Below are 42,958 nucleotides of genomic sequence, written 5' to 3'. Positions count from 1 at the left end.
TGAGCTCTGTCTTATGTGTTATCTCCGGAGCGCAGCCCTTTAGTACCAAAGGAAATCCTATCTCTTTTGCCGCCTGGATTGCTTCTTCCTTCGTCTTCGCCAGCTTCTCTTTTGTTATTGGAATACCGTAAGAAGCCAAAAACTTTTTCGACTCATACTCTGAGAGTGTGCTCTGTCCTTTCTTTATAGCCTCGTCTAAAATTTTCATCTTTCTACTCCTCCATTCCTTTGTATATAAACTTAGAGCCAATGTTTATAGAGGTTGGCTACAATAACAACTGATTACTTTCCTATGGATAATTCATTGTTACTAGACGGTATTCGACCAAAACGAGCGTTTTTTATAAAAAGCTAATTCTGGATCTAGCATACAAGGGGCTTACATCATTAACAACCAATAATATGAAGTTCGGTTAAATAGGATGATGGTATCGAATAAATCTGCCTATAGCCTCAGCAGCCCTTCCAAGGGTGGGGTAAACAGGGAGACCCAAAGATGAAAGTCTTTCTTGGAGCAATAAAGTCTTTCCAAGGATTTCAGGAGATGTCCCTTCATGGAGTACCACTGCTATTGGTTTTGAACACACCTTTTTAGATCCGGTAACTGACTTGATCATTTGATCTAACAATTCGTGTTCCCTTTCGATAGGGAACATATCTATTGCCAGAGGCATTATCAAAAAATCAATCCCTTTCCACTCAGAAACGATCCTCACTGTATCAACAAACTTACCGGGGTCCCACACCAACCATTGGGTATCCACTGGATTCTTTACACTGTTATTGGCATCAGGGGTAAAACTGCTCAGTCTGTCCCTGATCTCTTGAGGGAATAGGGGAACTGAAAGCCCCGTACTCTCACAGTCGTCAGCGGCCTGGACGCTAACCCCTCCCCCATATCCTACAACGGCTACATTCTTCCCTTTCGGAGGAGTCATGAAAGCAAAAGCTAATACAGTGTCTACAACCTCATCTATACTATGGACACGAATAACCGAAGCCTGTCTGCAAAGAGCATCCCATATCCTTTCCTCCCCCGTTAGGGAACCAGTATGAGAGGCAGCGGCCCTGGTTCCAGCATTTGTATGTCCGCCTTTATGGACCACTACCGGCTTCGATTTTGCTGTATTCTTCAACACATCAAAGAATCTTCTCCCATCTCTAATCCCTTCGATATACAGGGCTATAACCTTTGTTTCTTGATCATGGGCAAGATATTCCAGAAAATCGGTTACACTAAGGTCACACCCATTGCCATAGGCAACAACCTTGCTGAATCTAAGCCCACGAGTCCCCCCTAATCTTAAGAATCGGATGCAATGCCCACCGCTCTGAGAGAGACAGGCAACCGGTCCACTCTCTTTGGGCAATATAGGACTGAAGGTTAATCTTGACTCCGGGCAGTAAATACCCGGAGAATTTGGCCCTATGATTCTGATACCGTTATCACGGGCAATTTGGGTTATCTTTTCTTCCAATCTAATCCCCTCTTCTTCACAGGTTTCGCTGAAACCTGAAGTAAAAAGATGGACTGCCCTGACACCTTTGGAGGCACACTCTTCCATAAGCTTGGGGGTAAAGCGAGCGGCTATACTACAGATAACATAGTCTACAGATACGGGGATATCTTTAATGCTTGGATAGGTCTTAAAACCCCACATTTCGCTGCTCTTACGGCTGACAAAAAACAGGTTGCCATCATACTTGAATTCAACTAATGCCTCAGGGATCATCTGCCCAGCCCAATTATTTGGGTCAGGAGAAGTTCCGACTAAGGCTATGGATTTTGGGTGGAAGATGCATTCTATACTTTGAATTTTATAATTACCTCAGGTTTCCTTAAAGTTTGCCTCTTTACTATTTTGGAAATTTTCTTTAAGGCGAGAATATATTAGCTTACCAGGTGGGCATTAAAAATCAATACTGAATAATTGGGGTAATAATGGGGTAATAAACTACCAATTATGAAAGAGATGATAGGTAGGATATAAGATTTACTTTTTTATTGTTTATTCCAATTTTTAATCTTAAATTTTTTCTATAAGACTCGATTGTCCGTGTTGACAAATTCATCAATTCTGCTATTTGTTTCGTGGTATTGCCCTCTTTTACAAGATTTGCCACTTGAATTTCCGTAGGAGTAAGTTTTAAATATTTAGAGTATAAATTCCGCGAAAATGATGAAACAATGTTGTTCAAATTTGATTCAAGAATATGCATGTAAGTCAATTGATCGGCATTTAATCGGCTTTTCTTCAATTTTTCAAGATAGGGAACGACTAGTTCCTTCACATTGATTAATATCTTTTCCTCAATTTCCGTTTTGTCGTCATCTCTTTTTTTCAACAAGACTCTTAAGGCAGTATTTACCTCTTCAAGGCTCTTGGTTTTAATCTCTAAATCTGTCTCTCTTTCTCTCAGGGCATGTTCTGCTCTCTTGTTTTGGCTGATGTCCAAAAAAGAAGCCATCATGCATATAGGCTTGCCTGAATCATCCTTAACTATGCTGGAAGAAAGCTGTACATCGAACAGTGAACCGTCTTTTCTCTTTCCTACAAGTTCCCCTATCCAGCTACCCCTAGAAACCAAAGCCTCCAGTCCCTCCATGGGTTCATCTTCTGTTCTCCAGAATTCTGCATTAAATTTCCCCAGAACCTCTTTCTCATCATCATATCCCCACATCTTGAGATAAGAATCATTTGCATACGTAACATAACCATCCAGGCTAGAGAACGCAATAGCGTTAATTGACGATGCTATGGCGTTATCCCTTATCCTCATCTCATCTTCCATCATTTTTTGTTTGGAAATATCCCTTGCAATTCCCAAAATTCCCATGAACTTTCCTTCGCCGTCTTTCAATAAAGTAACTGACATGTAAACGGGAAAAGATGTTTTGTCTTTTCTGGTATGCCTTATTTCGCCCGTCCATGAGCCTAATTCCATAACTTGACTCATCCCGAATTTGTATTTATCCCTCCCCTCCTTCTCAACTAATTCTGTTGTTTTCATTCCTACCATCTCGTCAGCGGCGTAACCATGCATTTCGGCAAATGCTTTATTAAGGTATATCAGTTTTAATTCCAAGTCACTTATCGCTATACCATCTATGGACTGCTCAACAGCAGAAGTTAGGTTTCTTATTTCATCCTCTACACGCTTTGATTTGGTAATATCTCGAAGTTTATACTCAGCTATTTCCTTTTCCAGTTTCTCGACTCTTTTTATCAATTCTTTATTATTTAGTTTCTTGGCCATCATAAAATCCTCATATCATCCTAATATATCAGTTATATTCTTGAGAACCAATATCGAGAGAAAAATGCTTTACAAGTTTCCTAAATTTAGTCTCAGAAATTTTTGAATGATTTACATACTTGCTTTCCATTGTCATGGCTAGACTTATAGCCCATTCAAGCATTTCGTTCGAGTCGAGACCCTTTATTGTTACTAATTGGTTCACACTGAAAAATTCCCTTTTCCAGTCTCTAGTGCAGGTTTTTTGACCCATCTATGACTTGCTTCAGGCATTTTCATAAACTCGCCCTTTGGGCTCAAACACCCTGAAAATGCTTATCTTCCACTTCGTCAAGATGGGTTCCCCAAAAATCCTGCTCATGTTCGTTCCAAAGGAAATTTTTCATTTTTCAGGGTGGACTAATTGGTATTCAACTATATTGTATACTATAATGTATGTGTTTATGTAAATCTTATTTTAATCTAACTTGACTTATATCATTAATCAGCAGGAATGTGAAGCTAGGTTAAGCCAGATGATAGTACCATTTTTCGGTAAACTCCGCCATTTCAGGGAGTGGCTCTCATAGGCAAAAAACCTTGACATTAACCCGGATATATAATAAAGAAAGGGCAATCGTAACTATACTATAATTGTACAAACAAGGAATAGACTATTGGAGATAAAGACTGACTTTTTGGTTATAGGGAGTGGCATTGCCGGGTTGACATTTGCCCTCAAGGTCTCAAAATTTGGCACTGTCGCAATTGTTACTAAAAAAAATAAGATAGAATCAAGTACCAACTACGCCCAGGGTGGCATCGCATCGGTTTTAAGTCATGGTGACAGCTTCGATCTGCACATTAAGGACACCTTGAAAACTGGTGATGGACTCTGCCATGAGGATGTGGTCAAGATGGTCGTGGAGAACGGCCCTGACAGAATAAGAGACCTGGAAGGTTGGGGGGTAAAATTTACCAGTGCTGAAGGAAATACCGGTTCTAAATACGACCTGGGTAAAGAGGGTGGGCACTCAAAGAGGAGGATTGTCCACGCCTCAGATTTTACTGGTCAAGCAATAGAAAAGGCATTAATAGAAAAGATAGAATTGAATAAAAACATCAAAATATATGAAAACATGATTGCTATAGACCTTATTATTCAGTCAAAGGTTAATAAGTGGGGAAGATTTGGCGTAGACAGAGAGGATACATGCTGGGGGGCATATGTCTTGGATATCAGGGGGAATTCTATCCACACCTTCCTTTCAAAAGTGACCCTCCTGGCTACAGGAGGAGCAGGTAAGGTCTATCTTGTTACCAGCAATCCAGACATTGCTACCGGGGATGGAATAGCAATGGCATACAGGGCAGGCGCCAAAACGGCTAATATGGAATTCATCCAGTTTCACCCAACCTGTCTATATCACCCTAAGGCAAAGTCTTTTTTAATATCCGAAGCCCTCAGAGGAGAAGGAGGCATTCTCAGGCTTGGAGACAGTACCCCTTTTATGAAAAGATACCATCCCTTAGGGGATCTGGCTCCTCGTGATATAGTGGCTAGAGCGATAGACAACGAGTTGAAAAAGAGCGGTAATGATTGTGTGTTTTTAGACATCACCCACAGGGATGCTGATTTTGTCAAAGGTAGGTTTCCTAATATTTATGAAAGATGCCTTTCTTTTGGGATTGATATGACAAAGGAACCCCTCCCGGTTGTCCCTGCTGCTCACTATATATGTGGTGGGGTAATGACGGATATCAATGGAGAGACAAGCATCAAAAAACTCTATGCCTGTGGGGAAGCAGCCTTTACCGGACTACATGGAGCAAATAGGCTGGCAAGCAATTCTCTTTTAGAGGCATTGGTATTCAGCCATAGGGCATCTATCAAAAGTGTCAAGGATCTAAAGGACGATCTAAAAAGCCCCCCCCAAATTCCGCAATGGGACTCCAGTGGTGCAGTAGATAGCGACGAGTCTGTTGTTGTGTCTCAAAATTGGGATGAGATCAGGCGCCTTATGTGGAACTATGTAGGTATTGTGAGATCCGATAAACGGTTAAACAGAGCCAGAAGGAGAATCCAACTTCTTCAAGAAGAAATAACAGATTACTATTGGAATTTTACCATATCCAGCGATCTGGTGGAGTTGAGAAATATAGCCGTAGTAGCCAGGTTAATAATAGAATCTGCCCTGATAAGAAAGGAAAGCAGAGGCCTGCATTTCAACAGAGACTACCCGGAAAGAAATGATGCAAACTGGAAAATAGATACCATTGTTGATCCCAGAGGGAGGACACAAACTCTCTAATCCTTTATCCCGGCAAAAACCCCGCTTTTTAGAATATATTCAGCACCATTAATAATGCTGTCTATGAGTTCCTTTACGGTCAAGACCTTATCTATTCCGCTTACGGCTAGAGAGCCAGGAGCAAGTTTCAGCACTTCATCGCTCTCAAGCAGCATATCATCAGGGTCTTCTTTCAATAAAACCCTTTCGAGCTTCATCATCCACTCACCATGGGGGATATTCCCTCTCAGTTTCATAACCTTTTCCAGGGCAAGAGGGCTAGGTGGAGATAAAACCTTCTTCATAAGCTTAGGGTCAGCCGGATCAACATCCACAAGATATTGCTTATGCCGTTCTGGTATGGGGCATTCTTTGGTTGCCATGAAGGCTGTTCCCAAATACGCTGCCTCGGCCCCCATTGCCAGAGAAGCAAGAAATCCCCGGGCATCCCCTATTCCGCCGGCTGCAATTACTGGTATTTTCATCTGTTTCACTGCCCATGTTATACTCGTAAGTGTAGGAAGTTGCTCGACACTCTTAAATCCAATCCCTTCCATGCCAACAATAACAACTGCATCAGCCCCTTGTTTCTCAGCTACTATTGCATGCTTAACAGTAGCCACCTTGTGGATCCATTTAACCCCGGCATCCTTCAATCGCTTTCCATGATTACTTGCTTGAAATGCTGAGGTTTCAACAACAGGGATACCTTCTTCAATGGCAACTTCCCGCATATCATCTATATGAGGACAGATACCTACACTAAGATTCACACAGATAGGCTTATCAGTCATGGACATAGCCTTTCGTATATCTTCTCTGAGCCCTTCCGGAGTTTTCAAAGCCCCTGCAGTAATAATACCTAATCCACCTGCTTCGGAGACAGGTGCCGCAATCTCTGAAGTCCCAAATCCACCGTATGACCCCTGAATAATAGGGTACTTTATACCTAGCATTTCTGTAACTCTAGTCTTCCATTCCATGTTTCACCTTTCCTATACCTTCTTCCAGATTATGAATCGTGAATCGCAAGTCGTAAGCCGTTAGCAGTTCCCATTCACAATTTACCATTTACGATTTATAAAAACCATCAACCGCTCAGAAAGTCTGCTTTTGTGAATACAGCCTCCAGTTGATACCCCTCTTTTGCTAAATTCTCTCTGCCTCCCTCTTCCCTATCGACCAGAGCCATAACTTTAACCACTTCATAACCCTCTTCCTTAGCTCGGTGGATGGCCCTCAGGGTTGACCCCGCCGTTGTCACCACATCATCTACTATTGCAACATTGGCTCCCTTTCTCAGACCTTTTCCCCCTTCAATCCATAGCGACGTGCCGTGTTTCTTTGGTTCTTTCCTGACTATAAATGCATGGATGGGATTCCCTTCAATATAGCTAATCATAGAGATAGCTGTAACAATAGGGTCTGCACCCAAAGTCAACCCCCCTACCCCCTCTATAGGAACCATGGCCTGTCGGATCATATCATAAAATATCTTACCCACCAAATACGAGCCTTCAGCACTAAGGGTTGTCTGTTTCCCATCAATATACATATCGCTTTCTCTTCCGGAAACTAACACAAACTTTCCCCTTTTGTATGACTTTTCCTTTAATATTTTTAACAGTCTGCTTTTATAATCCATGAGACCTGGTTTGAAAAACTATGCCTGCCTCTGCGATGCCTGTCTACCGTGCTGGCACAGGCAGGCACGCAGACAGTTATGCTGAAGCAAAAATTGGTACTTTTCAAAGTTTTTTTAATTGTAAAACAGAATCAGGAACATGTCAAATGAGATTAAAGCTGGTATAAAAAAAATATCAGTGACGATCAGCGTGGATCGGTGGCTGAGTAGTTACCATATAAGCTTTTTGAAAAAGTAGCACATGAACAGTAGGTCTTGGTTCAGGAAGAGAACCCCTACATGCTGGCCGGTATCTTTGCGGCGGGAAGGAGCATAGAGAAAGTTGTTCCCTTGTTTAACTTGCTAGATACTGTGATTTCTCCGCCATGCTTTTGCACTATCCCTAGGCTTACTGAAAGGCCAAGGCCCGTGCCTTTGCCGTCTCGTTTGGTCGTATAGAAAGGGTCGAAGATATTCCCGAGCTTATGCTCGGGTATTCCCACGCCGGTATCAGTGAAGTCTATGGCAACGTATTCACGGTCCTTGGTATTGTGGACTGAAATGCTGAGTGTGCCACCATTTGGCATGGCATCGAGGGCATTCAGGACGATGTTCAGAAATACCTGGATGAGCTGCTGCCTGTCCCCGTAAACCTGTGGAAGCTCGGAACTAATTTCGCCTTTTACCTTAACATTGGCCAATTTGATCTGGTTGCTTGCGAGTTGCAGTGTCTGGTCTATGACCTCTTCGACCTCAATGGCCTCTGATTCCATCTCGCTTTCTCTCGCGAAATCGAGGAGCTTTCGAACGATTTTTTGTGCCCGCTCGGACTCGTTCAACAAGTCGTTTATCATGTCCTCGAATTCTTCATCGGAGAGCCCCTTGTATTCCTCCATCAGGGCGGATGAGGTCAGGATGATGTTATTCAAGGGATTGTTGAGTTCGTGGGCCACGCCCGCGGTAAGGGTCCCTACTGCTTTCAGCTTGTGGGCTTGTACGAGTTGCTCCTGGCGGCGGACCAACTGTAGCATCATGTGGTTCAGAGCCATGGCAAGCCTGGAGAACTCATCGTTGTATCGACGCTTCGGTGTAATAGGAGTAAAGTCTCCTTCTGCGATGCGGGTGGTGGCCTGCACCATTCGATTCAAGGAGGCCAGCATCTGGTTGACAATAAAGTACGCGACTGAGAGGATGAGAAGGATGAGAAGGGCTAAAAAGACGAGGGGTATCTTATGGGACAAGGCGAGCAAGGAGTTCACCTGCTCGCGTTCTTTAGCTACGAGCTGATTCCCCACGATGACCATCTCCGCGCCGAACTGGCGCAGTCTTAATTCTATGGGTTTGAGTTTGAGAGCTGGATTTTCATTTTTGGATTCAGTTTTCTTGATTTCTAAGAGGAGGCCTTCATATTGTTTCAGGTGACTTTTCATGGTGTCGTAGTTTCTCCCCCCTACAACCTTGCCCATTTCTTGGCCGTTGGTTTTCAGGATTTCCCTGGCATTGTGGACATGTTCAAGTGCATCATCAAGATTTGTGTGGTACAAAAAGAAGTTCTTTTCAAACCTTCTTGCCTGTTGTATCTCAAAGATATAGTTCTGTGCGGATTCCAAGAACTGTAGCTTCTCTCTGATACTGGAGACATTGACCATTGAAAAAACCGCTATGGCAAGGCTTAAGACGAACCATGCCAAAAACCCCAGCGTGAGCCTGACCCGTATGGACACGGATGGACGTTTTCTGAGCGCACGCTGAGCCTCTTCTGCTAGGTCTTCCCATGAAGGAAGTGATTCTATAGTAGGTGTGGTCATAGTCTATCTTTATAACACAGGATGGAACCTGTAAGCAACCGGATAGTACCTCTATGAAAATGCTCAATCAAAAGTGACCCCTTTATGCCCCATAGACAAGGCCGCTTTATTAATCACCGCTCTCAAGTCGTTGGGCTTGAAAGGCTTTGCGATAAAGTCAAAGGCCCCTTTCACCAGTGCCTCTCTTGCCACCTCTACGGTGGCATATCCCGTAATTAGGATCACCCTGGTTTTTTTGCATTTGGAGAGGACATTCTCCAGTACCTGAATACCGTCCACCTCTTCCATCTTCAGGTCGGTGACGACTATGTCGAACTCTTGTTCGTCCAGGCGAGCCAGGGCTTCTCTGGGATTCAGGAAAACTTCAACGTCAAACCCTGCCTTTATAAGCGCAGGTTTCAGACGCTTTCCAACAATGGGTTCATCGTCCAGTATCATAACGTTCAGCTTTCCACCCTTTTTTATTTCCGGTTTCTGTTGATCTGGCATTTCCATGATTTCTCCATCCCTCCTTATTTCGCCGTTGGTTTTTTCCGATCTCACAACCATTATCTTGTCCAGGGCAAGCTTCGTTTTCAGATCAGCACCGGTCAGACGAAAACCCGTTTCCGGCTTTCCTGCTTCAGCGAAGGTTATCCTTACCATCCAGTCGTCTATTTTTTTGATTTTATCATCCATGGCCGTACTCCTTTACTAAAAGTATGACTACGCGAGTGTCCATTTGTATCTTTGATACGCGGTTGCACTCTTCTATGCCTACTCCGGAAGTGCCCCTGCCCCAATCAATGTTGTCCTGATGTGCCTTCTTTGCCGATAAGCTTTAACCACATTGTAGAGAATTATGATCATTCCCGATATTCCGGCCAGAAAAAGCAGTCCCTTGCTGGCTTGGTTGAAGTAGGTATCCCAGGCAGGGTTAAAGCTTATCCAGCCAAGCCGGCGCAGGTACATGGGTACCGCGACTGCCCGGCTTCCCACACATATCAAGATGATTGCCCCGGTCACTATCCTTATAACCACCTCCTTCACCACTTTGACACCATAAGCTCCGATATATACCCCGATGAGTGAGCCCAGGTATAGGAGCATGGTGAGCCGGATGTCTACAAATCCTTGGAAGGCATAATCTAGCGCCCCCCATGCTCCCATGAACATTGCCAGGTAAAGCTCAGAGCCGGCAGCTACGGCAGTAGGTACTCCGAAAACGTAGATCATGGCCGGCACGCCTATGAACCCGCCTACTCCTATGGTGCCAGCCAGGTAACCGGTGGCAAAACCGCAGATAAGAACCACCCATAAGGATACTCTGACATCCGATACTTTGAAGTTTATGTAAGGTGGAAGGTTATGCCTGGAAATGAAGTTCACGATCTTCATAGACGGCCCTTCACCCTCATTACCGGACTTGAGAGCATCCCGCAACATTGATATAGCCACTATGGTCAGAATGAAGATGAACACCCCGCTAATATAGAGGTCGGAAGCCGCACCACCACCGCCCTCGCCATGTCCTTCCCCCCCTATCTTGAAGAGGGTGCTATTGATCCAGACGGCCAGCCGGATGCCGACGAGGGAGGTTGTCACCATGCACACCGCCAGACGTTTGTCCACGTTGCCATATTCGCTGTGCTTCTTACTACCCATCAAGGCCTTGCCGAACTTGTGGGTAATATTGCTTCCTACTGCCATCACGCCGGGTATACCCAGGTTCATCATGCCTGGAGTCATGAAGAAGGCACCGCCACTCCCTATAAAACCACTCAAAATTCCACCGATAAATCCCAGAATCACCACCTGGAGGGCGGTAGCGAAGTCAATTTGAATAAAATGCGAAAATATAAGCTCAGGCATAACCTGCTCCTTTCATAACCGGTTCATTCCATTTTTATCAACTTCATAATTGCCCTAACTACGGTCCCATAACAATAAGCCACAATTGGCGCAAAAATAAACACCGACAATGACACTATTATTTTGGGACCCCAATCCACTATTGAGAGGATGGTATCCTTGACTGCTTCAGCATACCATCCAGCCTGAGACAGAAAAGCCAAAACAAACTCCTGGTTTGTGAACACCAGAAGGTAAATCGCAAACACCACGATCACGAGAGTAGCCACCTTCGGGATGTCGCGCTTTCCGAACAGGAACTGGCTTCCCAGTTCGTCCGAGGTCACCACCGGCGCCTTGATGCGGTCGCTTAAAAAGCTACTGAGGTCCCGGGTGGCCCGAAGTCTCGTGGAGTGGTCTTTTGACTTGAATACTTCCCCTATAACTACTAATGTATAAGGGATGGTTCGGTCTATAGCATTTATCAATTGATCCTGTCCGCCATAGACCACGCGCCCTCCGCCTGATTTTCCAATCCTGGCAAGCTCATCACGGGTTTCCTTGAGGCCCCCGTTGTCGGCTGCCTCATTCTCCGGCACATCATCTTCGATACCTCCGTTATACTCCCTCAAGCCGGGGATGGCTGTATTCCTTGCCGAACCCACTATAGCCTGCCCTTCTTCTACGGTTTCCCCGCCCTCGGGTGCCAGTCTCATAAGCTCCACCGCTGCATTCCACTTGGTGGCTATCTCCAGCACATGGTCCCATACCTCCGATCCAGGTTGGAATTCCTCTTCTATCCAGAGGAGATTGGTCATAGCCATGGTAGCGCGGATTTCCTTCAAACCGGGCAGGTTTTTGCAAACCGCCGGTATGAAATCCGCAAACCCGGCATCTTGGGGCAGGTAGGTCACAGTGACCAAGCCGTTATCAGCCCTCACTTTTACACTTGCCTCATGGGTCCGTTCATCTTTGGCAATAGCCATCCTGGTCCCAGCCGCTAACCTGAGGTTATCCATGGCTCTCATGGAGGCCGGGGTCATCTGGAAGTCGGGCAGCTGGGCCATGTTCATGAGGACAGTGGCTGCGTTCTCCAGGCTCAACCGGGCAAGGTTTATAACCATGTCGTAGTTGGCTGCATCGTCCCATGACACCCCGTACATGGAGTGGACCCATCTTCTCCTGTCCTCGTCAACTTCCTGTATATACTTTTGGGCCTTTTGACGGACCAGGCCGAGCTTTTGCATAACCGCACGAATACGATACTCCTCGTCTGCCAGCACACGCACGCGCAGCACATGGCTTACTCCGGAAAGCAGGAGATGGCCGGTTCGACCATGGTATACAAGCCCACCTTCTTTTGCCCTCTCACACAGGTAAGCGGTGGAAAAAGCCAGGTAAATGTCCCTTTCAAGGGCAAGGCGCTCGCTGAAAATGCCCGGTTTTACCATGGCCATCTCCAGTTTGCCCACGCGTATGCCTTCCCTGGTTGCTGCCTCTATAAGCTCATCCCGGCTCAAGCAACCATAACCCAGCTTCTCGGCTAGGCGCCTAGCCAGATCCTGGCCGCCACTGTAGGCTCCGCTCGAAATACATATGATTTGCATTGTCTCTTACTCCAATTTTTACATTTATTTCACGACTTCCTTGATGGGACCACCACCGGGCACTCCAGTGTCTCTTTCATCCTGGTAAACCAATGCGCTTTTTTGAGCCTTGGTGTGCCTACATCCCGGTGACCTCCCCAGATGATGGTATCGACCGACTTTAACCCGGCAAGAAACTTCATGAGCTCGGATGCAGGATCTCCCATTCTAATCTCTGTTTCCACGGAAATACCCGCTTGCCCTGCAGACATCATAGGACCCTCCAAAGCTTCCCTGACTCGCACCTCAAAATCGTTTGGATACCTGACGTCCTTGCTATCGAGCGCCAGAACAATAAGGATAACCAGGGAGTAATCCATGCGCTTTGCCAATTCAATGGAGTATTGAACAGCATCCTCCCGGATGGACAGGGAGTCGAATAAAACCATCGCCTTACCTGACATTTTTTGCTCGTTTGGCACCTCAATTAACAGACTGTTGCCCAAACGAAAATTCCTTTGAGCGGTCATCAAAAAAGCATTTTGAACAGAGCGAAAAAGGATTTGGACGTAAGCCCGTTGATACCTGAATGAGAAATAAGCAATAATAATGCCAAAAGCGGTAAGTAGCTATAACTGAAGGAATTTAAAGGTAAAAAGCCTGAAAGAAGGATGTAGATAATTGGCACTTCGTTGTTGCAGTATGCAACTGGGGGGGTAAGATAGCCTTGTCTAATTACTTAAAATAACTAGAGAATATAGATTAGTTGAATTTTTCATCAGTTCTGTTGAAATATGCAATAGTTAATCCTCAATCTGATTCTGTTTAGAGTGCCTCCATAATGAGACCCGATCTATTCCAAGAAGCTTTGCTGCTTTGGTCTTGTTTCGACCCACGCGGTTCAAAACCCATTGAATATAATCGTGCTGGACATCTTTGAGGGTCTTTATATTGGATCCGGCATGGTCAAATGAAAAGACCTCAATCTCGGAAAGATCTGAAGGCAGGTCATGTACTTGGATTTCCTCTTCCCGGCCCATGGCCACCGCTCGCTCCACTATGTTCTCGAGCTCGCGCACATTGCCCGGGAAATCATAATCAAGCAAGGCTTTTATGGCCTGGTCGGAAAATCCTTTGAACTTCCTTCCGGCATTCATTGCAGCACGATTTAAGAAGAAATATGCAAGGAGAGGTATGTCCTGCTTTCGCTCCCTGAGAGGTGGAATGGATATGGATATTACATTAAGCCGGAAGTAAAGGTCATGTCGGAATATTCCTGCCCCCACCGCCTTCTTCAAGTCTTTGTTGGTGGCAGCGATGATCCTAACGTCAATGGGGATAGGCTGGTTACCGCCAACTCTTATCACCTTCTGTTCCTCAATAGCCCTCATTAGCTTAACCTGCATGCTAAGCGGAGTGTCGCCAATCTCGTCAAGCAAAAATGTTCCTCCGCTTGCGGTCTCCAGGAGACCGGCCTTTTGGCTGTTGGCCCCGGTGAAGGCTCCCCTCTCGTGTCCGAAAAGCTCGTTGGCAAGAAGCTCCTCAGTGAAGGCACCGCAGTTGACTGCCAGAAACTTGCTTTTCGAGCGGTGACTATAGTGATGTAGCAGGGAAGCCGCCAGTTCCTTGCCGGTTCCCGACTCACCGGTGATGAGCACGTTACAATCTGTCCTCGCTACCTGCTTGATTATCCTGGTTACTTCCTGTATCTCCTTGCTTTCCCCGATGAAGGCTAGCTCTTTAACATCTTCCTTGGCCCGGGATTCCAGTTCGCTTACCCGCCTGCGAAGCTGCCGTTTCTCAATGGCCTGACCTACAAGGTGCTGCACTTCCTCCCTACGAAAAGGCTTCTCCAGGTAATGATACGCCCCTTTTTTCATGGCCTCTATTGCAGTGGGAATTGAAGCATAGCCAGTCATCATAATGATTTCAATCTCCGGATCGTCATGCTTAATCTTGTCGAGAAGCTCCAGTCCACTCAGCCCATTCATCACCAAGTCGGTAAGTACGAGATCCACCCCACCCTTTGAAAGTTGTGTTAGTGCGCCTGTCCCATCCTTAGCCACGGAAACATAGTATCCGGCATTGGAAAGAATACGCGAGATGTTCTTCCTTGTTACCTCGTCGTCATCAACTACTAGTATCTTGGCACCTTCCATGGGACGATTCCGTTACTTAATTATCCCCCATCTTTAATGCAGGATATATCCTTTGAATTAAATCCCGATTTTATCGGGATTTAGGGAACCTTTCTTAGAGAGCGGAATGTAGAGAATTTCCGCCTTAGGCGGATTCGACCTGTCAGAGCGGGGAGTTTTTGAATTTATACCACTATCTCTCTCTCGAACAGGGTCAGTTGCCTTGAGTCCAGATCAACAGGAGGTTCTATAGGGTAATCTCCGGTAAAACATGCATCGCAAAAATCACCTCTGCCATTTTTAACCGATTCTCTAAGCCCTTCAATACTCAGATACCCAAGGGAATCCGAAGTTACAAACTGGTTGATTTCAGAAACAGTGTGGGAAGAAGCAATAAGTTCGGTTCTTGTGGGGGTATCAATGCCATAAAAGCACGGGTAGGCGGTAGGAGGAGAGCTTATTCGAACATGAATTTCTCTGGCTCCTGCGTTTCGTATCATATTTATTATCTTATGAGAAGTAGTCCCCCTTACGATAGAATCATCAATGACTATCACCCTTTTTCCCCTCAAAAAGTCCTTTACGGGGTTAAGCTTAATCTTCGCACCAAAATGCCTTATAGACTGCTGGGGCTCAATAAATGTCCTTCCCACATAGTGGTTTCTTATGAGTCCCATTTCAAAAGGTATAGAAGACTCTTCAGCATAACCAATCGCGGCAGGGATCCCCGAATCTGGCACAGGTATTACAATATCTGCCTCAACCGGGTTTTCCCGGGCAAGTTGCCTACCCATCTCTTTCCTAACACCATAGACGTTTCTTCCAAATATATTGCTATCAGGACGCGAAAAGTAGACTAATTCAAATATACAGCACCTGTTCAAAGGGGTGAATGGCTTATAGGAAGTGATGCCGTTATCATCTATAAGTACGAGTTCTCCTGGTTCAATCTCCCGTATGTATTCTGCCTCTATTAAATCCAGTGCACAGGTTTCAGATGATACTATATAAGCACCTTTAAGCCTTCCCAAAACCAGAGGGTGAAAGCCATGGGGATCACGTACAGCTACCATCTCTTTTTCCGTAAGAAATAGTAAAGAATATGCTCCTTTTATCCTTGAAAGACCATCGCTTATACGTTCAACCAGTGCGCCTGCCCGGGAGGTTGCCATAAGATGCACTACTATCTCTGTATCCATTGTAGATTGAAAGATTGAACCACTCTCCTCCAGTTCATGCCTTATCAGTCCGGCATTCACCAGATTCCCATTGTGGGCAACCGCTATACCCCCTTGAGAATAACTTACAACAAAGGGTTGCGCGTTTTTTAATAAACTTGAGCCTGCCGTTGAATAGCGTACATGACCTATAGCGCTATAACCGGTTAACTTACTTAAAATATCTTCGTTAAATATATCTGCAACCAGCCCCATCTGGCGATGGGAACGCAGTATTCTGCCATCAGATGACACAATGCCAGCGCTTTCCTGCCCCCGGTGCTGCAGGGCATATAATCCCAGATATGTCAGGTTGGCGGCCTCAGGATGTCCAAAGACCCCAAAGATACCGCATTCTTCTCTAAATTTATCAAACATTATGGGTTGCCTGATCCCTTCTTCAAACCCTTTCTTCAACAGCCCTTTTCCATCTCTGCTTAAGGGTCTCCACAGAACAATCAATAAGTTCGTTTATTACCAATCCCTCTCCGCCAACCCTTCCAATAATTTCAAAAGGGGTTTTATTTTTTTCTGCAATCTCCTTAAAAGTATCCAAACTATCCTTATCCAATGAGATTATAATCCTAGATTGAGATTCTCCGAAAAGAAGGCAGTCTCCTCTTATATTTCTACTAATATTTACTGTGGCGCCGCGATTAAAAGGTCCCGAAAAACAGCACTCTGCCAGCGCTACAGCAATACCACCTTCAGAACAATCATGAGCTGATTTGACAACTCCCTTCTGGATAGCCTCCAGACACGTATTCTGCACAGCGATTTCTAAATCCAGCTCAATCCTGGGAGGGATACCCTCCTCAATGCCATAAATAATCGCCAGGTACTCACTGCCTCCCAGCTCTTCGTAAATCATGCCAAGCATTACTATTACATCTCCATTATCTTTAAACCACTGGGTTTGGTGGAGGTTAATATCGGGAATAATACCTACCATAGCCACTGTAGGTGTAGGGTAGATAGCCTCTCCCTGGGTCTCATTGTAAAAACTGACATTTCCTCCCACCACCGGAGTGTTCAGTCTTCTACAGGCATCACTCATCCCGCGGGTAGCTTGATCAAACTGCCACATTATCTCAGGTTTTTCCGGGTTGCCAAAATTAAGGCAATCGGTTATAGCCAGGGGCTTTGCCCCGGAGCAGACCAGATTCCTCGATGCCTCGGCAACAGCTATCATCCCACCTACGTAAGGATCAAGGTAACAGTATCGGCTATTACAATCAACCGTCATCGCAATGCCTTTATTTGTCCCCTTCACCCTTATAACAGCCGCATCAGAACCAGGTAAGACCACAGTATTGGTTCGCACCATATGGTCATATTGCCTGTAAACCCACCACTTGCTGGCAATATTAGGAGACCCCAATAATTTAAGCAAAATTCCCGTATATTTTGTTGGTTCAGGAAGGTTATCTGCAGAAAATTTTTGGGTCGTGGAAAGGTACTCAGGTCTTTCTTTGGGACGTAAATAGATCGGGGATTCCTCAGCCAAAGCCCTGGCAGGTATTTCAGCTACTACCGTACCATCATTCATCACTCTAAGTAAAGCATCATCTGTAACCCTACCCACCACGGATACATCCAGATCCCATTTCTTAAATACTTCCTCTATCTCTTTTTCGTAACCCTTCTTAACAACCAAAAGCATTCTCTCCTGAGATTCTGACAACATCAGCTCATAGGGAATCATCCCCACTTCCCGCCTTGGCACTTTGGAAAGGTCTATCTCAATACCTGTCCCGCCTCTACTTGCCATTTCACAGGATGAACATGTCAGTCCTGCTGCACCCATATCTTGAATACCAACTATATAATCTTTGCTCATTACTTCGAGGCAGGCTTCCAGTAATAGCTTCTCTGTAAAAGGGTCACCAACCTGAACTGTGGGACGTCTCTCTTCCGACTTTTCATCGAATTCTTCTGAAGCCATAGTTGCACCATGAATACCATCTCTCCCTGTCTTAGAGCCAACGTAGATGACAGGATTCCCGGCACCACAGGCAACCCCTTTGAATATCCTCTCCTTTTTAACCAATCCCAGAGTAAAGACATTGACCAATATATTTCCATTATAGCATTTATTGAAGTAAATCTCGCCTCCAACCGTAGGTACGCCAATACAGTTACCGTAGCCTGCTATACCCCCTACTACCCCATTGAGCAAATACCTGGTTTTAGGATGATCGAAAGAGCCAAAACGTAAAGAATTCAGGGAAGCTATAGGCCTTGCTCCCATGGTAAAAATATCACGTAAAATACCTCCAACCCCTGTAGCTGCTCCTTGATAGGGTTCAATAAAAGAAGGATGATTATGACTCTCCATCTTAAATACAATCGCCATACCATCACCGATATCCACTATACCTGCATTCTCTCCCGGACCCTGAATGATATGCTCTCCGCTGGTGGGGAAGTTCTTCAGAAAACCCCTTGAACTCTTATAACTGCAATGTTCACTCCACATTACTGAAAAAATACCTAATTCTGTATAGTTAGGGTCTCTTCCTAGAATCTGCTTTATCTTTTTATATTCCTCATCCGTCAATCCGTGTTTTTTAATCAGTCCTTCAGTAATTTCAGGCTCTTTAAAATTATCCATCGTATATCAGTTCCACAGTTGGATATTATGCGGATGGTGCAGGCACAAAGTGGCAAAAGCACACAGGCACGAAGCAAAGTGGGGCCATTTCGTTGTTTTTTCCTACTTTGTGCCTTTGGTGCTCTGTGCCTCTGTGCCTATTTTCATATAAACATTATGCAAAGCTTTTTACAATAGAATCGAAAATCACCCTGCCGTCTTCATTACCCAATATATCCTCAGCACATCTTTCGGGATGGGGCATCATTCCAAGGACATTCCGCTCTTTATTACATATTCCTGATATATTCCATAAAGCGCCATTCGGGTTGGCATCATCGGTAATATCTCCATTCTTAGTACAATACCTGAACACTATCTGACGGTTGTCCTTCAATTCCTGCAATGTCTTTTCATCAGCGTAATAATTTCCGTCGAAATGAGCAATGGGCATTTTAAAGACTCCCCCTACCTTTCCTTCCTTGGTAAAAGGGGTCTCGTTATTTTCGAGCCGAAGGTAAACATTATCACATATGAATTTCAAAGATCTATTTGTCATCATAGCACCAGGCAACAGATCTGCTTCCAGGAGGATTTGAAAACCATTACAGATCCCAAGAACCAAGCCTCCATTATAAGCAAACTTCCTTATTTCCTTCATTACAGGAGAAAACTTTGCAATAGCCCCGGGTCTTAAGTAGTCACCATGAGAAAATCCACCAGGAAGTATCAAACAGTCAACAGAAGGTAAACTATCCTCCTTATGCCAGATAAACTCCACTTCCTCTTTTAACACATGCTTTATCACATGGTAGCAATCATGATCACAATTTGACCCTGGGAAGACTATTACTCCAAATTTCATTGGTACTCTCAATGCTCTGCGACTTGTATTCAAACGGCTATTAATTTATGGTTCTTCTTCCATTTGGTTGTTAAACCGGCTTGAGGATTCAAGGATTCTAGGGTTCAAGTGTTTCTTTTTTAATCAATTTAACTCGAATCCTTGACCCCTTGACTCCCTGATTCCCTGATTCGGTATTACTCATTACTAAACTCAAATCGATAATCCTCTATTACAGGGTTTGCCAACAATTTCTCACACATCTCCCTGATTCTCATATTAGCCTCATCCCCTTCAATATCATCGAATTTAACTTCCATATACTTCCCCAATCTCACATCTTTCACCTCTTTATAGCCAAGGGATTCTAGGGAGTGCTGCACTGCTTTTCCCTGTGGGTCTAGCACACCTTTCTTCAGCGTCACATATATCTTTGCCAGCAATTTTTATCTCCTTATCCAAACACTCTCTTGAAGATTTCATCTCGGTGTCTTAAGTGCCAATTAACATCAAAACACTTTTCTACTTCGCTTTCAGTTAAATGTTCCATTATAACCTCATCCTGTAAGATCAAGCACCGGAAATCAGCGTTTTCCTTCCATACCTTCATGGCATTTCTCTGAACCATCTCATAAGCATCTTCACGGTTCACCCCTTTCCCGGTAAGTGCCAAAAGCAACCCCTGGGAAAAGATCAGCCCATGTGTCCGATGCAGATTCTTCAGCATGTTCTCCGGATACACCTGTAACTCCCCTATAATACTGGTAACTCTATTCAGCATGAAATCAACAAGTATAGTACTGTCTGGCAATATAATCCTTTCCACCGATGAATGGCTGATGTCTCTCTCATGCCATAGAGGGATATTCTCCAATGCTGCCAAAGAATTTGACCTTACTACCCTTGCCAGACCAGAGAGGTTTTCAGAGAGGACGGGATTACGTTTATGGGGCATAGCGGAAGACCCCTTTTGCCCTCCAGAAAAGAACTCTTCGGCTTCAAGTACCTCTGTGCGCTGCAGGTGTCTGATTTCCGTAGCAAATTTATCAACAGAACTTGCAATTATAGCCAATGTGGTAAGGTACTCAGCATATCTGTCTCTCTGAATAATCTGGGTTGAAATAGGAGCAGGTTTTAGCTCAGACCTCTGGCAGACATATTCTTCCACAAAGGGAGGAATAAAGGCAAAAGTCCCTACTGCCCCGGAAATCTTGCCATAGCTTATGGTATCCTTTGCCTTCTTCATTCTGTCAAGATTCCTTCTGGTCTCATCATACCAAACTGCCATTTTCATACCAAAAGTAATGGGTTCGGCATGAATGCCATGTGTTCTTCCAACCATTACTGTGTCTTTGTGTTGATACGCCTTCTTCTTCAAAACGGAAAGCATACGTTCCAAGTCAGCAATTATTATATCGGCTGCTTCTCTCAGAAGAATGGCCATTGAAGTGTCAAGGATATCAGAAGATGTCAAACCCATGTGTATATATCTTGAATCATCTCCCACATATTCTCCTACACAGGTAAGAAAGGCAATAACATCGTGTTTTGTAACCTTTTCTATCTCCTCGATCCTCTTTATGTCAAATCTGGCATTCTCCTTTATGTTTTTTAGGGCATCTTGAGGGACCTCACCTAGTTCAGCAAGTGCCTCGCACACGAGCATTTCTATCTTAAGCCATTTGTTGAACCTGTTCCCGGCTTCCCATATTATGGACATCTCTTCTCTGGTATAACGAGGAATCAAGATTTACCCCTGTCAATTAGATATCTTACAAATTCTCCACAAAACCCTTAAGTCTAATTGTAAAGCCAGTTTCACAATGTAAACGCCTCAAAGTGGGGACAAATTAGCAACTTTTCAGGAAAAAGTCAACCGAAAAGCTCAGACGAGAGGGGCATTTCAAAAATAGAAAGTAAAAATGCTTGACCTTTCTATTAGTTCTCCCATAAAATAGCGAAAAGGTTTCTTTTGGGAAAAAAGGAAGTTTTTAAGAGGGGAGTTAGCCTTTGAAGACCTTCGTAGAGAACTCCTCTCAAGGAAATACAGTTACAAGACAGTTATCTGCCATAGCATTGAGGAAAGAGGAATGGGAATATTTATCTATCTCTTGGATTTTTGTGGTGTATTTACAGTACAATGAGTCGTGAGGGTAAACTGTGGATCCTGATGATAAAGCAAAGGTAAAAGAACTCAATATAGGTTCAAAGATAAAAAGCCTGCGAGAGAAGAAGAGGTTTTCTATTCAAAACATAGCCGAAAAGACAGGCGTATCTGCTCTTTTGCTCTCTCAGATTGAGAATGAGGTAGTAACACCCCCTATTGCAACTCTCCTTAAGATATCCAGGGCATTAGATACTAGCATCGGTTATTTCTTTATCGAAGAACCTTCTGAGAAGAAGGCCGTAGTTGTCAGAGAGGGAGAAAGAAGAAGAGTTTTTAGGAGGAGTCATGAAGAGCACGAAAAGATCGGTTACTTTTACGACTCTTTGGCATATCCCAAGGCTGAAAAATCCATGGAACCTTTCCTCGTGGAATTTGAGAAAAAGGAAAAAAAGGATTTGATCTTCTTTAATCACAAAGGAGAGGAATTTATACACGTATTAGAAGGTATCCTTGAATTCAACTCCGATGACGAGAGGCATGAATTAACTCCTGGAGACAGCCTATACTTCGATTCAAATGTCCCGCATGCCTTTCGCGCTCTGGGCAAGGAAAATGCTAAGGCTCTCGTTGTTATATACTCTCAGGAGTAACCTGCGCTTTTCTCTTTTAGGAAGACTGATGGAAAAAGATGATTGAGATACGATTTCATGGCAGAGGTGGACAGGGAGCTGTAATAGCCTCAAAGGCACTGGCTATCGCCTTCTTTCAGGAAGGGAAGTATGTTCAGTCTTTCCCTGCCTTTGGAGTAGAGCGGCGCGGTGCTCCTGTCACAGCATTTACCAGAGTGGATAACCAACCCATTCAATTGCGGAACTTTATATACAAACCAGATCATATCATCGTATTGGATCCCACTCTAATAAATAGTACAGATGTTACAGACGGTTTGAAGGAGAACGGGTGGATTTTGATCAACACTGATACTGAACCATTTAACTTTAAAGGTTTTAAGGGGTTTCGAGTGGCAACAGTGGATGCAGATAGTATAGCCATCGAATACAAACTTGGCACCCCTACCTTTCCCATTGTCAACACAGCAATCCTCGGAGCATTCTCCAAAGTTACAGGAATGGTCAGTATAGATTCAATACTTGAAGGGATAAGAGAGTCTGTGCCATCAAACAAGGCAGGAAATGCTGCTGCTGCTAAAGAAGCCTTTTTAAGGGTCACATTTTAGCACTGAGCAAAAAGGGCTTTTCAGAAGCCCTCTATGGGGTAAAACTACAAAATGGATGAACAGTTTTTTTTCGACAAAGAAGAAGACCTTCCATTAGTAACCTTATCCTATGGAAGCATGGCATGGAATAAGACGGGGGCATGGAGATACCTGAGGCCTGCATTTCAGGACAAAACTCCGCCCTGTAATAATTCCTGCCCTGCTGGCGAGGATGTAGAAGGCTATATGTATCTGGTGGGGAAAAAGAGGTACAAAGAGGCATGGAACCTGATTAAGGAAGAAAACCCCTTCCCAGGGGTGTGCGGCAGGGTATGTATGCATCCATGCCAAAATACATGTAACAGGGAAGAATTCGATAAGGCTATAAACATAAATGCTGTCGAGAGATTTCTGGCTGATTACGCGCTTAAACAGGGATACAGGGTCTCATCTAAGAAGCGAGAGAAAAAAGAGAAGGTAGCCATTATAGGTTCGGGTCCGGCAGGACTAACCTGTGCGTATCATCTTACAAGGATGGGATACCAGGTAACCGTTTTTGAGGCTCTGCCGGTACTTGGAGGAATGTTAAGGGTGGGAATCCCTGATTATCGGCTGCCTAAGCGTGTGCTTGAAGAGGAAATAGACAGTATTTTAGAACTGGGGGTTCAGATCCAGACCAATACCAAAATAGACAGAGAGATATTTGAAAAGGAGTTGAAAGATTTCAATGCAATTTTCATAGGTACAGGGAACCATAAAAGCATAAACCTGAGGATTCCCGGTAATGATTCCTCCGGTGTCATTTCCGGACTGAGTTTTTTAAAGGACATGCACCTTGGGGTAAAGGTTCATGTAGGGAAGAGAGTCGCCATTATTGGTGGTGGTAACACCGCTATTGACGCTGCCAGATCGGCTTTAAGATTAGGCACAAAGCCCTTCATATTGTATAGAAGAACGACTGAAGAGATGCCTGCTATAGAGAGTGAGGTCATGGAAACCGAAAAAGAAGGGATAAAAATATTCTATTTGACATCTCCTATAAAAGTCATATCACAAAACGGCAGGGTAGAAAAACTGGAATGTGTTAAGAATAGGTTAGGACCGCCGGACAGCAGCGGAAGGAGAATACCCATAGAGATAAAGGAGTCTCGATTCTTCATAGAGGCGGACAATGTCATCTCAGCTATTGGGGAAGTTCCGGACCTCTCTTTCCTTCCGGAAGGGATGGATATAAATAACCAGTTATTAGTGACAGATGAGGGCCTGGCTACACTAAGGAAGGGGGTTTTTGCGGGTGGAGACGTAACCTCTCCGCTAAGATCGGTAGCACATGCAATAGGTTCAGGGAAAAGGGCAGCAATCTCAATAGACAGATATCTGCAGGGAAAGGGGTTAGAAGAAGTCATTGACACAATTCAAATAGGGGATGGGGCAAACCTGTCAATGAGGAGATATCTTCAAAGAGACAATTTATCTTCAAGAAAGAGCCTGGAAATCGTCCGATTTAGAAACCTCAATTTAGACTACTTTGAACACCAACCCCGTCAAGAAATGAATGCCCTTTGTACTGAAGAGAGGGTCTCTTCCTTTCAAGAGGTCAATATTGGTTTTGATGCAGAGACCGCTCTGCACGAAGCAAAGAGATGCTTTAACTGCGGTGTGTGTAATCTTTGCGATAATTGCAATATATTCTGTCCTGACATGGCAGTTATAAAACAGAGCGGCCGGGATCAAAATACGATTGATTATGACCACTGTAAAGGGTGCGGCATATGTATCGAAGAATGTCCCAGGGACGCCATGTATATGGAGAGGGAACGAAAATGATTAAGGTCATCGTTGGAAATCACGCCGTATCCTACGGGGTTATGCTTTCCAGAGCACAGGTTATAGCTGCATACCCAATTACCCCTCAAACCTCTATTGTGGAGGAACTCTCTGAGTTCTGCGCTGATGGACATCTCAATGCCAAGTTCATTAAAGTTGAATCTGAACATTCGGCTATGGCATGCTGTATCGGCGCATCGGCAGCAGGGGCAAGGGCTTTTACAGCAACCTCATCCCAGGGTCTTGCTCTCATGCATGAAATGTTGCACTGGGCATCGGGAGCCAGGCTGCCTATAGTGATTGCTAATGTAAATAGGGCACTGGCTCCTCCATGGAATATCTGGAATGACCAGACAGACTCCCTTTCCCAAAGAGACACCGGGTGGCTGCAGTTTTACTGCGAAAGTAATCAAGAGGTCCTGGATACCGTCATTCAGGCATTCAAAATATCAGAGGAGGTTCTGTTACCAACAATGTTGGTCATGGATGCTTTTTTCCTCTCACACACAGCAGAGGCTGTAGAGATACCCGAGACAGAAGATGTAGACAGGTACTTACCGGGATATAAACCCAGATACAAACTGGATGTGAAGAATCCCCATTCCTTCGGCAGCCTTGCTACTCCCGATTATTACCAGGGATTTCGGGAAAAAATTCAAGAGGCGATGAAGAGGGCAAAAGAAGTAGCGATAAAAGCGGATGAGGATTTTAATAACATATTTAACAGGAGGTATGGCATAATTGAAGAGTACCAATGTGAAGAAGCGGAATTGGTCCTGGTGACTTCTGGCACAGTAACAAGTACTTCAAGGACCGTAATTGATCGCCTAAGAAAAGAAGGCCGCAAAGTAGGGATGCTGAAGATCAGGATGTTCCGGCCGTTTCCTTTTGAAGAGGTAACAGGGGCATTAAAAGATGTAGAGAAGGTTGCAGTAGTAGACAGGGGAATATCATTTGGACACGGTGGAATATTTGCCCAGGAGATAAAATCTGCCCTGTACAGCCAGAGTTCAAAACCCTTTATCTTCAGTTATATCACGGGACTCGGGGGTATGGATGTAACTCCTCAAGTCATTACCAATATCATCTGTGATGCCCTTGAAAGAAATACACCTCCAGAAGAAAGCATTTGGATAAGAGGGAAGTTATGAGTCTGGTAGTATCCCAGGAAGAGTATATAAGCCCGGGGCATATGGCGTGCCCTGGTTGTGGAGCCACCCTGGCTATGCGGTATGTTTTGAAGGGCTTGGGGAAAGAGACTATTATCGTACTCCCTGCCTCGTGCTGGTCTGTTATAGACGGGGTTTTCCCCTATTCATCGGTAAAAGTACCTCTTTTTCATACTGCCTTTGAAACGGCTGCGTCAGTTGCTTCAGGGATTAAAGCAGCCCTAGAAGTTCAGGGTGATACCGAAACCACGGTATTGGCATTCGCCGGGGATGGGGCAACTTTTGACATAGGATTGCAGGCACTATCAGGAGCCGCTGAGAGAAATGAGGATTTCATCTATGTATGTTACGATAATGAAGCATATATGAATACAGGGATTCAACGAAGTTCAGCTACCCCTTACGGGGCATGGACAACAACCACTCCGGTGAGACACCCCAAGGACAGACCCAAAAAGAGGATTCTAGAGATTATAGCCGCCCACGAAATACCGTATGCCGCTACTGCCTCTATCGGCTACCCTGATGACCTCATAGCAAAGGTAACAAAGGCAAAGGGGATATCCGGAACCAGGTTCATTCATGTATTTTCCCCATGCCCTACCGGATGGAAGAGCGAAGCAAGCCTCTCCATTAAGATAGCGAGGCTTGCTGTTCATACAAAGGTATTCCCCCTTTACGAAGTAGAAAATGGCTTCACGTTCCATATAAACATGGAACCGAAGAACCTGCCGGTAGAAGAGTATCTGAAGCTTCAGGAAAGGTTTGCCCATCTGGCAGAGCAAGAAATAGCCTTTATACAGAAGAACGTTGATGAAGAATGGGAGCATCTCTTGAAGAGGGCCCTTTACTGAAATAACCTTTCTCTGTTTATTGCCCAGGAGTTCTCTTCTTGCCTACAGTCATCCTTTTCTCTCAAGGTGTCTTATATAAGCACGAGGCTTCCGGCTGAGACGCATATTTGCATATTCTAATAAAAATAAAAGGAGGTTTTGAAATGGCAAAAAATTCTAAAAATGAAGTACAGGAAAAAGTAGAAAAGCTGTATGAGGAGGCAAGGTCTGCATTGAATGCCAGATACTACATGGATGCAGAGAGGATATTCAAACAGGCGCTGGAATTCTTAAAAGAAGCTAAAGACAATAGCAAAGCCACCGAGTGTGAAAAAGAGATCGAAAAGGTTCAGACAGAAAATGCCGGATTTTCGCCTGTACCTGCCATAGACAATCATGCCCATCCTATGTTTCGGGATGATCTGAAAAGGAATCCTGGTCTTTTCATGGCTGCAAGACATTTCAGACTCAAGGAAGAAGTTATCCCAAAAGGTCTGGACGATATGATAAAAGATATGAACAAGGCCAATGTGGAAAAGGCTTTAATAATGAGCTTAGACACTTCAAAGTCAGATCATTGGGCATTTAAAGAATCAATGTTAAGCAATGACAAGGTTGCTAAATTAGTGTCACAGTATCCCGACAGGTTCATAGGGTATGGTTCGGTGGACCCCAGAAGAGAGGACGCCGTAGAGGAGACTGAAAGGTGTATAAAAGAGCTGGGGTTAAAAGGCATGAAGTTCCATCCGGCTGCTGTGAGAACATACCCTAATGACGAGAAGCGTTTCTACCCAATCTATGAAAAGTGCGTCGAGTATAATATCCCTGTCCAGAGCCACTGTGGAACAACAGGGATGTATTTCACAAAGATCAAATACATGATGCCCCTCTGTTATGATGACGTAGCTGTGGATTTTCCCACCTTAAAACTGGTACTCCTCCATTACGGTGTCGGGGGATGGCATGATCAGGCAATGTCACTGGCATTCAGGCATCCCAATGTCTATCTGGACATATCAGGTGCTTCTCCAAGGATATACCCCCAAAGCCTTGTAGCATCTACTAACACCCCATTCTATCAGCCAAAGATTCTTTTCGGAACAGATTATCCCTTTGTAGGAATGCAATCATGGTTTAAGGCTTTTAAACAACTTAAAGGATTTGGCTGGAGTGAAGAGACGCAAAGAAAGGTTTTAAGGGAGAACTTTATTCGTTTACACGATTCAGAACCTGTATCGCCTCTGGATATGCTAAGGAAAGAAGGGATCGATGTTCCCAGGGATGCAAAGAGATAAAATTGAGATGGCTTTTATTGAAATTCCTGGTCTTAAGGGGAAAATTTATGTCCCGGATGAAAAATCAGGATATATAAAAAAGTATGATTGCAAAGACTGTTACTCATGTCAAATGTGCAGTGATGATAGATGCCACTTATGTCGCAGACAGGGTTCTCGTGGTAGAAAGAGAGATGATTATGTAGCATCTTCTCTGTAGATTCAATAAGGGTATAATTCTCAATGGGGAACCCCCTATATTTTTCATCATATGTTAATTGACATTTCTGAAAAATATGGGGGAGCCCCTTCTTCTCTCTATGTCCCTCTTTTCTTCCTCTATTCCAAGTTGCCGATCTGATTGATCCCTCTGCTACTGAGATTGTCTATGCCTAAAGCTTCACAGAAATTTTTGAAAAATTAAAGCTTGGTTTCCAAAAAGACAGTCAGATCAAATCAGTCCTTCCTTTATCAAATCACTGAGGGGTCTGGCACGCTTTACCTCCTCTTCAATTTCAGGGGCAGGGTCAGGATAGACAACCGGTCCGTGCTCTTTCGATGGTAAAATAACTGTTGAAATATGCGGTGTAATTGACCATTGATCTCTTTGATTTTTAGCCCATGCCTCTATGTCTACACAACAGTGATCTTTTTCTCTATATTTCTTAACAACCTTCCCTTCAAAAGTGGTTATATCTCCTGCCAGATTAAATGTCCTCAGGTCCCCACTCATTTTCCAAAGGAAACCATCATCGCCCATCCAATTGGTGAAGAAGTTGCATAACCATGACATCCGTTGATTCCCGTAGTCATAAATGCGTTCAATTCCGATAGCCTGAGCAAATGGATCAAGAAAATGCACCAGCTCAGGCACATCCCCAGGATTATCCGCTTCTCCTGTTTGGACATACTCTAGGGTTTTTGGGTGTCTTTTTTCATACTCATACTGTATTTTATGGGCTTTAATATATGGTGTTCCGCTTCCCATTGACCAGGCAACAATATCTCTTACACTGAGAGGTCCTTTGATCATCGGGCCTAGCTTATCTCCAACGTTAACATCTTCCCAGTACCTGGGATTAGAACCCCTTACTTCCTCCTGTTCATACAGATCGAGTATTTTTATCCAATCTTCCTTTGTGTATTGAGGTTTTGGAACATCACGGTGTTTTTTTGCCGAGCTTGCCTGCCCTCTCTCTCCCAGTACGATGTGCTGATACTCTTTGCCCACAATCTCCCCTTTTTGATTTACATAAATAACGTCACCGTAATCAATCCATGTTCTTCCACCCCCCATTTTGCCTTTCTTTGGCACTAATTCTCTCAATATATTTACGGTCTTGAATTCATCACCGGTAAAAACTGGTCTGTACCATTCCCAATCTCCACCGCTATACCAACCGTGTACACCCGGCCCCCCGTATCCCATGACTATCCAGTTGATGGAATATAGGTAACTGCCAGGGGCAATGATATTCCCATACTTCGTTTTTCTTGCATATTCCTCATCTGTAAACAGGGGATTCGTATCACCCATACCTTCAGCAAAATGCCGAATCCCGTCTTTTGTAGCCTGAGTATTAAAATAAATAGAGCGGGGATAAAAGGGTTTGTTAGCTCGACCTCTTCTCCTCTCTTGTGCCTCATCCGTATAAATTTCATGTATCTCCTCTTCTCTCTTGTTTTCCTTGCTTAACGCAATAATTCGGGCATGTTCTTCCCATTTATTCTTAGAACTCATGTTATTCCTCCCTATTTTATAAAAATTTTTAATTTGATCTGCCCCACCATCGGAACAGTAATATATGACGGGTGAAAAGAAGAAAAGTCATTTCGCAGTCCCCCACTCTTTTACTACTTTACGATTAATCTTCCCACCTTCTGTTTTGGGAATCTCGTCAACAAAATCTATTTCCCTGGGATACTCGTGTTTACTCAGTTCAAGCTTCACAAAATCCTGGAGTTCTTTTTTAAACTCCTCAGTAGGTTCAGCGTCGGTTCTCACAAAAGCCTTTACAATTTCTCCCCGATTCTTATCAGGAACACCTATCACAACAGCCTCCAATACATGCTTATGCTGTTGAAGCTTGTCCTCAACCTCAACAGCACTGATCGTCCACCCTGAAGACAGGATAATATCATCTATTCTGCCTTTATGCCAATAGTAACCGTTTTCATCCTCTATAGCTGCATCCTTGACCCTAAACCACCCATCCTTGCGCATTATAGCAATTTCGCCGAGTTTCCCAGGTGGAAGGCGGTTTCCTCCTGAATCAATAATCGCTACGTTCACTCCCAACATGGGTTTACCCAATGAACCGGGGACAACTACCCAATCTTTAAACCCAGCATAGTTGACAATGAGCGGACCTACTTCGGTTGAGCCATAGACAGAATGAGGGGGAACACCAAAGGTATCTTTTATAAAATTAAACGTATCCATATCCATAGGTTCACCTGTATAACTTATCTTCTTGATCTTGAACTTAAATTTGCTAGCTATTCCAGAAGTCTTGATTCTGCGGAAGACCGTTGGCGCAGAATTGAGGAGGCTGATCTCCCATTCTTCTAATGCCTCAAGAAAAATCTTTTCATCAAACTTACCTGAGTATGCACCTACTCCTATACCCAGGGATAAAGGAGTCAGTGTCCCATACCATAAACCATGCCCCCAGGCGGGCGATGATGGGCAAAAGTATCTGTCCCCTTTCGACAACCCGAAACCGAATATCGCTGCAGGAGAAGCCACGGGCAGGCTTTTATGAAAATGCTTTATCGCCTCGGGGAATTTTGTTGTTGCCCCGCTCGTATATTGATAGACTGCCACATCATTGGCTGAACGATTCATCCTACAAGGGTAACTTTCAGGTTCTTGCTCTATAAACTCATCGAACTCTTTCCCAATGATAATCACACGATCAACAGGATAGTCCTTGACCATGCTGGCCTTCTCCTCGGTAGTCACCAATAAGGACGCCCCTGAATCTTTAAGCCTGAATTTCAACGCGTCCGGACCAAATAATGTAAAACAGGGAACAACGACCGCCCCTCTTTTCATGGTTCCAAAAAGAGCAATGTAATATTCCCGGCAAGGATCCAACATCACAAGTACCCGATCGTCCTTGGCAATCCCCAACTTCTCTAAGGCATGAGCGAACTTTGATGTTAATACAGACATCTCGCCGAATGTATATTTTTCTGAATGTCCATCATCAAATTTTATTCTGATGGCCGTATCGCCAGGGGGGTGACGGTCGATGCACTCGTGAGCTATATTAAAATGTTCTCTATCTCCATCAAAATGATCCCATATCTGGCTCCATTTGAACCCGGCTTTCGCTTCTTCATAGGTTTTGTAATCTGTTATCATTTCTCACCTCGTTATAAGTTCAATTATTGGAAGTATTGTTTTCAAAATCGAGAATCCTTAAGTTTGATAATAATGCATTTATTTTTTACAGCCCAAGGTTTCTGCTGATAATCAGAAGCATTACTTCCGATGCTCCACCAAGTAACGTCTGGCACCTCGCATCTCTGAACAATCTGGCAATCGGATATTCTTCCATATATCCATATCCGCCATGGAACTGGAGGCACTTACCTATCATATGATTGAGCATCTCAGGAATCCAATACTTGGCCATCGATACTTTTTCTACTACATTTTTCCCTTCGATATGGTCGATAATAAGGCTTTCAATAAATGTCCTGCCCAGTTCTATCTCCGTTGCCATCTTTGCCAGTTCAAAAGAGATATGCTGAAAGCTGCTTACAGGGGACCCAAATACTTTTCTTTCTTTTGTGTAATTGATCGTCTCTTTAAGTGCTTGTTCAGCCATAAGTTGAGAACCCAGTGCAATTACCAATCTCTCCTGCTGCAGATCTGTCATGAGATACTTAAAACCTTCACCTTCCTTACCCAGGAGATTTTCAACCGGGACCCTGCAATCTTCAAATATCAACCCAGATGTGGCATTTGCGTGAAAACCTACTTTATCAAATTTAGCGCTTTTACTAAAACCTGGAGTACCATATTCCACAACAATCAAAGACATTCCTTTAAAAGGCGGATCTGCCTTTGTGTCAGTCTTTACCGCAACTACACCAAGATCACAGATCGCCCCACAGGATATAAATGTCTTTTGTCCGTTGATTATATAATGATCGCCGTCTCTTACAGCAGTAGCACGAATAGCTGCCAGGTCTGAACCTGCATCAGGCTCGGTCATGACGATTGATGCAAGAAGATCGCCTGATACGCAACCAGGCAGCCATTTCTTCTTCTGTTCCTCATTACCAAAGTGATAGATATAAGGAACAACTATATCTGAATGAAGTACGAGTGGCCACATTATGTTGTTACAACCTGTCCTGGTGGCTTCTTCCATAATGATCACGGAATAAAGGAAGTCGATTCCAGCACCACCGTACTCCTCCGGAACCCAGGGACACAAAAAACCCTGCTCAGCAAGCTTTTTCCAAATATCTCGAGGAACAGCTTTCTCTTCTTCACATTCCTCTGATCTAGGTGCAATCTCTTTTTCAAAAAGACGCCGTACAGCATCTCTGAATATCTGATGCTCCTCACTATAACATCTCTCCAATAAAGACATGTCGAATCTCCAATCAATGTTTTTCCGGAATTGCCGGTTTGTTTTTTCTTGTAATCAAAGCTTCTTCAAGAATGTATGATGGTCGTCCAGACTTTTCCCGTGTTTTGACACAGCCCTACAGGTGCCAGATCATCTTCCAGCATTTCTTGAAACATAGTCAGTTATGTCTTTCAGAGGAGCACCGGGCAGAAATACCTCTGCCACTCCCAACTCTTTCAACCTGGGAATGTCTTGATCAGGAATTACCCCTCCTATTACGACCAAAATCTGTTCCAGCCTATTCTCACGCATCAGGTTCATGAATCGCCGCATAATCTCTACATGACCACCGCATAAAAAGCTCAAGCCCACGACATCGGCATCTTCCTGAATAACTGCCTTAATTACTGTATCAAATCTCTGCCCTGCCCCCAGGTATACCACCTCCATCCCGGCATTCCTGAGAGCGTCAGTCACTGATATGATGCCTCTATAATGATCATCAAGCCCAATCTTACCGGTTATAACTTTTACCTTCTTTCTCTCCATATAATATACCTCTCTTTTTAGACTCTAACCATGACGGCTTCATAAAAAGTCCATCTGCGGCGTTGCGCTACATCCTTCGTCGTTGCAGCGTACCTCTAAGTACGCCTCACTCCTCAGGATTTGCGCGCCTTGCATCTGGAGCTTTTTACTTTGCCATCCCAATTTTGGCTTTTTACGAGTCCGTCAATTATAAAGGGTTAAAAAGGATATTCTCTTTCACCAGCCCAATCATAATCCAGCCCGTCAACCATCCTCAATACCCCTATTATTTCACCAAATGTAGCGTTTGCCTCTATGGCATCGAAAACATGCGGCGTAAGGTTATCCTGTGTATCCTCAGCAATCTTGCGCAAATTCTCCAATGACTCCTTAACCTTCTTCTTGTCCCGCCGCTCTTTGAACTCACTGTATTCATCGAGATAAGCCTCAACATCAGACCTGTCAGGAGTGTAAATCTCCGGCTTGAAATCCTCCTCTGGAGGGATGGCGAAACGGTTCACACCGAGAACAACCCTCTCTCCACGCTCGTTCTTACTCTGCACATCCAGCAGGCTCTTTCTGAGCTCTTTTTCAACCCAATTACGCTGAAGTGCAACTATCCAACCGCCCATCTCCTCTATCTTTTCTTCCATTGACTTTATCTTCTCCTCCAGCTCGTTCGTGAGCGATTCCACATAGTACGAACCTGCAAGAGGATCAGCTACCCTGGCCACACCTGATTCATAGCGTATGACCTGCTGCGTCCTGATGGCAAGTCTCACAGCCTCTTCCGTGGGAGTAGCCCAGGCTTCGTCATAGGAAGGCAACTGTATCCCCATGCAACCGCCAAGCACAGCAGCCAGGGCACCAAGAGTCCCTCGGGCAAGGTTGACAAGGGGCTGCTGACGGGTATAATTGGACCCGGCTACATCAATGTGAAACCTGAGGCGCATAGCCTGCGAATCTGTGGCGCCAAACTCTTCTTTCATCATCCGTGCCCAAAGTCTCCTTGCTGCTCTCAGCTTTGCTATCTCCTCAAAGAAATCCCGGTCACATGAAAAGACAGGACTGAGCTTCCGGCCTATGGTGTTTATGTCAACTCCCCTTCTCAGCATCTCCCGGATCATTTCTTTGGCGCACGCCATGGTAAACGCAATCTCATGAATAGCATTACCACCGGCTTCCCGGTAATCATACGCACTGATGAACCATGCATTCCATCTGGGAAAGTTTATGAGCACATGCTCTAACCAGTCATTTGCCCACCGGCACAGGGTTGAAATTTGTCCGTTGGGGAGAAACAAATACTCGGGAATGCTGGGCAGACACCCTGGAAAGTAATAGTGCAGATGCCCACCGACAACCCTCAATTGTTTTGGGTCATAGCCCCGTCTCTTGGCGCCCAAGACATAGGCTTGTTGGACCCACGGGCCACTTGCCATAGAAAGGCTTATCTGATCCAGAGGCAAACCTTCACACAGCTCTTCCACGTCGTGCAATGTGTGCAACGATATACCGACAACGCCTACCTGACCCGCAGCCATTGGCTGATCTGGCTCGATCCCATACAGTGTTGGTCCATCCATCTCCCAGTCCAGGGCTCCCTGCCCCTGTTCCAGCAGAAACTTGAGCCTCTTATTGAAAGCCCTCGGGGTTGATAATCCCGAGATTTCTCGTATGTTCCATAATTTCCCACGGTACATGTCCTTATGATGTCCCCTGGTAAACGGGTATTGACCGGGATCTGCAATGTCTCTGTCGTAGTCTATCCCCTGTACATCTTCCGGACGGTAAAACCCTTTAACCTTTATACCAGAGGCTGTAGTAAAATCCGTCACCTTCTCGAAATACATCTGCGCAATCTCACTCAGCTCAGCCATAAAAACCTCCTTCTCTATCTAAAAATGCCGTTACAATACATTCCTATATTCATAGGTACTTATCATCATGATAATACAAGTTAATACTACTCTGACTTTCTCCATCCTGTCATAGCGATGAATTTTCCACCAACAGGATCAGCCTTGTAAACCCTCGATGAATCGCCGCCTTTATGGCTTTTGGAGCTGAAGGTAATAGGAGAAAGAAGTCCACCAGAATCATAGTTCTTAAAACTCTCCAGAGCATTTATCAACCCGTCCTCATCCAGGTCATTGCCAGCTTTCTTTAATCCATCAGCCAAAATGGCTAGAAAGCCCCACCCGTAACTAAACCCTGTACCTCTATAAGGCTTTTCTGTCCCAGGGAAGTAGCGCAGTGTGACTTCCCTCATGTTTTTTATCCCAGGACCTTCACCATACCAGGGAGATATGGCATGCACCACATACGACTGGTTTGCTACCTCACCAACCTCATTTAGACCTTCTGAAAGCATTACGCCCCAGCTATGAAAAACCGGTATCACCATTCCAAGCTTTCTCAATTCTCTAAGTAAAACAATAGCTGTAGAGGTAATTCCTCCGATATTCATCACACAATTGACCCCGTATCTCCTCAAACTCATCACCTGCGAACCAGCCTCAACCGCACCTGGCATCAGTATCTCTTGCGTTACGGGTTCTATCTTGTATTCCTTTAACCTCTGTAATGCAGCTCTCAAATCGGTCTTGCCAAGCTCGGTATCGGGACGTACTATACCAATACGGGGATTCTTCAACTTATAATCTTTGATCATATAGTCCGTAAGGGTCCTTATCTGTCCCTCATAGGTATCACAGACAATAAATAAGTACTTCTTAAACGGGTCAACGGCGAGTTCAGTGAATGTCAATACCATAGTTGGCAATTTGTCTTTTTGGAACTTCCCCCAGAGCGGCGGAAGAAAACTCGCGGAACCAGGAGCAAATAATGTAAATATTCTGTCTTTGTAAATCAACTTCTTGTATGCTGAAATAGCAGCAGGAATTGAATAGCGATCATCTTCTGCAAGAATTTTTAACTCTCTTCCGTGAATACCTCCCTGTTCGTTAACATATCTGGCGCAAGTCTGAATCCCTCTAGCTATCGGCAGTGTGACGCTGACAGCCGGCCCGGTATGATCCACAATCAAGCCTATTTTTATCAACTTATCCGTTACTCCCCTGACATCCTCCGCCTGACTCAAGGAACTGCCAATGAAGGAAATACTTACTAACAATCCAATTAACAATAATACATTCATTTTTACCTTCATAAAAATCCCCCTTTTTTATTTATCAATTAGCATCTAGCTTACATTCGACCCTTGCTGGCCTCGGTGTCTGTATACCATCGGATACTTCCTTAACTTTAATTTCCTTCAACTATACTCTTACATATCACAGACCCTATTCTGAAAATTTTCTCCATCCTGTTATTGCAATAAACCTTTCTTTTTTTAAATCTGCCTTTACAAATGTAGCATATTCTCCTCCTTTATGGCTTTTGGAACTAAAACTAACCGGACCACTTATGCCCTCCGTATCGAATACCTGTCGTCTTCAAGGAGAACCTTTACTTTCCTCCCATTGATTCCCCCTTTATCATTTATATACTTGAAGTAATTCCTGGCTCCAAAGACATAGGGAATAAAAGTCTCAGAAACTGGTCCTGTCATGTCCGCTATTGTTCCTATCTTTATAGTATCATCAGTTACACCTCTAACCTCTTTTGCCTGAATTATTGTCTCTGTGATGAAAAAAATAAATCCTGCCAATAGAATAGATACGAATATTCTGCTCTTTGTCTTCATAATCCGCCTCCTTTGTTAATATTAGAAGCACCCAAGCTCGCTACCCACCATTTGCTCGTGTAGCCCTTCATAAACTAAAGTTTTGGCGTTGTTGATGATATGCAAAACCTTACGCAACCATCAGTCCTTAAAAGCTGGCTCTCTGAACTCAGTAATCGGTATAAAGGTCTGATTTTCTATGTCCACTTTATACAAGGTGCCCATTGTTCCGCCTTTATGATTATTCTTGCTGTAACTCACGGGACCTGCAATTCCACCGGTACTAAAGTGCTTAAAGGTTTCGTAAGCCTCAACCAGTGTATCAGGATTTAGATTTTTGCCAGCCCTTTTTAGCCCTTCTGCACATATCATTGAAGTGAGCCAACCCTGTGTATAACTTCTTACCATCCGCTTCGCCTCGGGATAATATTTCTTGGTAATCTTTCTCAGTTGAACCATTCCAGTGGTATTATCACTCCAATAACCCATCGGGCTTACCGCCAAGCTATCCTTCATGGCATCTCCGGTAACTTTTATATTGTCCTCGTCACTGACATAAAATGTTCCAATGACCTTACTTCTTAAACCGTATTTCTTCGCAGCTTTAAAGAAAGAAATTAGGCCGGCAAAGCCATTATGAAGGATTATATAATCCGGATTTTCTTTCTTCAAAACCAATACCTGGGAAGTTGCATCGATTTCTCCAAGGTTAATTACTGTCTTATTGCTGAATTTCAAGTTGTAGTTTATAAGATACTTTTCTGCAGCCTGCAAACCGTTTTTACCGAACTCATTATCCGGGTAGACAAAGGCTATTTTCGGGTTTTTTGCCTTCAGGTCCTTCATGATATAATCTATGCCAAGCTTTATCGTGTCATCATAACCAGCTGTTGGTGTAAATATATATCTCTTCACTGGAGTCGTTATTGCCTCTGTGAGGCTCACGGGTATTACAGGAACCTTATGCTTCTCAATCTGGCTCAGGAGGGCAAATATCTGACCTGTACCTCCGGCAAAGAGAACGGACAGAACTTCATCTCTAAAGACCAATTTCTTGAAAGCAGCAATAGCACCGGGAATTGTATAGTGATCATCCTCAACAATGACCTTCACATTTCTACCATTGATACCCCCCTGATCATTGATGTGTCTAAAGTATGTCTTTGAGCCATTGGTTATGGGGATGCTAAGATTGGCAACTATTCCCGTCTGATCTAAAATAACCCCTATCTTTATGGTATCATCGGTAACACCCCTGACCTCCCCGGCACGGGAGAGTGAGGTTATAAAAAAGGTTAGCACAATTAATAAAACAATAATACCTATCACAAGATTTATTTTATACATGGCGGCCTCCTTTTAGGTTCGTTTCTGAGACAATGTTTCACTTTAATCTTCTCACCTAGTCAAAACTCTGCTCTGTTCTCTTGATAATTGAATCCTGTAATCCCTTGCTCAGATCCACAAAGTAGGCACTGTAACCCGCTACCCTGACTATAAGATCCTGGTAGTTCTCTGGATTCTTTTGAGCAGCTAAGAGGGTTTCACGATCCACAACATTGAATTGTATATGACTTATACCCAAATCCGCCCACGTTTTTAAGTAACTTAGAAAAGTCTGCTTCATATCCCCGTCGAATACTGAAGGCAAAAACTTCTGGTTGAGAAGGTGATTATACGTCTTCTCCGTACTTATCTTGCTGGCTGACTTCAGAACCGCCGTAGGACCTTTATGATCTCCCCCTTGAATTGGAGCTAGCGTCGAATCCGCAAAAGGATCTCCATCTCTTCTCCCATCTGGCGTCGCAGGGGTGTCATGGGCCAACCCATACGTGGCCGAAACGCCGCTTCCGTCCCCCTTTAAGCGATTCCCAAACCGATCCGTAAATTCAGCTAGAACCTCGGAAGTCCTGTGATGAACTTCGACGGCAATTTTATCGGAATAATCATCGTCATTTCCGTATTTGGGCGCCTGTATCACCATCTGCCGTATATCCTCAAACCCCTCCCAGTTGCTGTCCATTGCCTTGATGAGTTCCTCCATAGAAACCCTTTTGTCTTCAAACACAACCTTCTTAACCGCTGTAATCGAATCGGCCACATTGGTCGGACCGATAATTACAGCATAAGTACTGATCATAGCTGGATATGCCCATTGCCTGGTGTCCTTGCCCTGTTCGATGCATCCGTCTAAGAGGGCAGAATGAAATGGTCTCGGGAGATATTTCTCGTAGAGAGAACGACAGGTATTTTCTAGCCTAACAAATTTCCCCACGAAAAAGCGGACTTGTTCCAAGTAGGCATCCATCAGATCTTCTGCCGATTCAAAGGTTCTGGGATCAGGAGTCGGTGCTCCGTATTGTTCCCCTGTCTCGGGATTTATCCCCTGGTGGAGAGCCCACCACAGGCACTTAGGAAGTACAAAATACGCAAACATTCTACGCAGCATGTTTTTTCCAGGGATTTCGATATAGACACATGCAATCATATTATAGTCTCGGGCATCTTCAAGGGGAACACCCCATTTCTCCAATGTTGGAATCAATGATTTGTCGTTAAAAAAGGACGGATACCCTATGCCTGTACTGACAACATCGGTTGCTTTTGAAAGAAGTTCGTCTGGTGTACCATCATGATACCGCAGTGCAATACTCGGCTCCAGTAGTCTCATAGTCTTGGCCGTCTCGAGAACCAAATATGTCATCTCATTGGTAACATCTCTCCCTTTCTCGTCAACACCACCAAGTGTAATTGCCTGAAGGGAGGCAACACCTCCATAAACGCTGGATATCATAGGCGAGTAGATTAGACCCATCTCCTGAAACTTCATCCATAAAAGCTGCATGAGTTCCAGTGCCTCGTCCCTGGTTATTCTGCCGGCATGTAGATCTCTTTCATAATAAGGCCCAAACACTTTATCAAAGCGCACTCCAATGCCTAATGTGGAAAATTCTATGTAGCTCACGACATGAATCAAATAGAATGATTGAAGGGCTTCAAGTAGCGACCGAGGTGGATTCTCGGGAACCCATTGACACGTCTCCGCAATTTCCTCCAATCGTTTCTTATCGGCTGGATCTATAGCCTTTGAAGCCATCTCACGGGCTTTCTCAGCATAACGGTTTGCAACCCTCACAACCGCTTTCAGAGAGATGATAACCGCCTGAAGAAACTCCTTCTGATCGATGTAGTCCAGAGGAACTGTTCGATCGATCTCTATGAGCCGATCCTCTGCCTCCTTGATTATCCCTTTCAGACCAACCCTAAGTACCTTTTCATAATTGGGGACAACCCCTTCAGACCAGTGACTGAACATAAATGTCCCCTCGTATCTCCAGTACTTGCTCAGCTCATCTCCCGTAAACATCGCTTGCTGCCGGTCGCTAAGCGATTTTCCATTCCAGTACTCGCAAAGCTCTGCTAACTCTCTTCTACCAGCGTCATCGAGCAGCGTCTGACCGTCTTCACCGGTCACCATCCTCTTCACGGAGCGCCAGTTCTGATCTATACCGTAGTAGAGGCCTTCAGGGGTAGAGGCATGATTACCGACGATTCTCTCCCAATCCTGAATATAAAGATCCATTTTGGTCAGGATATTTGCCAAAGCCTTAGCCCTTCGTATAACCATAGGCTCTCCGTCTGTCTCTTTATATGACTCGGTGAGAAGACGCGACCTCTGCAAGTCTAATTTGATCTCAGGACGATACATTCCTCGTGCTGCATCATCTTTTTCAGTTCCCGCTCGAACATTGCGAACTGCCTTTGAAACAAGTTTGCTCTTTAAGTATTCTATTTTGTTATCCATTTTTTCATCCTCTTCTAAGACCTTTGAATCTATGATAAAATGTACAAAATCTTTTTGATGTTATATATAATCTTCCTCTCAAACTTTTCTGTTCTTACCATTCCCCGAATTCGTTATAAATAACATAGCCCTCATTTTATTTCTGGAGTCTTTCTCCAATCCGTAATTGGGATAAATTTCCCGCTTTCCGGATTGGCTCTGTAAAGCTTTGTATGATGTACCCCTTGATGGTTTGTAGGGGAAAAGCTGATCGGACCGGAAAGTTCTCCGGTATCCATATCTCTTATACTTTCCAGGGCAATTAACAAACCCCCGGTGTTCAGTTCTTTCCCGGCCCTTTTTAGTCCTTCGTAAAGGACGGTAGCAAAAAGCCAGCCTGCAGTATAAAACTTATTGCGATATGGCATCTCAGTGCCAGGATTATACTTGAGAGTGGTCCTTCGCATCTCTTCCACGCCCTTTCCGTCATCATACCAGGAAGAGAAGGGAGCACCGCCTATATAATTCTTCGATGCATTGCCTCCCATTCCTAATATATCTTCCGTAGTTGACATCATGGTTCCATAGACAGGAATGTTAAGACCAAATTTACTTAAATCTCTGAGTAACAACACAGTGCCTGGTGCACCATGGTGTATTAGAATATGGGTTGAATTATTCCTTTTGATACTCATCACCTGGGAGGTAACATCGAGGGAGCCCAGGCTTATTACCTCGGCTTTGAGATTAAAATTGAAAAACTTGGCATATTTCTGGACAGATCTAAAGGCTACTTTGCCCGACTCTGCATCGTAATATACAAATGTTATATCGATCTTCTTGGTTTTGAGAACGTTTACGATATAATCTAAGACCACTCCCCACTGATCGCTATAGGGATTGAAGGGCATAAATACATGCCTTTTTAACGGATTCACCGCAGCCTCATCAGGAGCTCCGGTTAAGTTTGGAACCTTCAGTTTTTCTATCTGTCCAAAGAGTGCCCTTGCTCCACCTACGTTGGCAGGCCCAAACAAGGCAAATATCTCATCTTTGGAGAGGAGCTTCTTAAAAGCAGCTATACAGCTAGGTATGGAATAGCGGTCATCCTCAACTATCAATTTTATTTTCCTCCCGAATATTCCGCCCTTATCGTTGACATCTCTTGTGTAATTTCTGAAGCCCGTGGTTATCGGTACTGTTATATCCCCTGCAATAGGCCCTGTTTGATCCAATATGGCTCCAATCTTTATCGTTGTACCCGTAACACCCCTGATCTCTTCTGCATAAGCAGATACGTTCCCTAAAAGGACCAGGATTGAAACAAAAGTAACCATCCTTAATAAAATATATCTCTTTTTCATAATGCCCTCCTAATATAACTTATTATGGTTTCAAGTGTACCTTATGCATCTGTCGCTTTAATGGACAGCTCAGTGAGCAGCCTTTCTCCAGTCACCGACGGGAATGAGTTTATTGTTTTCAAGATCGGCTTTATACATCCTCAAATACTCCCCGCCCATACGCTCATTGGTGCCGTATGTAATATATCCGCTAACCCCTCCTGTATCAAAGTTTTTAAAGGTTTCCATGGCAGCTACAAGGGATTCGCTATCCAGATTCCTGCCAGCCCTTTTCATTCCTTCCTCCAGGATCATGGCACAGAGCCAACCTTTAGAATAATTCTTGCTATAGTCCTTCTTCTTGGGATTCAGTTTCAAGGTGATTTCCCTCAGTCTAGCCATACCCGGTGTATCGTCATACCAGGAACTATAGCTATTAACTCCATAGTAGTTATTTGCAGCTTCTCCTGAACCCTTAATGACATCCTCATTACAGGTCCAGCCCGTCCCTAATAACGTAACGTTCAATTTAAATTTCCTTGCCTCTCTCAAGAAGCAGATAGCCCCGGCAACAACCTGAACTACTATCACATGAGTCACTTTATCCCTCTTTAATAACATTACCTGAGAACTTGCCTCTAATGCTCCCATATTAAGCACTTCAGGATATATGTCGACCCCGTAGTGTTTTGCACTCTTCTTGGCCTGCTCCAGGTTAGTCTTTCCGAATTCTACATCAGGATAGACTATGCCAACTCTGGGATTCCTGGCACTTAAATCCTTCATCATGAAATCAAAGAGCACTTTGATCTCTTCTGAATATCCGGCTGCAGTACAGAAGACATATCTCTTAGGTGGTATATACATAGATTCTGCCTGAGAAGCAGCAATAGTGGGAACCTTTAATTTTTCGATTTGAGGGAATAGGGCAATTGTCCCACCTGTTGATGATGCCCCAAACATGGCAAGTATATTATCTCTGAATACAAGCTTTTTAAAGGCTGCTATATCACCGGGAATGGTATAACGGCTGTCCTCGTAAATATTTTTTATCTTCCGGCCATGGATTCCTCCCTGGTTATTTATATACTGCATATAATTTTTATAACCTTCAAGAACAGGCAGAAATATATTAGCTATGGGGCCTGTCAAGTCTGCAATTACTCCTATCTTGATGGTATCATCAGTTACACCTCTCACCTCTTTTGCCTGAATTATTGTCTCTGTGATGAAAAAAATAAATCCTACCAATAGAATAAATACGAATACTCTGCTCTTTGTCTTCATAATCCGCCTCCTTTTAATTTAGGTGATTGTAAAAGATTTGGCACCATAATATAATGGTGTCATGGACATAAAATCATTCGAACATACCGTAAAGACTGAGAATATAGCTTGGCGGTTTTTAGTAAAGTTGTGTTGGAAAAAC

Annotated in this window: 34 protein-coding genes; 7 read left to right on the top strand and 27 right to left on the bottom strand. The window is 44.1% G+C overall.

Going from position 1 to position 42,958, the window contains the following annotated elements; all coding sequences use genetic code 11:
- From AB1401_13235 to AB1401_13225, 3 genes are all read right to left on the bottom strand, one after another.
- Positions 1 to 208 (bottom strand): acetate--CoA ligase family protein (locus AB1401_13235; GenBank protein MEW6616412.1); only part of this gene is annotated, 208 nt, incomplete at its 3' end.
- 205 nt (positions 209 to 413) lie between these two features.
- On the bottom strand, positions 414 to 1,781 hold the full coding sequence (locus AB1401_13230; protein MEW6616411.1) for a CoA-binding protein: 1,368 nt from the start codon (positions 1,779 to 1,781) through the stop codon (positions 414 to 416).
- A gap of 181 nt (positions 1,782 to 1,962) precedes the next feature.
- On the bottom strand, positions 1,963 to 3,261 hold the full coding sequence (locus AB1401_13225) for a PAS domain S-box protein (GenBank protein ID MEW6616410.1): 1,299 nt from the start codon (positions 3,259 to 3,261) through the stop codon (positions 1,963 to 1,965).
- Positions 3,262 to 3,914: 653 nt separating this feature from the next.
- Between AB1401_13225 and nadB the strand changes: the two genes are divergently transcribed.
- A complete protein-coding gene (nadB, locus tag AB1401_13220) occupies positions 3,915 to 5,549 on the top strand; it encodes an L-aspartate oxidase (GenBank protein MEW6616409.1) in 1,635 nt (544 codons plus the stop codon).
- On the opposite strand, the gene AB1401_13215 is transcribed toward nadB, so the two are convergent.
- The 13 genes from AB1401_13215 to purB all read right to left on the bottom strand — a co-directional run bounded on the left by AB1401_13215 (position 5,546) and on the right by purB (position 20,915).
- A complete protein-coding gene (locus AB1401_13215) occupies positions 5,546 to 6,511 on the bottom strand; it encodes a nitronate monooxygenase (GenBank protein MEW6616408.1) in 966 nt (321 codons plus the stop codon). The two genes, nadB and AB1401_13215, sit on opposite strands and share 4 nt — an antisense overlap.
- Before the next feature lie 107 nt (positions 6,512 to 6,618).
- A complete protein-coding gene (pyrE, locus tag AB1401_13210; GenBank protein ID MEW6616407.1) occupies positions 6,619 to 7,173 on the bottom strand; it encodes an orotate phosphoribosyltransferase in 555 nt (184 codons plus the stop codon).
- Between the two features lie 275 nt (positions 7,174 to 7,448).
- Entirely contained in the window at positions 7,449 to 8,960 is a 1,512-nt protein-coding gene (locus tag AB1401_13205; GenBank protein MEW6616406.1) for an ATP-binding protein, read from the bottom strand.
- 63 nt (positions 8,961 to 9,023) lie between these two features.
- Complete coding sequence (locus AB1401_13200; GenBank protein ID MEW6616405.1) at positions 9,024 to 9,638, bottom strand: response regulator; 615 nt, start codon at positions 9,636 to 9,638, stop codon at positions 9,024 to 9,026.
- A gap of 78 nt (positions 9,639 to 9,716) precedes the next feature.
- On the bottom strand, positions 9,717 to 10,811 hold the full coding sequence (locus AB1401_13195; GenBank protein ID MEW6616404.1) for a sulfite exporter TauE/SafE family protein: 1,095 nt from the start codon (positions 10,809 to 10,811) through the stop codon (positions 9,717 to 9,719).
- A 23-nt stretch (positions 10,812 to 10,834) separates the two neighbouring features.
- A complete protein-coding gene (locus AB1401_13190) occupies positions 10,835 to 12,397 on the bottom strand; it encodes a cytidylate kinase-like family protein (protein ID MEW6616403.1) in 1,563 nt (520 codons plus the stop codon).
- A gap of 29 nt (positions 12,398 to 12,426) precedes the next feature.
- Complete coding sequence (locus AB1401_13185) at positions 12,427 to 12,840, bottom strand: universal stress protein (protein MEW6616402.1); 414 nt, start codon at positions 12,838 to 12,840, stop codon at positions 12,427 to 12,429.
- A 339-nt stretch (positions 12,841 to 13,179) separates the two neighbouring features.
- Positions 13,180 to 14,535 (bottom strand): sigma-54 dependent transcriptional regulator, encoded by a 1,356-nt coding sequence (locus AB1401_13180; protein ID MEW6616401.1) that lies wholly within the window; start codon positions 14,533 to 14,535, stop codon positions 13,180 to 13,182.
- A gap of 164 nt (positions 14,536 to 14,699) precedes the next feature.
- Positions 14,700 to 16,109, bottom strand: coding sequence for an amidophosphoribosyltransferase (purF, locus tag AB1401_13175; protein MEW6616400.1), 1,410 nt, complete (start codon positions 16,107 to 16,109; stop codon positions 14,700 to 14,702).
- Positions 16,110 to 16,131: 22 nt separating this feature from the next.
- Positions 16,132 to 18,345 (bottom strand): phosphoribosylformylglycinamidine synthase subunit PurL, encoded by a 2,214-nt coding sequence (gene purL, locus AB1401_13170; GenBank protein MEW6616399.1) that lies wholly within the window; start codon positions 18,343 to 18,345, stop codon positions 16,132 to 16,134.
- 154 nt (positions 18,346 to 18,499) lie between these two features.
- Positions 18,500 to 19,189, bottom strand: a complete 690-nt coding sequence (gene purQ / locus AB1401_13165; protein ID MEW6616398.1) for a phosphoribosylformylglycinamidine synthase subunit PurQ — start codon at positions 19,187 to 19,189, stop codon at positions 18,500 to 18,502.
- Between the two features lie 176 nt (positions 19,190 to 19,365).
- Positions 19,366 to 19,611, bottom strand: coding sequence for a phosphoribosylformylglycinamidine synthase subunit PurS (purS, locus tag AB1401_13160; GenBank protein MEW6616397.1), 246 nt, complete (start codon positions 19,609 to 19,611; stop codon positions 19,366 to 19,368).
- Between the two features lie 11 nt (positions 19,612 to 19,622).
- Positions 19,623 to 20,915 carry an adenylosuccinate lyase gene (gene purB / locus AB1401_13155; GenBank protein MEW6616396.1) on the bottom strand — a complete coding sequence of 431 codons (1,293 nt, stop codon included), beginning with the start codon at positions 20,913 to 20,915 and terminating at the stop codon, positions 19,623 to 19,625.
- A gap of 413 nt (positions 20,916 to 21,328) precedes the next feature.
- Here purB and AB1401_13150 point away from each other — a divergent pair, with 413 nt between their 5' ends.
- The 6 genes from AB1401_13150 (at position 21,329) to AB1401_13125 (ending at position 27,615) form a co-directional block, all read left to right on the top strand.
- On the top strand, positions 21,329 to 21,925 hold the full coding sequence (locus AB1401_13150) for an XRE family transcriptional regulator (GenBank protein ID MEW6616395.1): 597 nt from the start codon (positions 21,329 to 21,331) through the stop codon (positions 21,923 to 21,925).
- 38 nt (positions 21,926 to 21,963) lie between these two features.
- Positions 21,964 to 22,512 carry a 2-oxoacid:acceptor oxidoreductase family protein gene (locus AB1401_13145; protein ID MEW6616394.1) on the top strand — a complete coding sequence of 183 codons (549 nt, stop codon included), beginning with the start codon at positions 21,964 to 21,966 and terminating at the stop codon, positions 22,510 to 22,512.
- A gap of 51 nt (positions 22,513 to 22,563) precedes the next feature.
- Positions 22,564 to 24,318 (top strand): NAD(P)-binding protein, encoded by a 1,755-nt coding sequence (locus tag AB1401_13140; GenBank protein ID MEW6616393.1) that lies wholly within the window; start codon positions 22,564 to 22,566, stop codon positions 24,316 to 24,318.
- Entirely contained in the window at positions 24,315 to 25,469 is a 1,155-nt protein-coding gene (gene porA / locus AB1401_13135) for a pyruvate ferredoxin oxidoreductase (GenBank protein ID MEW6616392.1), read from the top strand. The genes AB1401_13140 and porA overlap by 4 nt, the downstream gene beginning before the upstream one ends.
- Complete coding sequence (locus AB1401_13130) at positions 25,466 to 26,341, top strand: 3-methyl-2-oxobutanoate dehydrogenase subunit beta (protein MEW6616391.1); 876 nt, start codon at positions 25,466 to 25,468, stop codon at positions 26,339 to 26,341. The genes porA and AB1401_13130 overlap by 4 nt, the downstream gene beginning before the upstream one ends.
- A 143-nt stretch (positions 26,342 to 26,484) precedes the next feature.
- Positions 26,485 to 27,615: an amidohydrolase family protein gene (locus AB1401_13125; protein MEW6616390.1), complete on the top strand. Its 1,131-nt coding sequence runs from the start codon at positions 26,485 to 26,487 to the stop codon at positions 27,613 to 27,615.
- Positions 27,616 to 28,045: 430 nt separating this feature from the next.
- Here the strand turns inward: AB1401_13125 and AB1401_13120 are convergent, their stop codons facing one another.
- The 11 genes from AB1401_13120 to AB1401_13070 all read right to left on the bottom strand — a co-directional run bounded on the left by AB1401_13120 (position 28,046) and on the right by AB1401_13070 (position 42,816).
- On the bottom strand, positions 28,046 to 29,335 hold the full coding sequence (locus AB1401_13120; GenBank protein MEW6616389.1) for a MaoC family dehydratase N-terminal domain-containing protein: 1,290 nt from the start codon (positions 29,333 to 29,335) through the stop codon (positions 28,046 to 28,048).
- Between the two features lie 87 nt (positions 29,336 to 29,422).
- Positions 29,423 to 30,964 carry an AMP-binding protein gene (locus tag AB1401_13115; protein MEW6616388.1) on the bottom strand — a complete coding sequence of 514 codons (1,542 nt, stop codon included), beginning with the start codon at positions 30,962 to 30,964 and terminating at the stop codon, positions 29,423 to 29,425.
- Between the two features lie 85 nt (positions 30,965 to 31,049).
- Complete coding sequence (locus AB1401_13110) at positions 31,050 to 32,207, bottom strand: acyl-CoA dehydrogenase family protein (GenBank protein MEW6616387.1); 1,158 nt, start codon at positions 32,205 to 32,207, stop codon at positions 31,050 to 31,052.
- A 129-nt stretch (positions 32,208 to 32,336) separates the two neighbouring features.
- Positions 32,337 to 32,735 carry a cobalamin-dependent protein gene (locus tag AB1401_13105; protein ID MEW6616386.1) on the bottom strand — a complete coding sequence of 133 codons (399 nt, stop codon included), beginning with the start codon at positions 32,733 to 32,735 and terminating at the stop codon, positions 32,337 to 32,339.
- A gap of 197 nt (positions 32,736 to 32,932) precedes the next feature.
- Positions 32,933 to 34,594, bottom strand: a complete 1,662-nt coding sequence (locus AB1401_13100; GenBank protein ID MEW6616385.1) for a methylmalonyl-CoA mutase family protein — start codon at positions 34,592 to 34,594, stop codon at positions 32,933 to 32,935.
- Positions 34,595 to 34,680: 86 nt separating this feature from the next.
- Positions 34,681 to 35,886 carry an ABC transporter substrate-binding protein gene (locus AB1401_13095; protein MEW6616384.1) on the bottom strand — a complete coding sequence of 402 codons (1,206 nt, stop codon included), beginning with the start codon at positions 35,884 to 35,886 and terminating at the stop codon, positions 34,681 to 34,683.
- 255 nt (positions 35,887 to 36,141) lie between these two features.
- Entirely contained in the window at positions 36,142 to 36,423 is a 282-nt protein-coding gene (locus AB1401_13090; GenBank protein MEW6616383.1) for an ABC transporter substrate-binding protein, read from the bottom strand.
- A 120-nt stretch (positions 36,424 to 36,543) separates the two neighbouring features.
- A complete protein-coding gene (locus AB1401_13085) occupies positions 36,544 to 37,749 on the bottom strand; it encodes an ABC transporter substrate-binding protein (GenBank protein ID MEW6616382.1) in 1,206 nt (401 codons plus the stop codon).
- A gap of 55 nt (positions 37,750 to 37,804) precedes the next feature.
- Entirely contained in the window at positions 37,805 to 40,207 is a 2,403-nt protein-coding gene (locus AB1401_13080; GenBank protein ID MEW6616381.1) for a pyruvate formate lyase family protein, read from the bottom strand.
- 131 nt (positions 40,208 to 40,338) lie between these two features.
- Positions 40,339 to 41,550: an ABC transporter substrate-binding protein gene (locus AB1401_13075; protein MEW6616380.1), complete on the bottom strand. Its 1,212-nt coding sequence runs from the start codon at positions 41,548 to 41,550 to the stop codon at positions 40,339 to 40,341.
- 69 nt (positions 41,551 to 41,619) lie between these two features.
- Positions 41,620 to 42,816: an ABC transporter substrate-binding protein gene (locus AB1401_13070; protein MEW6616379.1), complete on the bottom strand. Its 1,197-nt coding sequence runs from the start codon at positions 42,814 to 42,816 to the stop codon at positions 41,620 to 41,622.
- Positions 42,817 to 42,958: the final 142 nt, after the last annotated feature.

The organism is Thermodesulfobacteriota bacterium (assembly GCA_040757775.1).
Taxonomy (GTDB): domain Bacteria; phylum Desulfobacterota; class UBA8473; order UBA8473; family UBA8473; genus UBA8473.
Note: the sequence above shows the minus strand (reverse complement) of the source record. Positions and strands in the feature narration are given on the sequence as shown.

Bases quoted from the DNA above. Each gene is read 5' to 3' on its own strand.
- AB1401_13225 (MEW6616410.1), bottom strand. From the start codon at position 3,261: ATGATGGCCAAGAAACTAAATAATAAAGAATTGATAAAAAGAGTCGAG.
- AB1401_13215 (MEW6616408.1), bottom strand. From the start codon at position 6,511: ATGGAATGGAAGACTAGAGTTACAGAAATGCTAGGTATAAAGTACCCT.
- pyrE (MEW6616407.1), bottom strand. From the start codon at position 7,173: ATGGATTATAAAAGCAGACTGTTAAAAATATTAAAGGAAAAGTCATAC.
- AB1401_13205 (MEW6616406.1), bottom strand. From the start codon at position 8,960: ATGACCACACCTACTATAGAATCACTTCCTTCATGGGAAGACCTAGCA.
- AB1401_13200 (MEW6616405.1), bottom strand. From the start codon at position 9,638: ATGGATGATAAAATCAAAAAAATAGACGACTGGATGGTAAGGATAACC.
- AB1401_13195 (MEW6616404.1), bottom strand. From the start codon at position 10,811: ATGCCTGAGCTTATATTTTCGCATTTTATTCAAATTGACTTCGCTACC.
- AB1401_13190 (MEW6616403.1), bottom strand. From the start codon at position 12,397: ATGCAAATCATATGTATTTCGAGCGGAGCCTACAGTGGCGGCCAGGAT.
- AB1401_13185 (MEW6616402.1), bottom strand. From the start codon at position 12,840: ATGTCAGGTAAGGCGATGGTTTTATTCGACTCCCTGTCCATCCGGGAG.
- AB1401_13180 (MEW6616401.1), bottom strand. From the start codon at position 14,535: ATGGAAGGTGCCAAGATACTAGTAGTTGATGACGACGAGGTAACAAGG.
- purF (MEW6616400.1), bottom strand. From the start codon at position 16,109: ATGTTTGATAAATTTAGAGAAGAATGCGGTATCTTTGGGGTCTTTGGA.
- purL (MEW6616399.1), bottom strand. From the start codon at position 18,345: ATGGATAATTTTAAAGAGCCTGAAATTACTGAAGGACTGATTAAAAAA.
- purQ (MEW6616398.1), bottom strand. From the start codon at position 19,189: ATGAAATTTGGAGTAATAGTCTTCCCAGGGTCAAATTGTGATCATGAT.
- AB1401_13145 (MEW6616394.1), top strand. From the start codon at position 21,964: ATGATTGAGATACGATTTCATGGCAGAGGTGGACAGGGAGCTGTAATA.
- AB1401_13140 (MEW6616393.1), top strand. From the start codon at position 22,564: ATGGATGAACAGTTTTTTTTCGACAAAGAAGAAGACCTTCCATTAGTA.
- porA (MEW6616392.1), top strand. From the start codon at position 24,315: ATGATTAAGGTCATCGTTGGAAATCACGCCGTATCCTACGGGGTTATG.
- AB1401_13130 (MEW6616391.1), top strand. From the start codon at position 25,466: ATGAGTCTGGTAGTATCCCAGGAAGAGTATATAAGCCCGGGGCATATG.
- AB1401_13125 (MEW6616390.1), top strand. From the start codon at position 26,485: ATGGCAAAAAATTCTAAAAATGAAGTACAGGAAAAAGTAGAAAAGCTG.
- AB1401_13120 (MEW6616389.1), bottom strand. From the start codon at position 29,335: ATGAGTTCTAAGAATAAATGGGAAGAACATGCCCGAATTATTGCGTTA.
- AB1401_13115 (MEW6616388.1), bottom strand. From the start codon at position 30,964: ATGATAACAGATTACAAAACCTATGAAGAAGCGAAAGCCGGGTTCAAA.
- AB1401_13110 (MEW6616387.1), bottom strand. From the start codon at position 32,207: ATGTCTTTATTGGAGAGATGTTATAGTGAGGAGCATCAGATATTCAGA.
- AB1401_13105 (MEW6616386.1), bottom strand. From the start codon at position 32,735: ATGGAGAGAAAGAAGGTAAAAGTTATAACCGGTAAGATTGGGCTTGAT.
- AB1401_13100 (MEW6616385.1), bottom strand. From the start codon at position 34,594: ATGGCTGAGCTGAGTGAGATTGCGCAGATGTATTTCGAGAAGGTGACG.
- AB1401_13095 (MEW6616384.1), bottom strand. From the start codon at position 35,886: ATGAAGGTAAAAATGAATGTATTATTGTTAATTGGATTGTTAGTAAGT.
- AB1401_13090 (MEW6616383.1), bottom strand. From the start codon at position 36,423: ATGAAGACAAAGAGCAGAATATTCGTATCTATTCTATTGGCAGGATTT.
- AB1401_13085 (MEW6616382.1), bottom strand. From the start codon at position 37,749: ATGTATAAAATAAATCTTGTGATAGGTATTATTGTTTTATTAATTGTG.
- AB1401_13080 (MEW6616381.1), bottom strand. From the start codon at position 40,207: ATGGATAACAAAATAGAATACTTAAAGAGCAAACTTGTTTCAAAGGCA.
- AB1401_13075 (MEW6616380.1), bottom strand. From the start codon at position 41,550: ATGAAAAAGAGATATATTTTATTAAGGATGGTTACTTTTGTTTCAATC.
- AB1401_13070 (MEW6616379.1), bottom strand. From the start codon at position 42,816: ATGAAGACAAAGAGCAGAGTATTCGTATTTATTCTATTGGTAGGATTT.